General features: G+C 39.5%; 54 protein-coding genes and 2 pseudogenes (2 of these 56 only partly in view). 41 read left to right on the forward strand and 15 right to left on the reverse strand.

Annotated elements, in window-relative coordinates:
* Together KFT32_RS05910 and KFT32_RS05915 are read left to right on the forward strand one after the other, a co-directional pair.
* Positions 1 to 810 carry the 3' portion of a linear amide C-N hydrolase gene (locus tag KFT32_RS05910; RefSeq protein ID WP_211746200.1) on the forward strand. 174 nt of this gene lie to the left of the window's left edge, so only the last 810 of its 984 coding nucleotides appear in the window; its start codon lies beyond the left edge, outside the window; its stop codon occupies positions 808 to 810.
* Positions 811 to 987: 177 nt separating this feature from the next.
* A complete protein-coding gene (locus KFT32_RS05915; RefSeq protein WP_349304865.1) occupies positions 988 to 1,182 on the forward strand; it encodes a hypothetical protein in 195 nt (64 codons plus the stop codon).
* Between the two features lie 20 nt (positions 1,183 to 1,202).
* On the opposite strand, the gene KFT32_RS05920 is transcribed toward KFT32_RS05915, so the two are convergent.
* Positions 1,203 to 2,144 carry an urea transporter gene (locus KFT32_RS05920; protein WP_211746202.1) on the reverse strand — a complete coding sequence of 314 codons (942 nt, stop codon included), beginning with the start codon at positions 2,142 to 2,144 and terminating at the stop codon, positions 1,203 to 1,205.
* Between the two features lie 271 nt (positions 2,145 to 2,415).
* Here KFT32_RS05920 and KFT32_RS05925 point away from each other — a divergent pair, with 271 nt between their 5' ends.
* From KFT32_RS05925 to KFT32_RS05965, 10 genes and pseudogenes are all read left to right on the forward strand, one after another.
* Complete coding sequence (locus tag KFT32_RS05925; protein ID WP_211746203.1) at positions 2,416 to 2,718, forward strand: urease subunit gamma; 303 nt, start codon at positions 2,416 to 2,418, stop codon at positions 2,716 to 2,718.
* A gap of 27 nt (positions 2,719 to 2,745) precedes the next feature.
* Positions 2,746 to 3,066, forward strand: coding sequence for an urease subunit beta (gene ureB / locus KFT32_RS05930; RefSeq protein ID WP_211746204.1), 321 nt, complete (start codon positions 2,746 to 2,748; stop codon positions 3,064 to 3,066).
* A complete protein-coding gene (gene ureC / locus KFT32_RS05935) occupies positions 3,066 to 4,778 on the forward strand; it encodes an urease subunit alpha (RefSeq protein WP_211746205.1) in 1,713 nt (570 codons plus the stop codon). The genes ureB and ureC overlap by 1 nt, the downstream gene beginning before the upstream one ends.
* A 10-nt stretch (positions 4,779 to 4,788) precedes the next feature.
* Positions 4,789 to 5,244 carry an urease accessory protein UreE gene (ureE, locus tag KFT32_RS05940; RefSeq protein ID WP_211746206.1) on the forward strand — a complete coding sequence of 152 codons (456 nt, stop codon included), beginning with the start codon at positions 4,789 to 4,791 and terminating at the stop codon, positions 5,242 to 5,244.
* The gene (locus KFT32_RS05945; RefSeq protein ID WP_211746293.1) at positions 5,237 to 5,923 is read left to right on the forward strand and encodes an urease accessory protein UreF; all 687 of its coding nucleotides are present in this window, start codon (positions 5,237 to 5,239) and stop codon (positions 5,921 to 5,923) included. The genes ureE and KFT32_RS05945 overlap by 8 nt, the downstream gene beginning before the upstream one ends.
* Before the next feature lie 30 nt (positions 5,924 to 5,953).
* A complete protein-coding gene (gene ureG, locus KFT32_RS05950) occupies positions 5,954 to 6,565 on the forward strand; it encodes an urease accessory protein UreG (protein ID WP_211746207.1) in 612 nt (203 codons plus the stop codon).
* Between the two features lies 1 nt (position 6,566).
* Complete coding sequence (locus tag KFT32_RS05955; RefSeq protein WP_211746208.1) at positions 6,567 to 7,391, forward strand: urease accessory protein UreD; 825 nt, start codon at positions 6,567 to 6,569, stop codon at positions 7,389 to 7,391.
* 145 nt (positions 7,392 to 7,536) lie between these two features.
* On the forward strand, positions 7,537 to 8,079 hold the full coding sequence (locus KFT32_RS05960; RefSeq protein WP_211746209.1) for a PadR family transcriptional regulator: 543 nt from the start codon (positions 7,537 to 7,539) through the stop codon (positions 8,077 to 8,079).
* Between the two features lie 347 nt (positions 8,080 to 8,426).
* Positions 8,427 to 8,531, forward strand: a pseudogene (locus tag KFT32_RS27165) (GNAT family N-acetyltransferase); the annotation flags it as partial.
* A gap of 56 nt (positions 8,532 to 8,587) precedes the next feature.
* Positions 8,588 to 8,890, forward strand: coding sequence for a Dabb family protein (locus KFT32_RS05965; protein ID WP_211746210.1), 303 nt, complete (start codon positions 8,588 to 8,590; stop codon positions 8,888 to 8,890).
* 203 nt (positions 8,891 to 9,093) lie between these two features.
* Here the strand turns inward: KFT32_RS05965 and KFT32_RS05970 are convergent, their stop codons facing one another.
* On the reverse strand, positions 9,094 to 9,993 hold the full coding sequence (locus KFT32_RS05970) for a phytanoyl-CoA dioxygenase family protein (RefSeq protein WP_211746211.1): 900 nt from the start codon (positions 9,991 to 9,993) through the stop codon (positions 9,094 to 9,096).
* Positions 9,994 to 10,240: 247 nt separating this feature from the next.
* On the opposite strand from KFT32_RS05970, the gene KFT32_RS05975 reads away from it, so the two are divergent.
* The 4 genes from KFT32_RS05975 (at position 10,241) to KFT32_RS05990 (ending at position 12,840) form a co-directional block, all read left to right on the forward strand.
* A complete protein-coding gene (locus KFT32_RS05975) occupies positions 10,241 to 11,023 on the forward strand; it encodes a helix-turn-helix domain-containing protein (RefSeq protein ID WP_211746212.1) in 783 nt (260 codons plus the stop codon).
* Between the two features lie 79 nt (positions 11,024 to 11,102).
* Complete coding sequence (locus tag KFT32_RS05980; protein ID WP_211746213.1) at positions 11,103 to 11,261, forward strand: hypothetical protein; 159 nt, start codon at positions 11,103 to 11,105, stop codon at positions 11,259 to 11,261.
* Between the two features lie 382 nt (positions 11,262 to 11,643).
* The gene (locus KFT32_RS05985; protein WP_211746214.1) at positions 11,644 to 12,393 is read left to right on the forward strand and encodes a class I SAM-dependent methyltransferase; all 750 of its coding nucleotides are present in this window, start codon (positions 11,644 to 11,646) and stop codon (positions 12,391 to 12,393) included.
* Positions 12,394 to 12,540: 147 nt separating this feature from the next.
* A complete protein-coding gene (locus tag KFT32_RS05990) occupies positions 12,541 to 12,840 on the forward strand; it encodes a hypothetical protein (protein WP_211746296.1) in 300 nt (99 codons plus the stop codon).
* Positions 12,841 to 13,089: 249 nt separating this feature from the next.
* On the opposite strand, the gene KFT32_RS05995 is transcribed toward KFT32_RS05990, so the two are convergent.
* Together KFT32_RS05995 and KFT32_RS06000 are read right to left on the reverse strand one after the other, a co-directional pair.
* Positions 13,090 to 14,862, reverse strand: a complete 1,773-nt coding sequence (locus tag KFT32_RS05995; protein ID WP_211746215.1) for a cache domain-containing sensor histidine kinase — start codon at positions 14,860 to 14,862, stop codon at positions 13,090 to 13,092.
* A complete protein-coding gene (locus tag KFT32_RS06000; RefSeq protein ID WP_211746216.1) occupies positions 14,859 to 16,316 on the reverse strand; it encodes a helix-turn-helix domain-containing protein in 1,458 nt (485 codons plus the stop codon). Before KFT32_RS06000 ends, KFT32_RS05995 begins: the two co-directional genes overlap by 4 nt.
* Before the next feature lie 363 nt (positions 16,317 to 16,679).
* On the opposite strand from KFT32_RS06000, the gene KFT32_RS06005 reads away from it, so the two are divergent.
* The 5 genes from KFT32_RS06005 (at position 16,680) to KFT32_RS06025 (ending at position 23,519) form a co-directional block, all read left to right on the forward strand.
* On the forward strand, positions 16,680 to 17,624 hold the full coding sequence (locus KFT32_RS06005; protein WP_249435690.1) for an ABC transporter permease: 945 nt from the start codon (positions 16,680 to 16,682) through the stop codon (positions 17,622 to 17,624).
* Positions 17,625 to 17,647: 23 nt separating this feature from the next.
* Positions 17,648 to 18,544, forward strand: a complete 897-nt coding sequence (locus tag KFT32_RS06010; RefSeq protein ID WP_211746217.1) for a carbohydrate ABC transporter permease — start codon at positions 17,648 to 17,650, stop codon at positions 18,542 to 18,544.
* Between the two features lie 103 nt (positions 18,545 to 18,647).
* On the forward strand, positions 18,648 to 20,273 hold the full coding sequence (locus KFT32_RS06015; protein ID WP_211746218.1) for an extracellular solute-binding protein: 1,626 nt from the start codon (positions 18,648 to 18,650) through the stop codon (positions 20,271 to 20,273).
* Positions 20,274 to 20,401: 128 nt separating this feature from the next.
* On the forward strand, positions 20,402 to 22,408 hold the full coding sequence (locus KFT32_RS06020; RefSeq protein ID WP_211746219.1) for a galactose-binding domain-containing protein: 2,007 nt from the start codon (positions 20,402 to 20,404) through the stop codon (positions 22,406 to 22,408).
* Positions 22,409 to 22,526: 118 nt separating this feature from the next.
* Positions 22,527 to 23,519, forward strand: coding sequence for a peptidylprolyl isomerase (locus KFT32_RS06025; protein WP_211746220.1), 993 nt, complete (start codon positions 22,527 to 22,529; stop codon positions 23,517 to 23,519).
* Between the two features lie 253 nt (positions 23,520 to 23,772).
* Here KFT32_RS06025 and KFT32_RS06030 read toward each other — a convergent pair whose 3' ends face one another.
* Entirely contained in the window at positions 23,773 to 23,910 is a 138-nt protein-coding gene (locus KFT32_RS06030; RefSeq protein ID WP_211746221.1) for a hypothetical protein, read from the reverse strand.
* A 344-nt stretch (positions 23,911 to 24,254) separates the two neighbouring features.
* On the opposite strand from KFT32_RS06030, the gene tnpA reads away from it, so the two are divergent.
* From tnpA to KFT32_RS06060, 6 genes are all read left to right on the forward strand, one after another.
* Positions 24,255 to 24,434, forward strand: a complete 180-nt coding sequence (gene tnpA, locus KFT32_RS06035; protein ID WP_211746222.1) for an IS66 family insertion sequence element accessory protein TnpA — start codon at positions 24,255 to 24,257, stop codon at positions 24,432 to 24,434.
* A 195-nt stretch (positions 24,435 to 24,629) separates the two neighbouring features.
* A complete protein-coding gene (locus KFT32_RS06040; protein ID WP_211746223.1) occupies positions 24,630 to 25,190 on the forward strand; it encodes a sugar O-acetyltransferase in 561 nt (186 codons plus the stop codon).
* The gene (locus tag KFT32_RS06045; RefSeq protein ID WP_211746224.1) at positions 25,187 to 25,405 is read left to right on the forward strand and encodes a hypothetical protein; all 219 of its coding nucleotides are present in this window, start codon (positions 25,187 to 25,189) and stop codon (positions 25,403 to 25,405) included. Before KFT32_RS06040 ends, KFT32_RS06045 begins: the two co-directional genes overlap by 4 nt.
* A gap of 269 nt (positions 25,406 to 25,674) precedes the next feature.
* Positions 25,675 to 26,793 carry a peptidylprolyl isomerase gene (locus KFT32_RS06050; RefSeq protein WP_211746225.1) on the forward strand — a complete coding sequence of 373 codons (1,119 nt, stop codon included), beginning with the start codon at positions 25,675 to 25,677 and terminating at the stop codon, positions 26,791 to 26,793.
* A 290-nt stretch (positions 26,794 to 27,083) separates the two neighbouring features.
* Positions 27,084 to 27,659, forward strand: a complete 576-nt coding sequence (locus tag KFT32_RS06055; protein ID WP_211746226.1) for a LysE family translocator — start codon at positions 27,084 to 27,086, stop codon at positions 27,657 to 27,659.
* Positions 27,660 to 27,684: 25 nt separating this feature from the next.
* Entirely contained in the window at positions 27,685 to 28,455 is a 771-nt protein-coding gene (locus KFT32_RS06060) for an AraC family transcriptional regulator (protein WP_211746227.1), read from the forward strand.
* A 129-nt stretch (positions 28,456 to 28,584) separates the two neighbouring features.
* On the opposite strand, the gene KFT32_RS06065 is transcribed toward KFT32_RS06060, so the two are convergent.
* Complete coding sequence (locus tag KFT32_RS06065; protein ID WP_211746228.1) at positions 28,585 to 29,040, reverse strand: hypothetical protein; 456 nt, start codon at positions 29,038 to 29,040, stop codon at positions 28,585 to 28,587.
* Between the two features lie 268 nt (positions 29,041 to 29,308).
* Here KFT32_RS06065 and KFT32_RS06070 point away from each other — a divergent pair, with 268 nt between their 5' ends.
* Together KFT32_RS06070 and KFT32_RS06075 are read left to right on the forward strand one after the other, a co-directional pair.
* Positions 29,309 to 29,896, forward strand: a complete 588-nt coding sequence (locus tag KFT32_RS06070; RefSeq protein WP_211746229.1) for a TetR/AcrR family transcriptional regulator — start codon at positions 29,309 to 29,311, stop codon at positions 29,894 to 29,896.
* 59 nt (positions 29,897 to 29,955) lie between these two features.
* On the forward strand, positions 29,956 to 31,437 hold the full coding sequence (locus tag KFT32_RS06075) for a DHA2 family efflux MFS transporter permease subunit (RefSeq protein WP_211746295.1): 1,482 nt from the start codon (positions 29,956 to 29,958) through the stop codon (positions 31,435 to 31,437).
* 188 nt (positions 31,438 to 31,625) lie between these two features.
* On the opposite strand, the gene KFT32_RS06080 is transcribed toward KFT32_RS06075, so the two are convergent.
* The gene (locus KFT32_RS06080; protein ID WP_211746230.1) at positions 31,626 to 32,534 is read right to left on the reverse strand and encodes an AraC family transcriptional regulator; all 909 of its coding nucleotides are present in this window, start codon (positions 32,532 to 32,534) and stop codon (positions 31,626 to 31,628) included.
* A gap of 313 nt (positions 32,535 to 32,847) precedes the next feature.
* Here KFT32_RS06080 and KFT32_RS06085 point away from each other — a divergent pair, with 313 nt between their 5' ends.
* The 3 genes from KFT32_RS06085 (at position 32,848) to KFT32_RS06095 (ending at position 38,663) form a co-directional block, all read left to right on the forward strand.
* Complete coding sequence (locus KFT32_RS06085) at positions 32,848 to 34,041, forward strand: sugar efflux transporter (RefSeq protein ID WP_211746231.1); 1,194 nt, start codon at positions 32,848 to 32,850, stop codon at positions 34,039 to 34,041.
* Between the two features lie 37 nt (positions 34,042 to 34,078).
* Entirely contained in the window at positions 34,079 to 35,059 is a 981-nt protein-coding gene (locus KFT32_RS06090) for an aldo/keto reductase (protein WP_211746232.1), read from the forward strand.
* A gap of 172 nt (positions 35,060 to 35,231) precedes the next feature.
* Positions 35,232 to 38,663, forward strand: a complete 3,432-nt coding sequence (locus KFT32_RS06095; protein WP_211746233.1) for a glycoside hydrolase family 2 TIM barrel-domain containing protein — start codon at positions 35,232 to 35,234, stop codon at positions 38,661 to 38,663.
* Between the two features lie 114 nt (positions 38,664 to 38,777).
* Here the strand turns inward: KFT32_RS06095 and KFT32_RS06100 are convergent, their stop codons facing one another.
* A complete protein-coding gene (locus KFT32_RS06100) occupies positions 38,778 to 39,347 on the reverse strand; it encodes a hypothetical protein (protein WP_211746234.1) in 570 nt (189 codons plus the stop codon).
* Positions 39,348 to 40,004: 657 nt separating this feature from the next.
* Between KFT32_RS06100 and KFT32_RS06105 the strand changes: the two genes are divergently transcribed.
* The 6 genes from KFT32_RS06105 to KFT32_RS06130 all read left to right on the forward strand — a co-directional run bounded on the left by KFT32_RS06105 (position 40,005) and on the right by KFT32_RS06130 (position 47,207).
* Positions 40,005 to 41,018 (forward strand): S-layer homology domain-containing protein, encoded by a 1,014-nt coding sequence (locus KFT32_RS06105; protein WP_211746235.1) that lies wholly within the window; start codon positions 40,005 to 40,007, stop codon positions 41,016 to 41,018.
* 48 nt (positions 41,019 to 41,066) lie between these two features.
* On the forward strand, positions 41,067 to 44,069 hold the full coding sequence (locus KFT32_RS06110) for a sialidase domain-containing protein (RefSeq protein WP_211746236.1): 3,003 nt from the start codon (positions 41,067 to 41,069) through the stop codon (positions 44,067 to 44,069).
* Positions 44,070 to 44,398: 329 nt separating this feature from the next.
* On the forward strand, positions 44,399 to 44,764 hold the full coding sequence (locus KFT32_RS06115; protein WP_211746237.1) for a hypothetical protein: 366 nt from the start codon (positions 44,399 to 44,401) through the stop codon (positions 44,762 to 44,764).
* Between the two features lie 44 nt (positions 44,765 to 44,808).
* Positions 44,809 to 46,026 carry a sialidase family protein gene (locus tag KFT32_RS06120; RefSeq protein WP_211746238.1) on the forward strand — a complete coding sequence of 406 codons (1,218 nt, stop codon included), beginning with the start codon at positions 44,809 to 44,811 and terminating at the stop codon, positions 46,024 to 46,026.
* A 239-nt stretch (positions 46,027 to 46,265) separates the two neighbouring features.
* Positions 46,266 to 46,598 (forward strand): hypothetical protein, encoded by a 333-nt coding sequence (locus KFT32_RS06125; RefSeq protein WP_211746239.1) that lies wholly within the window; start codon positions 46,266 to 46,268, stop codon positions 46,596 to 46,598.
* 300 nt (positions 46,599 to 46,898) lie between these two features.
* Positions 46,899 to 47,207 (forward strand): hypothetical protein, encoded by a 309-nt coding sequence (locus tag KFT32_RS06130; RefSeq protein ID WP_211746240.1) that lies wholly within the window; start codon positions 46,899 to 46,901, stop codon positions 47,205 to 47,207.
* Positions 47,208 to 47,261: 54 nt separating this feature from the next.
* Here the strand turns inward: KFT32_RS06130 and KFT32_RS06135 are convergent, their stop codons facing one another.
* From KFT32_RS06135 to KFT32_RS06165, 7 genes are all read right to left on the reverse strand, one after another.
* Positions 47,262 to 48,782 carry an ABC transporter substrate-binding protein gene (locus tag KFT32_RS06135; protein WP_211746241.1) on the reverse strand — a complete coding sequence of 507 codons (1,521 nt, stop codon included), beginning with the start codon at positions 48,780 to 48,782 and terminating at the stop codon, positions 47,262 to 47,264.
* Positions 48,783 to 48,811: 29 nt separating this feature from the next.
* Positions 48,812 to 49,573, reverse strand: a complete 762-nt coding sequence (locus tag KFT32_RS06140; RefSeq protein WP_211746242.1) for a response regulator transcription factor — start codon at positions 49,571 to 49,573, stop codon at positions 48,812 to 48,814.
* A complete protein-coding gene (locus tag KFT32_RS06145) occupies positions 49,548 to 51,308 on the reverse strand; it encodes a sensor histidine kinase (RefSeq protein ID WP_211746243.1) in 1,761 nt (586 codons plus the stop codon). The genes KFT32_RS06140 and KFT32_RS06145 overlap by 26 nt, the downstream gene beginning before the upstream one ends.
* A gap of 141 nt (positions 51,309 to 51,449) precedes the next feature.
* A complete protein-coding gene (locus KFT32_RS06150) occupies positions 51,450 to 52,937 on the reverse strand; it encodes an ABC transporter substrate-binding protein (RefSeq protein ID WP_211746244.1) in 1,488 nt (495 codons plus the stop codon).
* A gap of 88 nt (positions 52,938 to 53,025) precedes the next feature.
* Positions 53,026 to 53,955, reverse strand: a complete 930-nt coding sequence (locus KFT32_RS06155; RefSeq protein ID WP_211746245.1) for a carbohydrate ABC transporter permease — start codon at positions 53,953 to 53,955, stop codon at positions 53,026 to 53,028.
* 12 nt (positions 53,956 to 53,967) lie between these two features.
* Positions 53,968 to 54,924 (reverse strand): ABC transporter permease, encoded by a 957-nt coding sequence (locus KFT32_RS06160; RefSeq protein ID WP_211746246.1) that lies wholly within the window; start codon positions 54,922 to 54,924, stop codon positions 53,968 to 53,970.
* A gap of 519 nt (positions 54,925 to 55,443) precedes the next feature.
* On the reverse strand, positions 55,444 to 56,220 hold the full coding sequence (locus KFT32_RS06165) for a DUF817 domain-containing protein (RefSeq protein ID WP_211746247.1): 777 nt from the start codon (positions 56,218 to 56,220) through the stop codon (positions 55,444 to 55,446).
* 504 nt (positions 56,221 to 56,724) lie between these two features.
* On the opposite strand from KFT32_RS06165, the pseudogene KFT32_RS27655 reads away from it, so the two are divergent.
* From KFT32_RS27655 to KFT32_RS06175, 3 genes and pseudogenes are all read left to right on the forward strand, one after another.
* Positions 56,725 to 56,839, forward strand: a pseudogene (locus KFT32_RS27655) (alpha/beta hydrolase); the annotation flags it as partial.
* A 196-nt stretch (positions 56,840 to 57,035) separates the two neighbouring features.
* Positions 57,036 to 57,413, forward strand: a complete 378-nt coding sequence (locus KFT32_RS06170; protein ID WP_211746248.1) for a hypothetical protein — start codon at positions 57,036 to 57,038, stop codon at positions 57,411 to 57,413.
* A 199-nt stretch (positions 57,414 to 57,612) separates the two neighbouring features.
* On the forward strand, positions 57,613 to 57,671 hold the 5' end (the start) of the coding sequence (locus tag KFT32_RS06175) for a DUF2711 family protein (protein WP_211746249.1). The gene runs 646 nt beyond the window's last position; only the first 59 of its 705 coding nucleotides appear in the window; it begins with the start codon at positions 57,613 to 57,615; the stop codon falls past the right edge of the window.

Raw genomic sequence — 57,671 nt, forward strand, 5'->3', positions numbered from 1 at the left:
ATATCGCAGGTTGGTAAAGAAATGCCAAACGGAGGAATGAATGAAGTCGGCCTAGTTGTGGAGCAGACAACACTCTGGCAATCGAGTTATCCTGAACAGCAGGAACTCCCGGCCATAGGTGAGTTACAGTGGATGCAGCTCATGCTGGATACTTGCTCAACTGTACAAGAGGTGATACATACAGCTGAGCGTCTCCGGATCGTAAATCCCCTATCTCGGCTTCATTACATGATCTGCGACCGTGTAGGAGAATGCGCGATTTTTGAGTTTTTAGATGGTGCACTTTCTATCTATACTGGGGAATCGCTGCCGATACATGTCATGGCTAACATGCCATATCTTGAGTCAATCCGAAATTTAGAAGATTCAGAGATACAAGGTCATGATACATTAGGAGACTACGAACTGAACTCCATGGATCGGTTCAAACAAGCAGTAAAATCTTTGAGGAAACCAGTAGCAAGTGCAGGGTTCGTCTTCGATATTCTTCAGTCGATTCAGAGACAGGATACTGCGTTCAGTATAGTTTATGACATAGATCATTTAGAGATTCATTTTACATCTAATCGTCTATCCGACCGTAAAAAGATCAGTCTTCTCGAATTTGATTTTGTTAACGATGCTCAAATAGCCATTGATTTACAGAAATCCACTGGGGACGGTCTAATCCCAATCCCTTATAGTACGAACTTAAATCGTATTGTAATTGAATCTTTCTTTCGTGACCCTGCGTTGACTGCTGTATTCGGTTGGACTATTACCGAGGATATGATCTCTTTCCTAGCGGCTTTTCCCGCTACCTTCCAATAGATGAAGCTTCCTGCACAAAATCGGTCGCTTCATTGAAATGAACCGGTCTCTTAGCTCGAATTAATGAAATGGCCTTACAAAAGGGAGGAGAAACATGAACATCGTTCTTATCGGTATGTCTGGAGCAGGTAAAGCACTTTAGGCGTCTTGCTTGCAAAAGCACTCGGAATGGATTTCGTGGATACGGATATTGTTATAGAACAACGTGATGGAAGGTTGTTACAAGATATTATAGATCATGATGGTATCGAAAAATTTATAGAGATTGAAGAAGAAATCGTGTCTGAACTTCATCTAAAAAAGAAAAAGAAGCAGCCAACCAGTAATAGGGTTCACTGGTTGGCTGTTTCTTTTTATCATAAAAACGTTTGAATATGTAATCATACAGCTTTCTATATACGGGGCATGAATTTCCTTGCGGCAAGAAAAAGCCACGTACTAAGAACAAATGGCATAGTGAGTGTAGGTAGACCATAAGGCAGGAGCCAAGTGGTGATACTTGCCGTAATAGGTACGCAAATAACGGCAGCAATGATTCCAGTCCATGGTGCTAAACGGCTCTTACTATCAAAAACATGACCTACTGCCAGAATAGTTAATACGGCATTAAATCCGTAAAGTCCTAAATTAAGCAACGTAACTTCTGCTCCGAGTCCATAAGCCGTTAATAGCGCAACAGCTGAGCCAATGATGGTATAAAAGCCCATTCTCCAACTCGCCCAAAAAACTCCAATTATAACCAAAATGCCAGATAAAAATTGATCTTGGAAAAATACTTGTCCAATTCCATTAATCAGACCACTCACCCAATCGATTGTACCTTCAGGATGCAGATCCATGTGGACAAGATCTTGGGGGACGAGTTCTGGACTTAACCGGAATGCTCCTAATTGATAGGTAGCAAGCAATAAAAACCAAGTCAATATGATGTATGGAAACGTCAGTACAGGTATTTTGAGATTTTGCATCCAATGCATCATACCCGCTGTAAAAAAAACGACAACCACTGCCCCTGCTAAAGCAATGATCCATCGCATAGATCCCTCTAAGTTTAAGGATAAGGCGATTCCTGCTAATACGGAGTTATATCCAAGAAGTCCTTGATCAACGATAGATTTCTGAGTTCTTCCAAATTTTCCGATGAGTGTAGCTAGGAGTGAAGATAATAAGGCAATAACACCTACCGAAACGGAGGAAATCGTTATTGCTATTAAGATAATGAGCCCAGTAACCGCATTTTCAATAAATATTACTTGAGAGATTCCCTTCAGAGTCGTGGAGAGTATGGGGAGCAGCTCTCCCTTAGACTTTGCATTTTGTTCGTCTCGTTGCATTGTAATCTCCTTTTTTCTAATGTGAAAATGATGTTACAATCACTATTTTCGACAAAAAAATTAGAAATTTGACCCAGAACATTTTTGAGAATAATATATATAAATAGTTATATGCAATTTGTTTTATATATAAATTATGATATAAAAAGATCTTTAAGTTTGCAAATCTGTATATTACGAGGATACATTGCTATTCACATATATACGGTAAAAATCTAATGAATTTTGGTGATTAACAAATTTAATTAATGAAATTAAGGAGGTATAAATTATGCAACTATTACCACGCGAGATTGACAAACTTTTGATTGTTGTTGCTGCTGACCTTGCCAAAAGAAGGAAGGAGAGAGGACTCAAACTAAACCATCCTGAAGCGACCGCTTATATAACTTATGAAGTGTTAGAAGGTGCGCGAGATGGAAGAACAGTTGCTGAATTGATGGAATATGGTGCAACGATTTTGACTCGTGAAGATGTGATGGAAGGTATTCCAGAGATGATTCATGATATTCAAGTTGAAGCCACTTTTCCTGATGGGACAAAACTGGTAACGGTACATAATCCAATTAGGTAAGCGGCGAAACGATAGGGGGATATTCATATGATACCTGGTCAAATTTTTTTGAGAAAAGAAGATATTACTTGTAATGTTGGAAGACTCGCTTCGAAAATCAGAGTAAAAAACACGGGCGACCGTCCGGTACAGGTAGGCTCGCACTTTCACTTTTTTGAAGTCAATGAAGCTCTTATATTCAATCGTGAAGAAGGATTTGGGAAACATTTGAACATCCCGGCGGGTGCTGCTGTCCGTTTTGAACCTGGGGATGAAAAAGAAGTAGAAGTGGTCTCTTATGCTGGAGAACGCCGTGTATACGGATTTAACAATAAAACGGATGGTTCAGTGGAAGGTGGGTGCAAATAATGAGCTTTAAAATGCCTAGAACTCAATATTCTCAAATGTATGGACCAACGACAGGTGATTCGATACGTCTTGCTGATACCGATCTAATCATTCAGATAGAGAAAGATTATACATCGTATGGGGATGAAGTCGTTTTTGGCGGCGGGAAAGTCATTCGCGATGGAATGGGTCAGCATCCGCTAGTTACCCGGGGAGAAGGAGTCCCGGATGTAGTTATTACGAATGCGATAATTTTGGATTACACGGGGATTTATAAAGCAGATATTGGGATTCGAGACGGGAAGATTTCAGGAATCGGAAATGCTGGTAATCCACTAGTAATGGATAACGTGGACATTATTATCGGAGCTTCTACGGAGATTATTGCGGGTGAAGGGATGATTGTCACGGCTGGCGGAATTGATACTCATGTCCACTTTATTAACCCTGCTCAAATCGAAACAGCGTTATCTTCTGGGCTAACAACTCTAATAGGTGGAGGTACAGGTCCTGCTGCAGGATCCAAAGCGACAACCGTGACCCCTGGAGAATGGAATATCCATCGTATGCTGGAAGCTGCGGAAGGGATGCCTATTAACGTAGGTTTTACCGGAAAAGGACAAGCTGCAGCTGAAGAACCGCTTGCAGAACAAGTGCGAGCTGGTGCAATTGGACTGAAGGTCCATGAGGACTGGGGAGCTACAGCATCGGCACTTGATCATGCGTTAACGGTAGCAGATAAATACGATGTGCAAGTAGCGGTTCATGCGGACACCTTGAATGAAGGTGGTTTCATGGAAAATACAATGGCTGCAATTAAAGACCGTGTCATCCATATGTATCATACCGAAGGTGCCGGTGGTGGGCACGCACCAGACTTAATCAAATCTGCTAGCTATATGAATGTTCTTCCGTCATCTACAAATCCGACTTTACCGTATACGATCAATACGATTGATGAACATTTAGACATGTTAATGGTTTGCCATCATTTGAATCCATCGATCCCTGAGGATCTTGCTTTCGCAGATTCACGGATTAGACGCGAAACCATTGCTGCTGAAGATATCCTACAAGACATGGGTGTATTTAGTATGGTTAGCTCTGATGCACAAGCCATGGGACGAGTTGGTGAAGTTATTCTGCGAACATGGCAAACGGCAGACAAAATGAAAATGCAACGGGGAACGATGCAAGGTGACAACGAGATGTCGGATAATCATCGTGCCAAGCGCTATGTTGCTAAATATACGATCAATCCAGCCATTACTCATGGAATATCTGAGTATGTAGGTTCCATTGAAGTAGGGAAAATGGCTGATCTGGTTTTATGGTCGCCCGCTTTTTTTGGTGTGAAACCTGAAATGATTCTTAAAAATGGCATGGTTGTTCAAAGTTTAATGGGGGATGCCAATGCATCGATTCCAACACCACAGCCCGTCATTTATCGTCCAATGTATGCTCAATATGGAAAGGCACTTTCCAAAACCTCAGCAACTTTTATTTCACAATCTGCCTTTGATCTTAAAGTCCATGAACAACTAGGTTTGGAGAAAATCATTCTTCCCGTACATGGCATCAGAAAATTAACGAAAAGAGATATGAAGCTGAATTTCGAAACACCGGAGATTACGGTCGATCCACAAACGTACGAGGTAAGAGTAAACGGAGAATTAATTACATGTGAACCCGTCGATAAAGTACCGATGGGGCAACGCTATTTCTTATTTTGAGGTGAAAATAATGATTATTGAACAAATCGTAACGAATATTGAAAGCTTGGATAAAGAAGAGATTTCGAAACGTCATATTGAAAAGGTTTATCTGGAAAGTGCTGATTTAGTAAAACGAATCCAACGGGTAAAAACAGATCACGGTAATGAAATCGGTATTCGCTTAAAAGATCAGCGTGACCTTATCGCAGGAGATATTCTATTCATGGATGATAAAAACATCATTATGATCGATGTTCTCTCTGATGATTTAATTGTCATTAGTCCGCGCAGCTTGAAGGAAATGGGGACAATTGCTCATCAACTAGGAAATCGTCACCTCCCGGCTCAATTTGAAGATGAGGAGATGCTAGTTCAATATGATTATCTTGTTGAAGAACTACTGAAACAATTGGAGATCCCTTTTAAACGAGAAGAGAGGAAAGTAAAAAAAGCATTCCGTCATATTGGCCACAGTCATGGATAAAAACACGCTTTCCTTATTCCAACTGTGTGATTCGAACTTTCCAACAGGAGCTTTTAGTCATTCCTATGGACTTGAGAGTTATATACAAGAAGACCAAGTCCATGATCAAGATACACTTTCCAAATGGCTACATGTATTCTTACATGAACAGCTCGTCCATTCCGATGGACTTGCTTCGCGACTCGTATACGATGCCTTACAGGATGAAAACTTCGAGGCGGTGTGGAAGATGGACCGAATGTTGACTGTTCAAAACTTGCCTCGTGAAACAAGAGAAGGCACTCAAAAAATGGGTGTTCGAATGTTAAGTCTCGTTGGGTCATTGTACGAAGTACCTGTTTTCTCACTATATCAGCAGCGGATGAATACGAAGAAATCTTTTGGACATCCGGCAATCGTTTTTACGATGATTGGGCACCATCTAGGTGTTTCGCAATCAACTACGATTTTATATTATTTGTATTCGGTTATTTCCAGCATTGTTCAAAATGCAGTACGTGCCATTCCATTAGGTCAGACCACGGGTCAGAAGATCATTCAACATTTTCAAGGTCCGCTAATGGAGGCAACGGAAAAGATCCTGAGTCTGGATAAAGATGAGTTCGGCGTCATTTCACCGGGACTTGAGATCTCACAAATGCAACATGAACGTGTGAATATTCGTATTTTTATGTCTTAACTTATTAACTAAAGAAAGAAGTGTATGATAATGGAACCAATCAAAATCGGTGTTGGGGGACCTGTGGGAGCAGGCAAAACCATGCTAGTTGAAAAATTAACGCGGTATTTAGAGAATGATATCAGCATGGCGGTAGTAACGAATGATATTTATACCAAAGAAGATGCTAAGTTTCTAATGGAGAATGGAGTACTGCCTGTAGATCGGATTATCGGTGTCGAAACCGGAGGATGTCCTCATACTGCAATCCGTGAAGATGCTTCAATGAATTTTGCAGCCATCGATGAATTGAAAGAGAGACATCCGGATGTTGAACTTATTTTTGTTGAGAGCGGTGGAGATAATCTTGCAGCTACATTCAGCCCTGAACTGGTCGATTTCTCGATCTACATTATCGATGTAGCACAAGGTGAAAAAATACCTCGTAAGGGCGGACAAGGGATGATTAAATCTGATTTATTCATTATTAATAAAACAGATTTGGCCCCTTATGTTGGAGCGAGTCTTGAAATCATGGAGTCGGATACGAAGCAATTTCGTGGAAATAAACCATTCGTATTCACCAATTTAAAAGATAATAAAGGCCTTGATCAAGTAATTGACTGGCTGAAAGAAAATGCACTCTTAAAGGGTTTGGAATAGCATGGAGGACTGGACAGGGATTCTGCGACTAGAAGCGGAAGAAAGAAACGGAAAAACTGTCGCAAAAAATGTTTATTTTCAAGGTGCGTTTAAAGTGATGCGCCCTATTTATCATGATGATTCTGGACAAGTCTGTTATTACATTCTAAATCCAGGCGGGGGTTATCTAGACGGCGACCGTTATCAAATGAAAATTTCATTAAGGGAACAGTCCCGGCTCACTTTAACTACACAATCGGCAACAAAAATTTATAAAACTCCGAATAAGCCTGCCTATCAGGAAACAGAAATAACGCTTAAGAAGGGCAGTTATTTAGAGTATATTACAGACCCACTTATCGGTTATCAGGATGCACGATATATTCAAAAAACAGTGATACGAATGGAGAAAGGCGCTACCTTTCTTTATTCGGATATTGTTACTTCGGGATGGTCTCCAGATGGGGCGCAGTTTAGTTATGATCTTCTTCAATTAATCAGTGAAATTTATATAGATGATGAATTGGTAGTATTTGATCATTTTAAATTGAATCCTTCGTCTCAAACCATAGATTCTCTTGGTTTTATGGAGGGATTTACCCACTTAGGTTCCATGATTGTGGTTGGAGATCAAGTAAATAGTGATCTTCTTGACAGGCTGTATCACGCGGTTCATGAAGAAACAAAGGAATTTAAGATCGGATTATCATTACTACCTGTGTCAGGGTTAATCATTAGGATCTTAGCTCATTCAACACAAACGATTGAAAAGATTCAAACGAAATGTCACCATATCATAAATCAAGAGTTTTTTAATAAACCTCCATCTTTTCTAAGGAAATATTAGTGTTTAAAACCCAGTAATCATGATGATTGCTGGGTTTTTTAATGAAAATAGGTTACATTATCTATAGATTAAAGCTACACTTAGTAAATTGGTCAGGTTGTTTAACTAACTGCCTACTTAAATTAAGATAAGGAATGAAAATAGGATGAATACTCTAGGTTATGCGATTCTTAGTGTTTTAAGCAGAAGGCCATGTTCAGGATATCAATTAGCTTCATATTTGGATGTATTATGGCCGGCTAAACATAGTCAGATTTATCCTCTCTTAAACAAAATGGAGCAGAATGGAATTTTGGAATTTGAGCTTATCAAACAAACAGGAAAGCCAGATAAAAAAATATATTCTATCACAGATAAGGGCATGCAAATTCTGAAATCATGGATTAACGAATCTCCCAATGAACAGATCAAGCGAGATGAGTTTCTGATTAAAGTATATTCCATGTGGTTGACGGATGAGGAACATGCAAGAAAATTGATAGAAGATCGAATTTCCAAATTAGAAGTAAAAATTGCTTCACGAGAAATAAAGATAGAGGAAGTAGACAAAGACCATTTAACGACTACATCAAAGCATTTTGGGCGGTATGTGCTACTTTGTAGAGGTAATTTACTGGACAAAGAAGAAATTTCGTGGTGCAATTGGGTATTAGATTTATTTGAGACTCCAAGTTTTCGTTGTGAGTAGGTAGTGTATAAACCCATAAACCAGCTAAATAATAAATAACTTGAACACCCTTTATTATTGATGAAGGGTGTTTTTAGTTTGGGAAAATTAGGTGCGAAAATACAATCATATACTATATTATTTCAACATATGAAAAATTCATAGTAGTAAAACTAATACTTATCTATCACATAATTCAGCATGATTAACTCTAACGTATCTATTCCAACATCCTGTATCAACCAGGGGAGTCTCTAAACAAATTTTCATATTATAAAAGCTCAAATTCAAAGTCTATATTAAACTAAAGACAAGGGTTGAGTAGGAAAGATACGTAAGATAAAATGATTGTATAATTTAGCGAAAATATTCAGCATACGAAGGATACAGAGCGAGGAGAATCGTTACATTTTTATGAACGTTTAGGTTTTAAAGCGTTTCATGAAGGTCTAAAGATGAAACTTTCACTCTGAACAGGGACCGATAAGATTACACCATAGCAAATGAAAATACAAAGGAGTAATTATCTATGTACGAACATCTCGTTATTTTCAAGTTCATTACTAATGTCACACCTGCCAAACAAGAGGAACTGCTAAGTCAATTGCAGGGGTTTAAGGGGCGTATCCCAGGAATACTTGATATAAGTGCAGGTATCAACGTAACTGAAGAAACGGAAAATATACATGGCTATACGCTAGGATTAAGGGTTACGTTCGATAGTCTCGCTTCCTTGCGTTTATATGGACCACACCCTGTCCATCAAGAATTTGTTAAATCAGTAGACGGTTTACTGGAAAATGTAATTGTAGTTGATTACCCAAAGGTCTAATTCACCATACTTCTTTTTTACGATTGCCTGAAGTGAAAAGTATGTAAGCTTAAGATGTCGCCAGTCTGGCGGCCTTTTTTGTTATTGGGATATAAGTTCTCGCCCCGAGCTCAGGCACAAGAACTCATATCCTATTTGATCTCAGGTTCTCAATCATACAAGAACCTTCTTACCTATGCGGCATGATTGTCATGATTGGATTACTATACGCCCCATTCCTTGCGAGCATCTGCAACTGTTTTTTGCGGAGTCTGACCCCAGGCATAATGTCCTTTAGGCTTACGGCCAACCCACCGCTCATCAGCAGGCTCGGAAGCGAGCTGGTAGCGTGTGTCTGAACTGATTCTGAACCGATTCGTTTCATTATTGAGTGAGGTATGCATCATATACATTCCAAAAATAATTGCGTCCCCGGCCTCGAAGGAAGTTGTTGCCCATTGTCCACCATACTTATCAACGATTTCAACCGGATCTTCAGAGAACCACCCTGTAGCGATATTGTCACGATCAACGTCCATTTCCCCGTACGTTTGTTTTATCTTGTCGTAATGCTGAGATCCGAGACACATAGCCAAAGTCCCCATTTCTAGTGGGGTATCGCCAAAAGGGGTCCACATTGTATATACGTTCTTTGTTCCTCTTCCCATGTATACAACATCATAATGAGCCCCGGTATTTCCTCCTTGTGCAATGGCGCGGGGCCATTTAAAGTCATATGTCATAGATTTACCATCAAGGAGTCGATCAAAAAAGCTCATGACAGATGGATGGTTTACGACTTCCAAAAAGTGAGGGAAATCGGTCTGCAGTTCTTCTGCGCTCCCACCCCACATTCCACCTTTGTTCCCTTCGTCGGAAATACGTCCTTCTTCAAGTGGGGCATCCGGATGAATCCTTCCCATAGACTGCAGTTTCAGCAAAAAATCCATTCTTGCTGACATTACCCGTTCCCGGTCATGAAAACCCCGAATCAGCAAATATCCATCTTCATTTAAACGATTCTTCAATGCCTCTGTATCCTCCAAAATATCATTGCTGCTTCTTAATTCAGTTAGATACTTGCTTCCCATCTCTAATTCTCTTTGTCCTATAGTTACTTTCATTCTAATCTTCTCCTTTCGATTCCTTTCGGTCGAATGCCGCTTTTATAGTGGATGCATTGTCAGCATAGTGCATTTGATTCGAGAAGTATTTAGTCAAAACCGAACATCATTTACACAAAACCTGTCATACGATCCAAAAAAAATTTAGATATAAATGACCATTTTTATGGCTTGATCTTGGAATTTATGGAAGTTATAGTTGAATTCACTATATCTTTTAGGATATCCCTAGGAGGAGGCAACGGATTTGAGTGAAATCAGAAGTTTTATTGGCGCTCATAACGAACATTGGGAAGACGAAAATTTATGGGTCCATCCTGAATTAGAAATTACGATCATTATGGAAGGCAAAGGCCTATTCCGTACAAATGATGAAGAAGTAGCTGTTGAAGCAGGACAGGTAGTCTTGATTCCACCAAACGTTCCTCATTCTTTCCATGCCTTAGCACCGATCCGATTCGGTGTTATATTAGCTGATGATATCCCTTCGCATGTACGCGAACTGTTTGATCGTCTAGTTGAAGACAGTCAGCCTCGGATCATAGTCCTGTCTCGAATTGATTCAGAACATTATGAACGCTTGTTTCGCGAGTGGTTAAGAATTCGGACCTCACGGTTGAAGGAACCGATGAGAAATTACTTAGTCTGGATTGAGGTATTGTTATTATTCCTGAACGAACATTCACATTACGATCAACAGGCATTGTCTGTTTCATATATCGGTGATTACATCCGTCAACATATCCAAGAACCTATTCAAATTTATACACTCGCGAAGATGTCCGGACGTTCCGAGGAAGGTTTTCGAAAGCAGTTCCATAAAATGTACGGGATGACTCCAAAACAGTATCAACAACAATGCAGGCTTACAGAGGCCAAGTGGCTGCTTAGCAGTTCTGATAAAGATCTTCAGACAATTGCCGATCAGATCGGCTTTTCCCAGCTACATTCTTTCTCGCTCTGGTTCAAAAAGTTGGAGGGCTGTGCTCCCTCGGAATGGAGAAACAGGCAGCGCTTATTTCATCTCTAAAGAGAAAATGCAGATGATAGAACTGCCGGATAAGGCTTTTAAGAGGTAGTAGCATTGTTGTTTAGAAGGGGGAAGGTTTTTGGAAACCTTAAGATGTTGTCCTGAGAAATTAACTAGTGAAGATTTTGAGGAAGTGAAAAAAATCTACACCGATGAAAAGGTTAGAAGATACTTAGGTGGTATCACTCCTGAGGAACACGTGGACGGATCGCGGTACGAAATAGTTACAACAATATAATACCTTTTATTATTTCCTTTATTACCTTAATATAGATATCGGAGTAATGATAAATACAATCTTACATGTCAGGTACATATCATAAAAATTAAAATTAAACTATCATTCTTAATGAGGTGAAATGGATGTCATTCCGTATCGTTCGAAGTAATTAGTTTTCGGGCTGGAGAAAAACGCGTACCAGCTACCAAGGGGATTTTATGCCCTTTTGGTCTTGTGAACTAAGAACTTTGAATGGTGTCGGGCTGATATTTATACAATGTAAGCCAAGGACACTCGGTCTGCTTGAATGAAGGAACTGATGAATTCTTCAGTTGCTCCTATTCATGTACAGTCCCGTACTCCTTGGCTTTTTATTATCTCATTTTAAAGGTGGAAGAATATGAACAGGTCTGAGTATAAGGATTTCTACGACAAAGTTGGAAAAGTGAACGGCTGGGACTTTAGCAAACTAAAGACTATTTCCGAAGGTGAAGCGTGGATTTTTTATCAAGAGGTTGTTGAACGTTGCAGGAAGTCCGATTTATTACTCGATATTGGTACGGGTGGTGGCGAAGCTTTATTATCTATTGCCGATGCTGCCTTACTTCTTGTAGGGATTGATCATTCAGAAGCAATGATACAAACCGCTATTAAAAACTTGGGTGAATCAAACCAAACCAATATTCGATTCTTACAAATGGAAGCTGAAAATATTACGTTTCCCCATCACTTTTTTAATGTGGTATCCTGTCGACACAGTGAGTTTTCTGCAAATGAAGTCACTAAAGTGTTAGCAAGTGATGGTATTTTCTTAACTCAACAAGTCAGCGAAAATGATAAGTTCAACATTAAACAAGCTTTTCAAAGAGGACAGAGTTATGGTACTGAGAAAGGGAGCTTAAAAGATAAATACCTTAGAGAGTTAGCTGAAACAGGTTTTACTGATATTCAGGCTTATGAATATGATGCAACGCAGTACTTTCAAACTTACGAGGATTTGGTCTTTTTTTTGAAATACACTCCTGTTATTCCTAACTTCGGGCAAACAGATCTTGATTTCGAAATACTTCAAAAGTTCATTGAATCCAATCAAACGGAGAAGGGAATCAAGACCAATACGGAACGTTTCATGATTGTGGCAAGGAAATAATAGGTTATGAAATTAACAGGTAGCATTAGCTTCAAACATGTATGTGTGTTGCTTGCATGTACCTGGTACATTTGTGCGACGAATTCAAACCAACTAGTAAAAATTGCACACAGTTAACCAAGTTGATGGAGAGAGGAATGGAGGAACATGGACGAAGAGAAAAAGTCTCATGAAAAAACAGAGACGGTGTTAGAAACAACCGAAGTTATATCAGTGAATGTGTACAAAATCAATCCTGAAGAGAAAGAGAAGCTCGAAAATTTCTCGAATGATAGCAGCATGGAATTAATTAGAGGTTTAACAGAAAATGAAGCGAAGACTTTCTTGAACCTTATATATGCGATTTTGAAAGATAACGAGATCCCAAACGAAAAATTGATTTCACAAGTATTATCCATTTACGAGAAACGAATACCGAGAATGGTTAAAGCAAGACAGAATAATTAATCATTAAGTAGATGAGCAGGTGCTTCGGTATCCTGATTAAGGTAACGGGCAGTTCACTTGGTGAAAAGCAACTATACAATGAGACATCTAAAGAAGAGTTAGATGTGTCAATTAAATCAATACCGAGATAAAAACGTCGAGTTGTGATAATATAACAGGCTTGAGACACTGTTAAGTATACAGTGTCTCAAGCCTGTTTGGTGTTGTTGCAAGAACATACGGGAAATATATATCCTAACCGATATTTATTTAGTTTAGTTTTCCATCAGGTATGGTAATGATAACGGATGTTCCTAGTCCTAGCGTACTATTTATTGAAAGTCCAAATGGATGTCCATAACTTAATTTAATTCGATTGTGGACGTTGTAGACTCCGATATGTTCATTATTCCCTTCATTGGATTCTAGTCTTTCGTGTAATTCACGGAGCTTATCCGTATCCATGCCTACACCGTTATCTGAGATGATGATTTCTACATATCCCTCGTTATTTCTAGCCACTTGAATACGAAGTTGGCCTCCTTCGATCAAAAGTTCAATGCCATGATGTATTGCGTTCTCAACAATAGGCTGTAAAATCATTTTCGGAATTTTTAGATTTTTCAATTCTTGTGTACATTCGATTTCATAGGTGAAGCGTTCGGAAAATCGAATTTGTAATATTTTAATATAAGAGTTGACGATATATAGTTCTTCTTCTAACGTAACTTCATCGGCACCTTTAATATTGTAACGTAACAGGGTACTTAGTGATGATGTCATCTCATATATTTCATGATTTTTCACAACAAGGGCCATACCCCGGATGGAATCGAGCGTGTTGTATAAGAAGTGAGGATTTACTTGGCTTTGAAGATGAGCCATCATAGCTCGTTGTTTATCGAGTTCAACCTCATAAAGATGGGTATTCGTATTGACTAACTCATAGGTAAGATCATGAATTCGTTCTAGCATCATATTGAATTCTTGCGAGATGACTTCAATTTCTGCATAACCTTCCAGATTGATTTTGGACTGGAGAATATCGATGTTCCCACTCTTAGGTTGCCTCATAAAATGAATAAGTTTTCCGAGTGGTTTGAGGATATTCATCATCATCATGGAATAAGGAACCGATACCAGAAGAAGCGCAATAATGAAGAGAAAAATCCCGGCTTTTTTTAATTTATTCACGTCTTTCATTAAGGCACTTACAGGAACGGCAGTAACGATTTTACCTTGAATTTCTGGGAGTTGATGCGCATGAATTAGATACTTATGTCCATCCATCAGAACTTCTGCAGGTTCAACTTGTCCAACATCTGAAATAGAATCAAGATTTCCCTTCAGCAAGGTCGTCATCTCTGCTGTTGGCGCAGAGTTAGAATAGACTATATCATGATGATCCATTAGATAAACACCTGTGTCGGCAAGGAGAGGATATCGAAGAAGCTCTTTGTTGATGGCTCTTACATCAAGCGCGATGATCATATAACCTATTTTTTCACCAAAAGTAGTGGTATCTCCGATATTAAATATGTTCATACCAAAGAGTAAGGCATCATTCGGATAGAGTGACGTTCCCTTGTGAAAGCCAACATAGTTAACATTTCCTCCGTCTCCAAGTCTGCCTTTAAGCCCTTCAATATATCCAATATCTCCTTTTAGATAGCTGTATTTATTATTTCTATTTACTACAATGATATTTAAAATATCGCTATTTGAATTTTTAATGATGCTCATCAGGTTATTCATTTTTTTGGACAACTGATAGGTTTTATAATTATCGTCTTCAACTAAAAAATCTTGGATCGTATTGTCATAACCTACATAGGCCATTAGATTCGTGATGTCTGAATATTTCGAGGATACTCTTTCTCTCAGTAATGAGGCAATTTCGTTGTTATACTGTGTGTTTTGTTTAATCACGATCGTACTCATTTGATTGTACACAATAAAGATAATAATGGGGAGGATCGTAACAAGAAATAAGCCAATCAATTGTACCTGCAAACGTATGGATAGTTTTTTGAGAAAATTCATGATGGTGAATTCTCCATGTGCTGATCTCGATACTGTGTAGGAGTCATTGCATTAAACCTTTTAAATAGTTTAGAGAAATAGAAATAATCTTTAAAACCGACTTGCTCACTGATTTGATTAATATGTTGGTTGGTCTCAATTAATAATTTGCATGCATACTGAATTCGTTGACGAGAAATATACTCAGAGAAACTGTCTCCAACTTCCTTCTTGAATAAATGACATAAGTAGTTAGGACTGAGGGAAAACCGTTCGGACAAGCTATGGATGGAGATGTCTTGGGTGAAATTAAGATGAATATAGGAGAGAATTTCTTGAACTCTTTTGTGATTTACTGTGGGTATACGCTTATATAACTCTTCGGAAAAATATTCTCCCGCATGAACCAGTAAATAATCCAGCATGGCGTTGCTTGTTGTGAATTGTCTAAGCAGTTGATCATAACCTTCAAATATAAATGAAGGGCGTGAGTTCTCTTCTTGGAAAAATAAACACATCACTAAGTGGTAGATCATATATGCTTCTTTAATACTGAATTCCCCTTCAAAGAATCGAGTTCTACTGAGCTCTATCGATGTAGCAAACATCACGTGATCCCTGCGGTTGAAGCTATCCGATATGGATTTTAGAATCTCATCGATCCGAGAGGAAGTTTGAGCCCTATGACTAAATACACCCGGAATTTCCGTAATGAATATACGATAAGCTGCAAGCGTTGCTGCCTCAATAGATTTATGAAGCTCGGAAAGATCAGTAATGGAAAAGCCCAGTCCAATATTGAAGTTACTTGATTCTACCCTTATTGAAATATCCTGCTGGAATTGATTCATGTCCTTAGTATTCAGTAAGTAACCATAACGGTGAAGACCCATCTGAAACTCAATACAAGGTACATCTGTATCCACAAGATGTAGGATAGATGTACCAACAGAAACTGCAGGTGTTACAATGAGATTCTCATCTGTTCCTAATCCATATTGAGTCATAATTTTACGAATCTCTGATATGTTTCCAGAGCAAATACGCTCATAAAGGTCGGCAGAAGAAACGGTTAGGAGGGTGGGTTTAGGTTCAGGGGATAATTCTATCATCAATTTAGATAGCAAATGATGAATTTCGTATAGATCAAATGGCTTCAGACAATAGCCAAAAGTACCATAATCGAGTGCTTTTTTCGCATAAGCAAACTCAGCATGTCCACTTAAAACGATAAACTTACTCTCCGGGCTGAGATGTTTAGCCTTTTGGATGACTTCGAGTCCATTAAATCCAGGCATACGTATATCGGTGAAGACGACATTGGGTTGTAACTTCTCAATTAAAGCAAGTCCATCGATGCCATTGGTCGCTTCTCCAATCACCTCAAATCCATATGCACCCCAATCCACACCTGCCTTAATTCCTTCAATAATCCACCGTTCGTCATCAATAATAATAACACTATGCAACTTCATTCCCCTTCCATACAACAATATATCAGTTAGAAATCTATGAAAGCGCATTAAAATTTATAGAAGAATAATACTATATTTTATTTATAAGGTAAATCAATGTGTTTTTATGTTAATTCACCCAAAACGTTTCCGGTATAGATCATATTACGATTCCTATGGATAAAACTTAGAAAGAGCAGATATGTTAGATCACATCACATGGAGTAGCTCAAGATAATGAAAAATAACCATAGAGCTAGCAAGTTCTCTCCATACAAACGTTTACAATCCGTTGATATAATTCTGTCAAGAAGTATGGAAATAGCATATGGCTGTAGTAGATATAGATCTGTACTCCAAGAGACGTAAAAAAGGTGGCGATTGATGATGACAAAATCACTTCAAGTTCGTGAGAATAAGAGAAGTCTAGGCAAAGCCATAGTACAGCATAAGTACTTCTACCTCATGGTACTTCCTGTTGTAATCTGGTATATCCTGTTCAGTTATGGACCGATGTATGGTGTAATTCTTGCCTTTAAAACATTTGATTATAGTGCAGGGATCTGGGGGAGTCCATGGATTGGCTTTGAGCATTTTAAAACACTTGCAAGTGATGTGGAATTTCGGAATGTGTTCAAAAACACGTTGATTATTAGCTTTACCAAGTTAATTATTCATTTTCCGCTTCCTGTTATTCTAGCCATGGTCTTGAATGAATTTTCACGTAATCGTGCACGCAAATTTTTTCAAACCGTACTCACATTCCCGCATTTTATCTCGTGGGTCGTATTAGCGGGAGTGATTATGAATATTGTCAGTACGGATGGGGTGTATACTCAAATTTTATCTTTATTCGGAGTAGAAGCGACTTCACCGTTGACGGATGTAGATTCATTTAGACCTTTATTATACATAACACATATATGGAAAGAGATTGGTTGGGATTCGATCATATATATGGCTGCCCTTGCAGGGGTGAACCCTGAATTATACGAGGCTGCTGAGATGGATGGTGCGAGCCGCATGAAACGAATAATCTATGTCGCTTGGCCAGGAATTAAGAGTACCGTAGCTATTATGCTTATTCTCGCAGTAGGGAATTCCCTTGGTCAAGGTTCGGGTTTTGAACAAATATTTAACTTATACACGGCTCCTGTATATTCTGTGGCAGATACCATCGATACCTATATCTATCGAACCACCTTTACTACGGGTGCAGACTTCGGCTATATGACAGCTCTTGGACTATTGAAGTCTGTTATCAATCTTATTTTACTTTACTTAGCAAATACCATTGTGAAACGTTCGGGAGAACAAGGATTGTATTAAATGAATAGGAGGAGGAGACATCTATGCAAAGCAACGTGATCAAGAGACGAAGAATGAGTCTTTTTGATATTATAATGTATATCATCTTTAGTCTATTAGCTCTTATAACGATCTATCCATTCTATAATGTGCTTATTATTTCATTTGCGACGTTTGACAGTATTAGTAAGAGTGATTTGTATATCATCCCTACATCATTTGATATTACCCCTTATAAAGTACTATTTGCGGATATGAGTTTCTGGCGTTCCTTCCTAGTTTCTATATTTGTAACAGTAGTAGGCGTGGCATTTAGTATGTTTCTGAGTGTTACGGGAGCCTATGCGTTATCAAAAAAAACAATGCCCGGTCGAAATTTCATTCTTAGCATGATCCTATTCACCATGTTTTTTAATGGGGGACTGATCCCGTTCTATCTGATCATTAAAGATCTCGGACTCATCAATAATATATTTGTGATGATCGTTCCTGCTGCGATGAATACATTCTATTTAATTATTATGAAAAACTATTTCAGCACGGTTCCAGAGAGTCTTGAAGAATCCGCCAAGCTTGATGGTGCAAACGATCTCTATATTCTTCTCAAAATCATATTGCCAATTTCAGCTCCTTTTATGGCGACCTTTGGTCTGTTTTATGCAGTGGAAAGATGGAATGAATGGTGGTATGCCATGTTATTCATTAACGATTCTTCACTTGCTCCTCTGCAAATCTATTTACGGCAGGTACTGATCACAGCAAGCTCTCAGTTGAATGGTGTAGCAATGTTACTAGCTGAACAAAGTGGATCATCCAAGGTATATACACCTAGCCTTCAAATGGCAACAATCGTCGTTACATGTATACCTATTATTATGGTATACCCATTTTTGCAAAAACACTTTGCAAAAGGGTTGCTTGTCGGATCGATAAAAGGCTAGAAGTTAGACCTCTTCGTATTTCTTGGATTTGATTGATCTTTTGTTATGCCAAAGGTCCATCGATTTAAGATAGATTGCACAATTCAATAAAGGGGATGTGTAGATGATTAAGTTTCGGAATTCAGTCAAAATGCTATTTAGTTTAACTCTAATGTTATCTTTAATTGTAGGATGTACAAGTGGAAATACAGCCACAGAGCAGAAAGAAAACGGAAGCACAGCATTACAGAGTTCAGATGATCCATTTAAGGAGCATATCGAAATTTCACTTGCAACTTGGGATATTGATACGCTCTTACAGAAGGCAGGTGAGGATAAAATCTATCAGGATTTATTAAAGAAATTTAATATTTCTATTAAACCCGTTAATGTGTCATGGGATGACTATGCACAGAAATATCAATTATGGTCCGCATCAGGACAATTGCCCGATATATTTCAAACAGATGCGATCGGAACGCAGTATTATAAAAAATGGGTAACACAAAATGTTGTAAAAGCTTTACCTGAGGATATGAGCGCGTATCCGAACTTAGCTAAGTATTTTGAGGCACCAGATATTGCTGGATTAAATGAAGAGGGAAAATTTTATAATATTCCACGCCGAATGTTTCCTGATATCAAGTGGAGCGTACTCGATCGAACGGTCATGTACAGATGGGACTTAGCAAAGGAAGCAGGGATTACGAAAGAACCAGATACGTATGAAGAGTTCAATGCGATGCTAAAGGCAATTATTGATAAAGATCCAGAGCAAAAAAAGATATCTGGGCTAACGGCTTCAACGCCGAAGTTTATTGGAGGTTTCTTCTGGTTATACGGTAATCCGGTGGCTACTAGTGATGGAAGTGGTAGTGATTTCAAATGGATTAAAGAAGATGGGAAGTTTATACCCGCTGTATTTTCCAAAAATGCATTGCCAGCAATTGAAAATATGAGAAAAATGTATGAGAACAATTTAATTGATAAGGATATTGCACTTCAGAAGCCTGATGCGGCCTATGACAAATTTGTTTCGGGTAAATCCGCAGCACTACTTGCCGGTGGTGGTTTCTTAGGCATGGATTCAAATATTTATGAGAAACGATGGAAAACAGCTTATCCGGATAAAGATTTCACTGAAAGTGTCAAAGTGTTAAAACCACTTATAGGTCCTGATGGAAATCGATATCATTCCATGTTCAAAACGTATTGGTCTGAAAGCTATATTAGTGCAAATGTGAATGATAAGAAAATGGATCGTATTTTGAGAATGTATGATTACATCCTGTCTCCTGAAGGTAAAGATCTACTGACATACGGAATTAAAGATGTTGATTATAAGGTTGAAAACGGCAAAAAAGTTTCTATAGGAGACAAGACGCTGCTTGAAAAATATCCTGCAAAAGGTATATTTGCTGGGCTTGCCTCTCTAGATACATCTGATGCGTATAACATGGACAATCCTACAATCGGAAATGAAAAAATCCGTCAGGAAGCAGTTGATTTCATCAATTGGAGTCTTGAAAATACAAATACACCAGATTATGATATTCGTCTCACCTATATGTCAACACCGACTAAAGATAAATTCACTATCTTCGATCATGATGATTTGCTTAAAATTATGCTTTCTACAGAGCCGGTTGATAAGATGTGGACTGACATTGTAAATGGTTATAAAGCAAAAGGTCTTGATCAGATGATCGAAGAAGTGAATGCGAAGGCTAAAGAAGAAGGAATTGAATAAAATCTGTCCTGACGAGTTGTAAATATAAATATCATCAGGTGAAAGTACTTCAGCAAAGTGATGAGTCAATATACTCAAACACTAGAAATATGCTGGGGTACTTTTATTATTTTTAAAGGAGGTTTGTGATGATTCAAGAATGGGTTAGGAAAATAACGATTGGTGTGATCATTGTTTCGTTCTTTGTATTATCAAGTCCAATTTGGGCAAGTGAACTTAATGTGAGTTCAAAGAATTACTATGTCGATTCAATAAACGGAGATGATTCAAATAATGGGCTAACTGAAACCTCACCTTGGAAAACTTTAACCCCGGTAAATAATACCGAGTTTCAGCCAGGAGATCGCCTTTTATTTCGAGCCAATGGCGTATGGTCAGGGGAGTTGTGGCCTAAAGGTTCTGGTACAAGTGGAAGCCCAATTGTAATTGATATGTACGGCACGGGGAGTAAGCCTGCATTCATAGGCAGTCAGACGACGAATCAAACTCTTCATTTAGATAACCAGCAATACTGGGAGATTCAGAATTTAGATATATCGGCCAATTATAACAATAAATTAACAAGGCGTGGAGTGTATGTACATGCAAAAGATAGCGGAACGTTAAATCATATATATTTTAAAAATCTCGTCATTCATGATGTATGGCCTAATATCCCTCACACGAACAATAATACAGCTAAAGATACAGGCGGAATATTTTTTTCTATAGAAGGCAGTACCACGATAACCAAGTTCAACGATATTCTAATTGAGAATTGTACGATTAAAGACCTTGATCGTGAAGGCATTACACTGACCTGGACTTCATGGTCGAATCGGGAAGGAGAGACAGGAGGTGCTGGACCTTGGACGGGAAGTACCAACGTGGTAGTAAGAAACAATTATCTGAGTAATATTGGTGGGGATGGGATTGTCATTCAAGGTGTTCAATCCCCCATTATTGAGTACAACACAATTGACGGTTTTGGTTCGCGCAACAATAATATAAGCTATAATGCGGGCATGTGGGCTTATTCGGCGGATGATGCATTGTTCCAATACAATGAAGCATTCAACGGTAAGACAACAAATGACGGAATGGCTTGGGATGCCGATGCTAGAACCAACCGAACAACCTTTCAATACAATTATAGCCATGATAATGAGGGTGGCAGTATGCTATTTATCAGTTATGGCACAGAATACTCACGTGATGCGGTATTTAGATATAACATTAGTCAGAATGATAGAAACTTTATCCTGACAGCTACAAATCCAATAAACGCAAACATTTATAACAATATTTTTTATATAGGGAATGGAATTAATGCAAGAGTATTTAATACGAATAGTGGTACTGCTACATTCAAGAACAATATTTTCTATAATTCAGGTACAAATTCTACAAATAATTGGGGTGCTAATTATACGTATGACTCTAATGTTTATTATGGAAACTTCGCAACGACACCAAACGATCCCAACAAACAAACCACCAATCCACAATTTATTAATCCAGGTTCAGGTTTAGTAGGTAGAGCTACTCTTGACGGTTATAAGTTACAGAGTACATCTCCAGCGATTAATAGCGGTATTGCAGTAACGAATAATGGAGGAAAAGATTTCTGGGGTAATCCGCTCTATTTCAAAACGCCAGACCGTGGAGCTTATGAACATCAATTGCCCGTGGCTGCAGCACCAAGTAATGTAGCTTTAGGAATTATACCTGCATCTAGTAGTTTTATTGAGAACCCAAGCCGTGCTACCGATGGCATATCGAGTAATAAAGAGCTATTTTCGGGTATGGATTCAGGGGTCCAGTGGATGCAACTTGATCTAGGAAAAAGTTATGATATTAGCCGTGTTAAACTCTGGCACTATTTTGATGGAAGAAAGTTCAAAGATGTTATTATTCAGTTCGCTGAGGTACCCGATTTCTCCAATGGAGTGATAACCAAATTTAATAACGATAGTGATAACAGTGCTGGACAGGGAACCGGTGCAGATGCTGAATATACTGAAACAGCGTCAGGAAAGGAAATAGCTTTTAGTCCCATTCGAGCCAGATACGTTAGGTTTTGGTCGGGGGGAAGCAATGTGAATATTTGGAACCAAATTGTTGAAGCAGAAGTTTATGGGATAAGTACACCATAAAGAAAGCTGAGGAATACGTGCATGAAGGAGGGAGGGATTTCTTCTGTATTGGAAAAAGTATCATTATTCTGTTCAGCTTAGCCTACTGGTATTAGTTATCATTTTCTTAGCGGGTGTAATGGGGTTTGGAAACTCTCAGTACCCCCAAAAAATAGAGACGTCACAGACGGTAGCTTGGGTCAATGGTGTACCCATTGAGTCCCGAGAATTTGAAGCTGCGTTATTGGCTGAACGAATTGGTGTGATCAGCTATTTTCAAACAACTTATGGGGCGGAATATGACAATCGTTTCTGGAACACGTTATATGGGGGAGAAAAACCAATTGAAATATTGCGTCGTAAAGCACTAGATGCATGTGTTCGTAACAAAGTACAGCAGATGGAAGCGATAAAGTATGGCATACTTGATGAGCAAGGAGCATCGTATACCACCTTCCTCCATCGCTTAACGGATGAAAATAATAGAAGGGAAGAAGCTGTGAAACGTAACGAAGTCATATATGGTCCTACGCAGTATGAAGAACAAGATTTCTATTCTTATCTACTAAGTAATGTAGCAAATAAATTGAAGGAACAATTAGTTTCAGGTGAACTAGCCCTAACGACAGAAGAATTGGAAACTTTTTATGACCGAAAAAAAGATCAAATGTTTATGAAGTCACCGTATATTAAGATGAAAAAAGTCTTGGTACCTCTTCAATCTGGCGGGAATTCTTCTATTCAACTGGCAGAAAAGATACGAAAGAATGCAATTGAGTTGAAATCGCTTAAACAAGCAGTGAACAAATGGGATAAGGATCTACAAGTTACCGAACAAGTATTTGACGACAAGTCTAAAAGAGATGATAACAAATATTTCCCAGAGATCTTGGAAGCGGTAAATGTATTAAAGTCTGGTGAAGTTAGCGAAGTTATACCTGTACCGGAAGGTAACGTGGTTATAGAAATTGTGGAGCGAAGGGATTATGGATATGTTTCTTATTCGGAGGTGAAGGATCAAGTGCGAAGTATGTTGATAGACGAGAAGTATGCGAGTTGGCTAAAAAAGAAGATTAAGCAGACGCAGGTGAAGGTTAACTCTATTGTGTATGAAGAAACGAATGTCCTATAAAGTTGTTTGTTTAGAAAGTATTTATAACTACCTCTTACTAAGTTTAACGGGACACGATAGCTTAATAGAAACAAGAAGGCAGCCGACATGTCGGCTGCCTTTATTTAACTTAGAGACAGGATGACTAAATCCGAAGCGAACGTAGTGCAGACATAATTATTTTTATGGGGGAAGAGGAAGAAGTCAGGTGGAGCGAGTATAGCTAAAAAGAGGGTGCTCAATGAGTCTAGAAAAGGTTACTCTAGTTTATGTATCAAGGCTTAACGGTACCCGTTTGACGATCAGATAATACAGTGATCGAGTCTCCAGTCGCAACTAATGTAGCTGGGTTTGTCCATAAAGAGACTGCGACGAATGCGATACCTAGTAAAGTTAGCATTTTTTTGGTCATTTCTTATCCTTCCTTTCTAGCTGGATTTTGTTTCCACTCCATTGTATACTTGAACGTCAACTTTTGGATAGAGGAAGTTGCAGGGCCAAATATATCAAACCTCCATGGCAAAATGTAGATCAAATTTCACTTAGATTTTCCATTGGCTATAAAGTGGAATCATTATTAAGGAATCAGATCTAGAAAATCTGGGTAATCAATAAGGTCGGCTTGAATTAGCCACTTCCCACTTTTACTCACCAGTGTCAGTCTGCATTTAAAGGTGAGCGTCAAATACAACCCACCTGTTCCTACGTTTACGAGTCTGTCAGAATAGAGGCATCTCATTAAACGGAGGTTCTTTTATGAGCAAGCAGCAACGTAACGAATATTGGCAAAAGCAAATAACAGCGTATCGTAACAGCGGTCTTAGCATGAAAGCATGGTGCGCTGCTAATGAACTTAAACTGGTGATTCAACTGTGCCTTAGAACACTCCAGCTTGAGCGCCAAAATGAATTTGACGATGGGCAGGTAGAGCAATAAAATAAAGTTGGTACATCTTATTTTACTGGAAATTGTGGTTGTGGTAACTTTCAATTTCTCAAGGACAGATGTCTTTTTACCGTCTAGTCATTCGATGAAGATTCTCATCCCTCGGCATTAAGGACTCTTTAACGACGACATGTTTTTTGCAACACGCAAGTTAATAAATCTACATAAATTGAAGGAGTAAATTATATGACGGAAAAAGAAAAATCACATGCCGGCATGTTATATCAACCCGGAGATCCTGAGCTTGTAGCAGACCGCGATATTACTATAAAAAAATTACACGATTACAACAACATACACCCGCTTGATCGCGACGCAAGGCAGGCCGCCATACGCGAGTTGCTGGGCAAGACCGGAGATAACTGCGTTGTAGAGCAACCACTTTTTTGCACTTACGGGTATAATACCACTGTGGGCGATAATTTCTTCCTTAATGTCAACTGCAAGCTTATGGACAGTGGGAAAATAACGATTGGAAACAATGTATTTATAGCACCCAATGTTTGCATTATAACGGAAGAACATGCAATGAATGTGGAACAACGGCTGGCAGGGTTGGAATATACACATCCGGTCAATATCGGTGATAATGTCTGGATTTGCGCTGGCGTTATTGTATTGCCGGGCGTGACGATCGGCGCGAACAGTGTTATTGGCGCGGGTAGTGTTGTTACAAAGGATATTCCGTCAAACAGTTTGGCTGTCGGTAATCCCTGCAAAGTAATCCGCAACTTAAATGATGAATGAATCAATATTTACTAAAGCTCAGGATTTATGCGGATTACTTAGGATGGGATAAGTTAACAAAAGATGGTTGTTCTGGAAAGTTTGTAGAAGGAAGATATGCTAATGAAGAACTTGCTGAAAAAGGTAAGGTATTTTGGAATACATATATTGATAACAGCACTAAAGGATTGAAAGAAATCCTTGAAGAGGCATATCGTCGCAAAATGCAAGAATGATTCCGTAATTTTAATAGTTAAATATCGCTTGTTTTCATCCGACAAAGAACCTAGAGAATAAACTGAGGTTCTTTTTTCTTGTATACTTTACTAAGAATATCCATTTGTTAAGTCAATAGAAGATAGGAATAATCGCTAGTTTAAGCTCGATCATATGAAAATATGAAAGAAAAATAACAATATTTTATGTAATTTTAATGTTTTATTTTAGAAATCCTTTATATTTATTAAAAGAGCCAGAAATAAAAGACTCGAAGGGAGCCTATTAAATGGATAACAAATCATCACGACAGGACAATGAAGAAGAAAAGAAAGATTCTTTAGCTGAGGAGCAAGAAACCCAATTGGAAACATCTCCGCAGCCATCAGTGCAAGGAGATCAATCAGAGGAATCAACACTGCAAGAGGATCATTCAGAGGGGTCAACTGAGAATAATACAAAGGGTTCAGCTAAAGTGAAGAGCAGCGTGGTCTGGATGGTTGTATCCGGAGTTCTTGCTGTAATTCTTGTCATTGTACTGATAAATCCGCCATCCGGCGGAGCTAAAGAAGCCGTGGCAACGGTCAACGGTACTGATATAACGAAGGAAGACTTATATAACGAATTGGTCCAACTTGGGGGAACAAGCACACTTAATAACATGATTACGACAGAATTGATTGACCAAGCGGCTACGGAGGCTAAGGTCTCTATTACCGAAGAAGATGTTAATAATGAGATTGAATCGCTGAAGACGCAATTTGGCGGTGAAGAAGCACTTAATGCAGCTCTTGCCCAATCAGGCATGACAATTGATGACCTTAAGAAAAACACGGAAATGCAAGTGAAGATTCGTAAAATTCTAGAGCCGAAAACGACGGTAAAAGACGAAGATATTAGCAAGTACTATGAAGAGAACAAAGATACATTTGCAACTCCGGAGCAGGTAAAAGCATCCCATATTCTTGTAGCAACGAAGGAAGAAGCCGATGCGATAAAGAAAGAGCTCGATGGAGGCGCAGACTTTGCAACCTTGGCTAAAGAAAAATCCACGGATACAGCTTCAGCAACAAATGGTGGAGATCTTGGGTTCTTCGGAAAAGGGGATATGGTAGAAGAATTTGAGAAGGCGGCATTCTCGTTGCAGAACAATGAGATTAGCCAACCGATCAAGTCGGAACATGGCTACCATATCATTTTGAAAACAGATCATAAAGAAGCCACAAATCCAACGCTGGAAGACAAAAAAGAAGAAATTCGTAAAATATTGGTGGATCAACAAATCAGCGAACTCTCTACAACATGGATGACAGAATTGCAATCAAAAGCAAAAATAACAAACACGCTTGAGCCTGCAGAGGAAAACACGGATGCTTCGAATTCTGCAGAAAAGACAACAAACGAATAAAACGGCTAATTTAACCGTTTATGAATTAAGTGAGAGCTCTTCTTTCAATATTTAACTGGAAGACTCTAACCATAGATGGTACCGTGATCTCCTCATCTCTTTGGATGAGGGGATTTTTTATTAAAAGTTCATACTGCGGGACCAAAACAGTGGATTGAATAATGAGCAGTAAATTAAGTAGTTAAATAATTAATAATGATCCGGAAGATCAGGTCTGCAATAATATACTATATACCCTCTAATTTTAAGATGTATATTTCTATGAGAATACCTTGAAAGGGAGTTTTCTCATGAATATTACATCTTTTTTATTATACTGTTTTATTGTAACTTTCACTCCAGGACCTACGAATATCGTCATTTTATCTACAGTACAAAATTGGGGTGCTAAGAAAGCGATGGAATATACATATGGGGCGACCATAGCCTTTGGTTTATTACTTGTTATTTCTGCTACGCTGAATTCTATGCTTATCACGATAATTCCAAAAATATTAATTGTTATGCAGATCATCGGAAGTCTTTATATGCTTTATCTTGCTTATCAAATTTACAAAATGGATACATCAAAACCAACGATAAACCAAACTGCTACCTTTACTTCAGGCTTTATTATGCAGTTTATTAATCCTAAGGTAATCATGTTTACAATGACTGTAATTCCTAGCTTTATTATGCCACACTCTTTCACAATGTCAGTGGTGATAATATGTGTTATGGTGATAACACTTGTTGGATTTTTAGCGTTTTCTACATGGGTTCTATTCGGCACAATTTTCAAGGAGTTTTTACAAAAACATAAAAAGACGGTTAATATCCTGATGGCATTATTTTTAGCTTATGCTGCTGTAATGATATGGATGTAGGTAAGATAATTAAGAGGTGGATCGAATGGACAAATTTATCTATAAAAAATCGGCAGGTATTACTGCATTATCAGCCAGTATTACTGACTTTACGTATAAAAAGCACTCTCACCAAGAATATGCAATAGGTGTGACATTGCGTGGTATTCAACATTATAACTTGGATGGCAGTTTGCAATTATCTTATCAAAATGGGGTTATGCTTTTTAATCCAGAACAGGCCCATGACGGGAAAGCGCATGATGAGACAGGTCTCGATTATATTATGCTATATATTGATCCCCAATTGCTTTTAGAGGTAATTGAGAAGAAGGATATCGTTCGTTTTTCAACCCCGGTTGTGTATGACTGTATACTTAAACAAAGAATATTAAATCTATCTAATGCAATATTAAGCGGACAAGATGAGGCTTTGGGTAGTGAATTACTCTTATCACTTACAGATATCCTGATTCAAACTAATCTGTCTACAGACTATAAGAAAGATAACGCGATAATTAGAAAAGCAAAGGATATGCTACATACCAACTTAGGAAATGTACTTAAACTTGACGATATAAGTAGAGAGCTTAATTTATCTAAATTTCAGTTTATCAGACTATTCAAGGCACAAACTGGAATCACACCCTACCAATACTATCTTAACTGCAAGATAGAACACGCCAAGCAGTTAATAGAGAAAAATGGAGATATTTACACCGCAGTAACTGAATGTGGTTTTGTTGATTTGACTCATTTAAATAAACATTTTAAAAGCGTTTATGGAACAACAGCATTTGAATATAGCCACATTTAAATTCGGCCCTTTTAGAAAAGGGGGATTTAAGGACACGACAAAAAGCACAAGGACAGACTGTCCTTGTGCTTTTTGAATGATTTTCTAATCAGGCTAGATGATAACTACAATCGAAGAAAGAATTAATGTTTAAGTGTTTCCTGCAACAGCTATTCCACTAAAGCTTCTAGCTCCTAAACTGATACCATAATTAGTAAATACGCTGATCGTATATTGAATTTGTCCTGCAAGGACCTCTTCCACCGGAGGAAAATCAACAGCTGTGATCGCAGCCATTTCGTAAGTTACATCGATTTGATTCACCGGCTTTTGATATACTGTCGTGAAAATCTCAGTTCCGTTACGCCGGATTGTAAACGTAGCATTAGGAGTAATGGTAGGGTTAGAGGAAGGGGCCATTTGCAACCGTGCATATGCATTTAATGTTACACGTACCAAGTTAACATTGTCTGGAGAAACGTTAGCTGTCTGTAAACCAATGTCCCCAAAAGTGTATGGAAAAAGAGAAGAGGAGGAAAGCCCTACCTCTGGTATATCTTGTACACTATCCGAAGAGATTCTCATATCTAAAAACTGTATACTCAACTTTTTCACCCCTCTCTATTAATATCATTCATAGTATGAGAGAAGAGTGGAAAGTGATTAGACAATATATAGCAAATATTTAAGAGTAATAGAAATGTCTATGGTATCCACACCAATAAAAATATTTTTTAAAGTATCAAAAGGTTTGGTTGATAACACTTGATATCGCTTTCATAATAAATGGTCCAAATAAAATGCTTGACAGTACTTATCTGAACGGTTTCAATTATATAGACCGATTGTTATAATGCATAGGGATGTGACTCGAATGAGTGAAAAGTCTAATGTTAGAGAGTTAATCGTCAGCACAGCAGCCAGACTGTTTTTTTCACAAGGATATCATGCGACCGGTCTGAGCCAGATTATTAAGGAGAGTAAGACGCCGAAAGGATCGTTATATCATTATTTTCCACATGGCAAGGAAGAGCTAGCACACGAGTGCATTCAAAAAGCCAATGAACAAATTCTGCAGAAATTCGAAGAGAATTTTGCAGCTCATGATAACACGGGGGACGCAATTCAACGATTTATTCATGATATGGCTGATGAAACAGAGGCCGCTGGCTTTACTGGTTTTCTGCCATTTAGTTTCTGGGCAGCCGTGGAAACATCCTGTATCAGTCATCAACTACGAATTGCCTGTCAAGGTGTGTTCGCAGACTGGCAGCAAATCATTACGAAACATTTGCTTATGGATGGCATTGGTGAAGAGAAAGCACGAGAGACGGCACTTCTGGTCATTTCCTTGATGGAAGGAGCACTGATTATCAGTCTGACCAATCAGGACAAACAGCCTTTGCTGACGGCTGCTGATTATTTGTCCGTTGTGGCAAAAAATGCAAAACAGACGCGGTAAGTCTGTTAAAAGAGAGAAATAGGTAGAGAGTTTGAGGAGGATGGAACGTGGAGGTTGCCATGAAGGCTGATTCTGTAAAGAATCAACAAGAAACAAAACAATATAAGGTGTTGCCGATATTATTCGCTATGCTACTAAGTGGATTTATTGGTCTGTTTGGTGAAACAGCACTCAATGTGGCATTGACGCCACTGATGGGATTGCTAGAAGTTGGGCCAACTACGATTCAATGGCTGACGACAGGGTATTTGCTCGTTCTAGGTATTTTAGTTCCGGTTTCCGGGTTGTTATTACAATGGTTTACGACGAGACAGTTATTTACGACTTCGTTGATTTTTTCGATTGCAGGAACTCTCGTTGCTGCGCTAGCTCCGAGCTTTGAAATTCTTCTGGTGGCACGTGTATTGCAGGCAGTCGGTACAGCACTGTTGCTACCACTAATGTTTAATACGATTTTGGTAATTTTCCCGATTGAAAAGCGTGGTTCAGCCATGGGACTCATTGGTCTAGTTATTATGTTTGCGCCGGCAAGCGGTCCGAGTATTTCAGGATTGATTCTGGCTAACCTGAGCTGGCACTGGATCTTCTGGATTTCATTGCCGTTCTTTATCATTTCACTGGTTTGTGGTTTGTTGTTCTTGCCTAATATTTCGAAATTGACCAAGCCCAAAATTGATGTTCTATCCATCGTACTTTCTACCCTTGGTTTTGGTGGTATCGTATACGGATTCAGCAGTGCAGGAGGACATGGGGAAACCGGCGGTGGCTGGAGTAGTCCTGTTGTTGTTATCACATTGGTTGTTGGAGCTGTATCCTTGCTGTTATTCAGCATCCGTCAACTAAGAATGAAGCAGCCGATGATGGATCTACGTGCATTCAAGTACCCGATGTTCACGCTTGGTTTGATCTTGATCTTCATCTGTATGATGATGATGCTGTCTTCCATGCTTATTTTGCCAATGTATCTGCAGCAGGGTCTGGCTGTTACAGCCTTAACGGCCGGTCTGGTGTTATTGCCAGGCAGTTTGCTAAACGGATTTTTGTCTCCGGTCATGGGTCGTCTGTTTGATAAATTCGGTCCAAGGTGGCTAGTCATTATCGGTCTGAGCATCGTGGCTGTAGTTCTGTTCATGTACACAGGCATTAAACCGACAACTTCACTTAGTATGATTATTACATTGCATGTATTCATGATGATCGGTATCTCGATGATTATGATGCCTGCACAGACCAATGGTCTAAATCAGTTACCTCCGGAGTATTATCCACACGGAACTGCAATTATGAATACACTTCAGCAGGTATCAGGAGCGATTGGTACAGCGGTTGCGGTGAGTATACTCAGTGCAGGACAGACCAGCTTTTTAAGTGGGGTAACAAATCCGGAAAGTCCGGAAAATCAACTGGCAGGTTTTACGTCAGGCGTACAAAATGCGTTTATCTTCGCATTTGTCCTTGCTCTTATCGGTCTAGTTATTTCCTTCTTTGTTAAACGGGTTAGAGTTGATGGACAAGAAGGTCAACAAGGTCCTATGCATTAATAAGAATAAAGCAATTACAAAACGGTGCACTTTCTGCTTTTGCAGGAGGATGTACCGTTTTTCTTTTATGTAAAAGGACCAAGGAACTACTAAATGAGCTCTCTCCTCGACGTTATCCCTTCTTGAAAAAGAGCCCCATAATGAGACAGCGGCTCTTTTTTTGGTTTATAAGGGAAGCCGTTTAACGTTTAGATACTTTCATATTTCTCCTTCAATTGCTTTATATCTGCCCTGGGTGGAAAACCGAACATACGAGAATATTCACGGCTAAATTGTGATGCACTTTCATAACCGATCCGGAACGCCACCTCTGTTGCATCCGTTGGCTCCGATATTAAAAGGCGCCGTGCTTCTTGTAATCGCAATTGTTTTTGATATTGGATAGGGCTCATTGCAGTAATCTCCTTGAAGTGTCTGTGAAATGTAGAAATCCCCATATTGGCTAGTTCTGCAAGCTCTTCAATTCGCAAAGGTTTAGCAATGTTATGGACAATATGTTCGATTGCCTCGCTGATTCGATAAGCGCTACTTCCTTCCATGGCCATCTGCGCAAGCGCAACTCCATGATTCCCTTGCAAAAGGTGATATAAAATTTCTCTTTTGTAGATCGGAGCCAAGAACGGAATGTCTTTAGGATTATCCAGTAACCTAGCTAGTCTAACTAAAGAATCCATAATTGAAGACTCCATTTCACCAACAAACATCGCTCGCTGTGTATTTTCTTGTAAAGTGATTTCAATTTGCGCGTCCTTTAAAACTTCTATGATTTGCTTCGGTGTAAATTCAAGTCTCAAACTTAAGTAGGGCACATCGGAAGAAGCTTTTATGACGTGACCTTTTACCGGCAAGTTCGTGGAAGAAATGAGATAGTGGGAAGGACCATATTCAAATAATTCTTGAGAGAGTAACACATGCTTCAAACCTTGTGCGATGAAACATAAGGAAGGCTTATAAACCCGGTGAACTGGATCGGCTACACGAGACAAGCGAATAAAAAATAAAGAAGGAATAGCCGTCTCGTATACTCCGTCCTGTCCAGAATGCCGCTCAATTAGTTCGGTAAGTTCAACCTGCTGATTATGTATACGTTCAGGCATAAGATCCGTCCTTTCATCTTTTTGTTTTCATTATAACGAAACATACATGTTACATAAATGGTAGTGAGAGGATTAGGCAGTGATTCGAGACAAACGGGATAACGTTCTCTTTTTTAATTGTTGCATAATAGCAATAAGAATAAGCCGAAAGATGATAAACGAATGATTGAAAATGAGTACTCACCATGTCAAATATCCAAGAAAATGTTACGAAACAAATATTGAAATGGAACAATCATCTGATGTGGCGGTCATGAAATGATCATTCGTCCTACCAGCCAAGAGCTGTAATCATATTTTAAGGAGGCTAAAATTGTACACACGACTTAAAAATTTGTTTGCAATCAAAGGATATAGTTTATTTGTCATTTGTGTATTGTTGGTGGGCACCGGGATTTCAATCACCCTACCGTACTTAGCTCTTTATTGTACAGAGTATTTAGGAATGAGTGCAGGAGCCTTCGGTGTTTTTACGGCTGTGAGTTCATTAAGTGGCGTGGTGGCGAACTCGGTCATTGGTAAATATTCGGATGGCAAGCTGGACCGGAAAATCATTATTATGTTAGCCACGGTTTCATCTGCGTTGGGCTATACCTCATATTTAGTGTTTGATAACTTCATAATATTACTTATTATTGTGAGTTTTTTTAGTGGTTTAGGGGCTTCTGCTATGCCACAAATTTATGCCTACGCTCAGGAATCCGCAAATGAGAGCAACTCTGATGATAAGACGTTTGCGATGTCAACTTTACGTTCACTCGTTTCTCTTGGATTCCTGACAGGGCCTTTAATCGGAACAATCATTTTAGGAGCTGTTGGATATAAGGGACTTTTTCTAGGGACTTCTTTAATTTTCCTTACCATCGCATCGCTTGTACTACTTTTACTGCCTAGAAGAAAAGTAGTTCAAAAGAAGAGATCCGATAAAGGAGAAGCTTCACTCAAACGGAAAAAAGTCTGGTATCCATTGATTGCCCTTATCCTTCTATTTGCGGTCAATGCCATAAATGGGATGGTCACGCCATTATTTATTATAAATGAGCTTCATGGTACACATACGGATGTCGGATTGGTTGTTAGTATTAGTGCTGGTTTGGAGATTCCCATTATGTTTGCGCTAGGCGCCATGGGTCGAAAGATATCGAATCATTCTTTGATGATTATTGCTTGCTTTATTGCAATAATGTACAACGTTATATTATCTGTTTCAACAGACTCCTGGCAGCTGATTGCGGCACAGTTATTACAGGCAGCATTTGTGGCTATTGTGATGGGCAATGGACTAAGCTATTTCACGGAGATGTTTCCAAATTCACCTGGAATGTCCACTACGATCTATTACAACGGATCCATCATCGGAAGGTTAGTGGGTAATTTAGGAGGAGGAGCTATTGCTCAGTATGCCGGGTTCCGTGACGTTTATTGGATGTGTCTGGCAATTGTAGTTGTCTCTTTCTTTATCTTATGGATGATAAGACCCCGTAAGGATGTAAATGTAGCTATTTAAAGGATTCAAAATCCATTGAAAAGTGAGGATTAATAAAATGGAGTATGTGAAACTTGGAAACACAGGTTTAGATGTATCCCGAATTTGTATTGGATGTATGAGCTTCGGCATATCTGAGCGGTGGCATCATCCTTGGGTATTAGATGAGGAGCGTAGTCGACCTATCATTAAAAAAGCTCTAGATTCAGGCATCAATTTCTTCGATACAGCCAATGTGTACGCAGACGGTACAAGCGAGGAAATTGTGGGGCGTGCATTAAAGGACTATGCGAATCGGGACGAAATTGTACTGGCGACAAAAGTTCATGGACGTATGCATAAAGGTCCAAATGGTGCTGGGCTTTCCCGAAAGGCAATTATGAGTGAAATTGATAATAGCCTTAAACGTTTGGGAACCGATTATGTGGATCTGTATCAAATCCATCGTTGGGATTATCACACACCAATCGAAGAAACGATGGAAGCACTCCATGATGTTGTGAAAGCGGGGAAAGTACGGTATATTGGCGCGTCTGCCATGTATGCATGGCAGTTTCTGAAGGCTCTTCATGTAGCGGAGAAAAACGGGTGGACTCGGTTTGTAACGATGCAGAATCATCTTAATCTCATGTACCGTGAGGAGGAACGGGAGATGATACCGCTATGTAAGGAAGAAAAAATCGGTGTGATACCGTATAGCCCACTGGGTAAAGGAAGATTGGCGCGTGATTGGGAGGAGACAACACATCGTTCTGAGACTGATCAAGTACAGAAATCCCAATACGATCCGACTGCAAATGCAGATCGTATAGTCGTAGAACGAGTTGCTGAAATTGCAAATAAGCGTGGCGTTCCAAGGGCACAGGTTGCACTTGCTTGGGTGTTGCAGAAAGAACCTGTAGCCGCTCCAATTATCGGTGCTACGAAAACATCTCATCTGGAAGATGCAGTAGCGGCTCTTTCCATTACATTAACACCTGAAGAAATTGCATTTATGGAAGAACCGTATGTGCCGCACCCCATCATTGGCTTTCAATAGTTCTTTCATAAGGAGTCTCTAATGAGTGACCTTTCCGAAATAAGGAGAGGTCACTTTTTTCATGAGATGCGTAAACAGATAGCAAGATTCATGGTAAGCAAAGCAAAATTTCTGATACAATTAGAAATATATGAAACCGCAACCAAAAACTTATAGAAAGCGAGAACCAACCATGAATCAGAAAACGCTTTATAACGATGGATGGGAATTTGCAAAAAGCAGCTTGGATGTTACAGATCGTGCTGGATTATCTTTTGAACCTGTGGATCTTCCCCATGATTGGCTAATCTATAACACGCTGGATCTATACGAGAATAGTATCGGTTGGTATCGCAAGAAATTGATGTATCAGGAGGAAGAGAATCAGCAGCTTCTTTTAAGTTTCGATGGCGTGTACATGGATTCTTCCGTTTATGTGAATGGGCAAATTGTTGGAGAATGGAAGTACGGATACTCCTCTTTTGAACATGAAATTACAAATGCTCTTCTCCCAGGGGAAAATGAAATCATAGTAAAAGTGGTACACCAAAGCCCAAACAGTAGATGGTATTCAGGAGCTGGAATTTACCGCAACGTATGGCTCAAAACAAGAGATAAAAATCATATTGTCACTGACGGCATTTACATATCAATGAACCAAGAGAATAACGGATGGAAGGTCGAGGTGGATACTGAAGTCACTATTGCACAGGAAGCAATACTCACGCATAAGCTCTTGTATCAAGGACAATTGATAGCTACTACTGCACAGAAGATTGCAAAGGGTGACGACACTACTGTTATTAACCGTCAACATCTGTTTGTAGAGAGTCCTTTGTTATGGAATACGGATGAGCCTAATCTTTATCAACTCGTTACCGAGTTACAGCTGGCTACACGGGATCAAAGCTTTGAAGTGATAGAAAACATCTCCCAAAATATTGGATTTAGAGAGATCAAACTTGACCCTGCAGAGGGATTTCATTTGAATGGTAAGAAGATGAAGCTTAATGGGGTATGTGAACATCATGATCTTGGTGCATTGGGCGCGGCATTTAATATAACCGCATTAAGAAGACGGTTCTGTCTGTTACAAGAGATGGGAGTTAACGCGATACGAACAGCCCACAATATGCCGGCAAAAGAGTTTATGGATCTTGCGGATGAAATGGGAATGCTCGTCGTCTCCGAAGCTTTTGATATGTGGGAAAGATCCAAAACTCCTTATGATTATGCGAGATTTTTCCCAGAATGGGCACATACCGATGTGAAGAGCTGGGTTACACGTGATCGGAATCATCCGAGCCTCATCATGTGGAGTATCGGAAATGAAATCTATGATACGCATGTAGATGAGAGAGGGCACCAAGTAACACGGATGCTGATGGATTATGTGTTGGAATTTGATCCGAAACAAAATGCGAGCGTTACCGTTGGATCGAATTACATGCCTTGGGAAAATGCACAAAAATGCGCCGATATCGTGAAGCTCGCTGGTTATAACTATGCGGAAAAATATTATGACAAACATCATGAAGAGCATCCGGATTGGATTATTTATGGTAGTGAGACAGCTTCTGTGGTCCAAAGCCGAGGCATTTATCATTTCCCGTTTGAGAAATCAATCCTTGCCGATGATGACGAGCAGTGTTCTGCGCTTGGAAACAGTACAACGAGCTGGGGGGCAAAGTCAGCGGAAGCTTGTATTTTGGCGGAAAGAGATACCCCTTATTCCTTAGGTCAATTTTTATGGACCGGGTTTGATTATATCGGAGAACCGACGCCCTATCATACGAAGAACTCTTATTTTGGACAATTAGATACGGCTACGTTTAAAAAGGATTCGTTCTATATTTATCAGGCAGCCTGGACTGATTACAAGAAAAATCCGATGGTTCATTTGTTCCCCTATTGGGATTTTAATCAGGGTCAAATGATTGATGTAAGGGTGTGTTCGAATGCACCCAAAATTGAGTTGCAGCTAAATGGTGTGACCATAGGAACCCATGATGTTGATCATGAACACGGAACACAGCTAGTCGGCTGGTGGAAGGTTCCATATGAAGAAGGCGAACTCACAGCAGTGGCTTATGATGAAACAGGCAAAGTCATTGCTACGGATGTAAGAAGGTCTTATCAGGATGCGAAAAAAATTCGTCTGAAAGTGGATAAAGAAGTACTGTACGCAGATGGAAAGGACCTTATTTTTGTTGAAATTAACGTGGAAGATGAAAATGAGAATATCGTAGAAAATGCAAACAACCGCGTGCATGTACATGTTACAGGAGCAGGACGTCTTCTTGGTCTGGATAATGGGGACAGCACAGACTATGATCCGTACAAAGGCCTCAGCAGAAGATTATTCAGTGGGAAGTTAATGGCGATCATCGGGGCAACATTGGAGCCTGGAAAGATTCAGATTGAAGTTACTTCCGAAGGCTTAGAAAGTCGTGTTGTGGAAGTTGAGTCTTTTTCTATACAGAGTGGGACAGTAGAGGGAGTTTCAGCATATACGAAAAATGAGGAATTGCTGTGCGTTACGGGGATACAGACTGAAATTCCTCTTCGCAAAATTGAACTTATCAGCGAAACTGGACAAGTATTTGATCCGTCGATACAAGAGATGGTTGTAAAAGCAAGATTGTATCCAGAGAATACATCCTATGAGGAAATTGAATGGGCTGTAGTAAACGATACGGGGATCGAGTCGAATATTGCTACAGTAGAGGCAAAGGGTCATGAAGCGAAGATCACTGCTCTAGGTGATGGAGAGTTCAGACTTCGTGCAACAAGCAAGAATGGAACAGATAAAACAAAACTTATTTCTCAGCTGGAATTTAAAGCGGTTGATCTAGGCACTGCATACAAAGACCCGTACTCCTTTATATCTGGGGGACTCTATGACTACACGAAAGGCGAGGTTGGAAACGGAAATGAAAGAGGCGTAGCTACAAGCAGAGATGGGGAAACTGTGGTTGGGTTCCGTGATATTGATTTTGGTTCGTATGGATCAGATACGATCACCATTCCTATTTTTGCTTTGTCGAGCGAAGCATATTTCCTGCAAATTTGGGAAGGGATGCCGGATGAAGAAGGAAGTACATTACTGGCAGATGTAATCTATCAAAAAGAATCCAAGTGGAATGTTTATCAAGAAGAAACCTATCGTTTGTCCAAGAGACTGCGTGGTATCACTTCTATTAGTTTTGTCCTTCATCAGAAAGTTCATATCAAGGGATTTTCTTTCGAGAAGAAGAATAGAGGTTTTGAGCAGAATATTGCTGCCGAATGCGATCATATCTACGGTGATACGTTTACGCTATTAGAAGATCGGGTTGAAGGTATAGGTAATAATGTTTCCTTGGAGTTTGATCAAATGGATTTTACGAATGAGGGTACTTCGAAACTCGTCGTAAATGGCAGATCCTTAATTGATAAGAATACGATTCATATTCGATTTGCAGGCCCTGATGGCGAGAGCAATCAGCTCGTTGAATTTACCCAGTCAGGTGGATATGAAGAGCAAACGTTTGATTTGGAACGAATAACAGGCAATCAAAAAGTGACCTTTATTTTCCTACCAGGCTCAAATTTTGATTTTGCTTGGTTCCGGTTTGTGAGGTAATTGGTTATAGACTTAAACGAAGAAAAGGCAGCTGATCGCTGCCTTTTCTTCGTTTAAAAACGTGTGTTTTAAGCAGTTTGATTTTTGCTTCTCGTTTGTTGCTTCTGCCACCAGTTACTTTTTCACTTTTCGCCAAATAAAGAAAATCATCACACCTATTACTACAATACCGAGCATCGTAACCCATGGATATGGTTGTATTCGGTTGAGTTCATTTTCAAGATTGACTTGTTCTGTAGGCACTTTACCTTCTCCTAATTTAGTTAAATCTTCTTGTGCATCTGCTAAACCTTTCGTTCGATCACAGATTATCGTTACGAGTTGCTCTTTATTTCCATACATCGTAGATAGACTCGCATATACTAAGTAATCCTTACTTTCTTCAAAATGATATCCACAATCACCGCCACCAGCTCCTGTATGAATAATCATTTGTGATTTCGATTCGCCTTTCCATATTTGAGTAATTTCGAATAATACCGATTTTGTCACGAATCCCTGCAAGCCTGTTTCTTCCTTTATTTCAAGGACACGACCAGTAAAAACCGCATCCGAACGGCCTAGTTCTTCTTTAACAGATAAAGGTTGAACACAAGAACAAGCATATACTTTTGATGGAATGAAGATGGTCATGATACTTACAATAATACTAATCAGTAATAACAAATTTATTTTTCTCTTCAAGATAATCCTCCCTTGCTCAAATTCACTCAAATTCATAAACACTTTCATATTTAAACGTTTCTAATTGACCGAATGTTACAGGTTCTATTCTTGCCAAGTAAAATCAAGGGGAAATGTAGCCATGTTCAAATATCATTCTTAAAAAATTTGTGAGAATGTAGAGATTGATATAGCGTTAACAATTCTATTTCGGGATAATTTTTGTAAAATTATGGGTACTTTTGTCGTCTTGCAGGAAGATAGCTGAATTAGCGGGAATTATTTTCATAAATAAACGATAGAAGGGAGGCCGGTTATTACATATTGAAGTTGTTATCACAATCCGTTCTAGAGAAGAGTATTATTCATGTTCAAATGAGTTTCGACTATTCTAGAATTCTTCAGAGTGTAGTGACACAACAAGGGAAAGATCTGCTGGAGCCTGTTATTCGCTGTTCTACATCAAACGTACGATCCTCATTTTCATTCATCTGCGTAAGTTATATAAACCTATTGTTCTCACCATCTGAACCTCCAAGTTTTATCTTTTATCTATTACGACCTACCGTGTACGATGACTTTCGAAGTAGCCTCACTTGATATCCGATCGATCAAATTCCAGAGAAACATCAGAAAGAATGTATTGTTCCACAAAGGAATGGGGGAAAGGATGTTCTTATGAAAAGTAAACTACTAACCGTTGCATTAATGGCTACGCTATGTTCATCCTTGTTGTTGAGTACAGTTCATGCAGAAAAAGTGTCTGATTTTGAGATGAATCCTTCTTCTAGTGAATCTGTAGAGGCTACATTTACTGTTACTTTAAAAGGAAAAGCGATTCAGGATTTATATGCTTATGAAGCCAAGCTTAATTTTGACCCGAATGTTCTTGAGATTGTAAAAGCAGAGACGAAGATCAAAGGATTCTCTGTATCTCCAATCGTGAAAAATAATGAAATTACGATAGCCCATACGAAGATCGGCAATGTGAATGGCGAGAAAGGTGATATGGATATAGCAACGATCACCTTCAAAGCTAAAAAAGCCGGTACGTCCAGCGTAAAATGGACGTCACTCAAAATTCTGGATCGTGATCTGAAAGATCAACAATTTACCCTGAATCAATCTTTTGAATTCACCAAGATTTTCAGTGATATTACAGGTCATTGGGCGAAGGCAGATATTATGGAGATGGTAACGAAAGGGATCATTGAAGGTATGAATGCCGATACCTTTGCTCCGAATCAGAATATTACCCGTGCACAATTCGCTACTCTTTTAGTTAGAGCATTAAACCTCTCTGAAGGCTCAGGAACAAACCCTTATACAGATGTGAAATCAGGAGTTTGGTATGAAGATACGGTCAAGAAAGCCTATGCGGCTGGCATAGTTAGCGGCTTGTCCGAGACGACGTTTGCACCGGATAAGAGTATTACCCGTGAAGAGATGACGATGATGCTGATGCGTGCGAAAGCATATGCTTCCGGGGTGAAAATTGATAGTTTGAATTCAGTCTCTACGAACATCTTTAAGGACAATAGTAAAATCAGCCCTTGGGCAAAAGAATCAGTAGGATTTGTTATCGATTCGAAACTGATGAAAGGAAGATCCCAAACTTCATTTGCGCCCAAAGCATCTGCTACAAGAGCAGAGTCGGCCTCTGTAATTAAGCGGTTGTTAAACTCTAAATAATCAAAGTAGGTAGACAACTTATTCATTATTTTTAAGGAGGAATATCATTTGAAGAAATTCGCTCTTAGTCTACTCTCAGTTATGATGGTAACAGTTATGCTTCCATTCACCGCAGGGGCCGCTTCATCAGAACCAAAGGAACAGGTGGATCCAAGACTCGTTTTTCGAGTTGAAAATCAACAAATTCACAATTCGAATTTTACAAATCTGGATGACAAAATAGATACGCTTAAAACGTTGGATGAAGGGACGATCGTTGTACGCTTTCGCTATACCGGATCTACGATTATGTCCTTATTCTCACTGAGTAATAACACGTTACCAAATGGTCATTTTCATCTCTATGTCACACCTTCTGCTATCGGAAGTGAGAATCGATATGAAGAGCCAGGAAAGACATCGGTTAGTACGCATGTCAAAGCGGATGTGGTGGTGAAAGAAAATGAAGTGCACACTGTTGCCATGGTTGTTGACAAAGAGCAAGGATACAAGTTTTTCCTTGATGGTAAGCTCGTCAAGCAAGACACTACTACAGCCAAAAAGTTTCTCAATAATATTTATGCACCAAATCGCGCAGAGTTAGGTAGAACAGATAGAGCATCCGGTTCTAACAAATATGCGTTCAACGGTGAAATAGACTTTGCAGAAGTATATAGTGAACCGCTAGCGGATCAGGATTTAATTGATGTTACAGGCGTCACAAGTAAGGCTCCGGTTGAGAATCCATTGCCTGATGAAGCATTTATTACAGATCCGTATAACGTATTTTATCCGGGACTTGATGGTTCGAAAGCTTTCCGAATTCCTTCACTTTTGCATACGATGGACGGGACGTTAATTGCGGGGATCGACAAACGGATCAATCATGGGGGGGATTCACCCGCTAATATTGACATGATGGTAAGACGAAGTTTGGATCAAGGTGAGACTTGGGAGAATGGAATTGTTATCAATAATTATCCTGGTAACGCTTCAAACATAGACCAATCCTTACTACAGGACAAGGAAACGAAACGGATCTTCTCTTTAGTTCTCGGATTTCCAGAAGGTGGCGGATTCCCTACTTCATCAAGAGGTACGGGATACAAGACCGTCGATGGCAAAAAATATTTACTTCTGAAAGATTCGAGCAATCAGGAATACACGGTGCGTGAGAACGGAGAGGTGTTTAACAGTTCGAACGAAAAAACAATCTATAAAGTAGACTCTTTAAGAAATCTGTATAACAACGATACAAAAATCTCTAATATTTTCCTTAGCAATTCACCGCTGAAGCCGCTCGTTACTTCTTATCTTGAGCTGTGGCACAGTGATAATGATGGTAAGACTTGGGAAGGACCAGTAAATTTAAACGCTGACTTGAAAGAAGATTGGATGGTATTCTTGGGGGCAGGTCCAGGTACCGGCATTCAATTAACAGAAGGTCCTCATGCGGGCAGATTGGTTTTCCCAGTGTATTTTACGAATGAGAAAAATAGACAAGCTAGTGCAGTTATTTATAGTGATGATCAAGGAGCAACGTGGCATCGTGGAGAGTCCCCGAACCATGGGCGAATTGTTAATGGAGTTACTCTTGATGAGAGAACGTTCGACGGTTCTGCGAATGAACTTACGGAAGCACAAGTGCTGGAGATGCCAGATGGACAATTAAAAATGTTCATGCGGAATTATTCAGGATATGCGCAAATCGCAACAAGCTTTGATGGTGGCGAGACTTGGGATTCCGAAGTCGTGACGGAGCGTGATTTGATTGCGGCTTATTGCCAATTAACGGCAATTCGTTATGATGGCCAAATCGATGGGGAAGAAGCGGTTATTTTTGCAAGCCCAGCTAATTCATCTAGCAGAATAAACGGCACAGTAAAGGTAGGTTTGATTAAGGAAGACGGAACTTATGAAAATGGTAAGACGAAGTATAAGTTTGATTGGAAATATTCGCAATTAGTAAAAGAAGGCTACTATGCTTATTCAAGCTTAGCTAATTTGGCTGACGGTAATATTGGTTTGTTTTATGAAGGAACAGGCAGCGAGGAAATGAGTTTCATTAAATTTAATACGGAATATCTCAAATGGGATCGGCAAGGTGAAATAGCAAGTCCTGAGTTAACTTCGATCACCCTAGAATCTAATCAACCAGATGGTTATGCAGCCAATGATAAAGTTAGGGTTAAAGCCGTCTTTAATCAATATGTCATGCTGAATGGTGACCGGACGTTAAAAGGTAAGATTGGTGATAAAGATGTTGAATTTACGCTACTAGGTTCCAATGATGCTGGCACAGAATATGTGTTTGAAACTGAGTTTCCGGAGCTTGCTTCCGGTGAATACCCACTAGTTGCAGGATTCAGTACGAACCTGGACATTAGAAACACTTATGGAATAGCGTTGGATTCGGTGGGCGGTGACAATCAGCTTAATACGGTGATACAGTCCAAATCCACAGAAGAACAAGGAACATTCGCAACGCTAACGGTACCCAAACGCGTGAACCCTGGTAAAGAGTTTAAAGTTGAACTCAAATTAAATCAGATCAAGGAACTTGTATATGCACATGATATTAAGGTTCAATTCAATACAGACGTTATGGAATTCGTATCTGGAACCTCCTTGGTTGATGGTGTGCAGTTATTAGATACGGTCACTACAGTTCCAGGACAGAGCCGTTTCCTGCTCGCTAGTAAGGGAGCAGATCATGCAGTGTCGGGTAACGTTCCACTATTAGAGCTTACCTTCAAAGCGAAGGAATTGCCTGAACCGAAGTCTGGTGAAATTCGGATATCGAATGTGACAATGGGTGATGCGAATGGAGTCGAAACAAATGCAACAGGTTCCGCTGGGACGGTTGAAGTTTCACCTGGAAATACAAACATCTCTGAAGATTTGAATGGTGATGGCAAATTCAGCATTGGTGACCTTTCTATCGCAGCGGCTCACTATGGCAAAGATACAACAAGTCCGGATTGGAATATAGCGAAAGTCGCGGATCTGAACAATGATGGAAAAATTGACATCTCAGATCTTGCAGCGATTGCTACGAAATTAGTAGAGTAACGCGTTTTGGCGAGGAGGTAGGAGTTCAATCCTCCTCGCTATTTTTGATATAGATTTAACTAGCATTCTGTCTTAACATAATAGGAAATATATGTATTTATGGAGCTTGTCTTATGACAGGTTTCTTTTTTTTTAGGAGAGAGGCGGTCCTCTTAAAAACAAATCAAAAGTTGTAAGTCTAGAATACTAGTCAATAAAGTTTTTGGGCAAAGAATACGGTCAGTTAATCCTATTAAATAAAAATAGACAAAAGGCATCATAACATTGTCCACACGATATAGAAATCGAGTTCATATGATGATAGAAATGAATTGGAAGGTAGTGATTTCATGGCATCTACAACAGGCATTATTACGAATACGGGGACTTCTTCTGCATCAAACATTGTGATTAACATTAGCAATGACAATCTTAGTTTTTCATCTAATGTTGTTTATCATATCTATGTATGGAACAGCTTGGTAAGTAAAGCATTGATATATTCCAGTTCACTTAATATCAATGCAAATACGAGTCAAATTCTTAATTTCAACATCTTAGGAAATACATCTTACGAGGTTCAGTTTCTTGTAACAGGTACGGTTCCAACCGATACGGTCATCAATGTATTTGGGACAGATTCATCTGGAAACGTTATTCCGCATCAAAAAGTGTTACAAGAAGAACTTACTCAAATTGCTCAACTTAATCCATAGGTTGAGTGAAACACCTTTACAAGTATGTTAACAAGGAGGTAGCTATGGTAAACATACAAATCTCACCCAGTACCAGTGGTCAATTTGAACCAACCATTGCGGTTAACTGGCTTAATCCCTCCGTTATGATAGCGGTGGCAGTAGATTTAAGTTCAGGACCACCGAATATTGGGTTATATAAGTCAATCGATGCTGGAGCAACATGGAGCACGACATTACTTCCGTTACCAACCGGGTTTGCGGGTATAGAGGCCCCGCATATTGATTATTTTTTTCCAAATTCTTTCGTTGTAGCGGCCCACGCTTTTGATTCGGACGGTCTCAGCGGTTCAATCGTATCTTATACCTCTAACGACAACGCTTCTTCGTTCGGACCGCCAGTCATTGTGAACCAAGGATTTGGACAGTTTGTGAATGACGATCAGGTTGTTGTTATCGCCGATAAAGCAGGGTCCAGCCCGTTCTTCGGAAATATTTATACAGGCTATACTCACGATTACAACACAGAATTTATACCCGGAAATACCATATTTTTTAATCGTTCTCTCGATGGGGGAACCACATACGATCCTCCTTCTCTCCTTTCTTCCGTCACCGAATTTGAAGAATTCCCTGGCATTGCAATCACATTAAACGGAATCCTTGTTGTAGGTTGGATCACCCAACCTCCTGGTAACACTTCTTTAAATATTCGTACATCACTTGATGGCGGAGCAACATTCACTACTGAAACGATGGTTGACTCTGTCGTTGTACCACCATCACCACTTCCAGGATATCAATTCAGGTGCCTGACATATCCAACTTTAGCAGCGGACACATCAAACTCACCAGCTACACGAGGAAATGTCTATGCGGTATGGCAAGATTTTAGGGAAGGATACTCCGATATATTTCTTGCAATTTCCACAAATTTTGGTGTGGATTGGGGGACACCCGTGTCTATTACAAATAGTCCAGTGGGATCTCAAAGTTTTTTCCCTACTATTACTGTTTCCCCAGCTGATGGTGCAATATTTGTCTCCTATTACACTAACTTATTAAATCCACCTGATATTGATGTTTATCTAGCTACATCAAGAGATGGTGGATTGACGTTTACAAACACTCGTATTACGACGACTTCGTTTGACGTCACTGGTCTTCCTCTAATTGGAGACTACATCGGAAATGCACTTGTCCCTCAGACAGGCCGTCTTGTAACGGTTTGGACTGATACTCGGACTGGGACAGAAAACATTTGGTTTGGTGATAACCAATAACATCAGGTAGATACACATGGTTTGATGAAATCACAGAACGTGGATAGCGAAACAGACGTCAGCACGGTGGAGCTAGTAGAATTTGCTGATGGTCGATACACTAGCAGGAATCCATAGCTGAATAAATACTCGAAGGCAACTGGTCAGTATGATCGGCTGCCTTTATTCGCCCTTAAAGGCAGGATAGTAGTAATGACACCGCGAATACCTTGAGAATCAAAGGTAACAGGGGGATTTTTATGTTTGAAGGATTATTTGGGAAAAGGGATTCGGAGGACGAATACGAGAGACAAAGGCTATGGAAAGAATCTCGAGATGAAATCCAACACGATGAAAAAAATGCAAATTCTAATTTCTATAGTGTGTTGATTCATTTTACACCGCAAGCATCGTATATCTATTTGATTGAAAATGATATATTCGAAGTTCAAGCAGGGGTTGCATTTATAGATTCTGATTTGCAAATCGTTGGTTCATTTGTTTGTCAAAATGAATTGGCATCCTTAGAAGAAGTAGAAGACTTTTTAATAGACTATCAATTAATCAATCCAATTCGGCTGAACTATTACTGAGAGGAGAACTTGCTTTATAATTATTAGTTTCCTACTATTCTTCTCAAGGCTCGACAGTGGTCTACACTCTAGTCATGTAAGATTTACTCCTCTAAATATAAAAAAGACTCCATGTTAGGAGTCTTTTTTTCTTATAGTTCGTCCGTTACTTTTGTGGAATGATGAGCTGGCTGTGAGAATAGGAAGTGGAAAAACGTAAGGACTTTTGATAAGAACGGGTATGCATGGTTTTGACAGTGGACTCAGGGAATGAGAAAATATTATATTGTAGAAAAAACACTGTTGCTTGGAGGCATATCAATGAATAAGCGTTTTCGTATAACAAGATCGATGCAAGAAAACAATGCGGAGCAAACGATCTCTTTGGAGGAGTGCAAACAATACTTTGCATCCAAACCTGACTTTACGTACTCATCGGTTTTTACCGTTAAAGGACCCGAGAGTACGATGACCATCAATGGAGATTTTTTTATGTGGAAGCAGGGAGACGTAGAAATTCCTTTCCGACTTTACATGGGAGATATCTATGTAGCCATATCAAACGATGATATAGTTCCTAAAATGATTGAAATTGCAACGGATTTACGAGCAGATATTGTTGAAGGTTAAAGGTTGGAGGGCCAATCCATAGGCGGGTAGAGGGAGCCGCTATAGTTTTAGTGTCTACCTCTTTACTTCCCGCCACGAATCCAACTGTTCTTGCACTTCTTTCCTTACCTCGTCAATGCCAGCTTGTTTGAGCTCCTCGTTAAACTTCGGGAGGATCGTGTCAATATCGACAGATCCCGTCATAAGACTTGGATAGTATTTCTTCCAAATCATTTCGATATTATCGGTTTGGGCAGTCACCTTGGATAGATCAGGAGTAAAGCCGAGCACATTGGACTTGGTTGCTTCAGCGTTGTACTTAAGAAATTGATCCCATTTATCGAGAGGTTCTGGGTTATTACCGCCCATCGTTTTTAGGATAAACCAGTTACCTTGAGTGTATTGTACTCCTGCATAATTTGCAGGTGCGTCTGGGATCGGGTCACCATGGCTATCTTTACTAGGGATTGGGACCGCTTGCCCTTGTTCATCTAGCGTGTAATGAACTCCTTCAATCCCATAATTAAATAAGTTTCGGATTTCAGGGTCGGTATTGAGTAGATTCAGAAACTTAATACTTTCGATGGGATGTTTGGTGTTGGCATTAACAGCCATGATTCCACCACGGACGGATTCCGTGGTCACGACGGTGGGGGTTACGGGATTGGATACAATTTTATAACCTCGATCCTTACTCCAAGCAGTCTCCGGGAGTGGGCCACCACCTGAGGACTTCCAGAACACTTTATCGCCACGTTTAAGTCCGCCAGGCTCTCGTAGCGCTGCATCCTTGTTAATGAAGCCCTCTTTATAATAACGACGTAAAGATTCTAAAACCTGCTGCGCTTCTTTTGTTTCAAAGATGTTTACAATCTTAGCATTAGGGTCCAGTGATTTCACCATCAAGGGAACTTTATTGTTCACTATATATTCGTAGCCATAGAGAGAGAAGAAATTGTGTGAATCCTGATCCAACTCCATAGGTATGTAAGAAGGTTCTTTCTGTTGAATCATCCGGAGTAAGGGTTCGAGCGATTCAAGCGTATTATACTTTGTAATATCGATATTGTACTTTTTTACTAGGGAAGCAGGGTACATCCAATGATCACGAACGGCAAGCTCCTTATTGGTTGGTATACCGTAGATGCCTCCATCGTTCATCATGATCCCTTGCCAAAAGGTGGGGTCAATACTACCGTACATATCTTGACCCAGACTCGCTAGGTAATCATCGAGTCTCAGCCATGCTCCGCGCATAGCAGTGGTTGCATAATTGGGTGCAAAAGCAATGTCGAAAGGGCTTCCTGCGGATATAAGCGTATTTAACTTATCTTCATACTCTTGCCATCCTACTTTGATATAGGTAATCGTCACACCAATTTTACGAGCCATGATTTCGTTGATTTTATCATTTACGAGCTGTAGATCTTTGTCGGGCTCTCCAATCGTGTAATATATTAGATTTACGGGATCACCGACATATTTATCATTGTTGTTTTTGCTAGGCTGCCGTGAACAACCGGTCATATACGCTGTGAGAAGCAGTATAAGACTAATTGTCATGAAGATATATCTGTGTCTATCGTGCTTCAGCATTGATATCCTCCTTTCAGCCGAGTTCGTTGTTATCCTTTTCCCCGCAGATCAGAGGGGGATTTCCCAAAAAAGCTTTGGAAGTGTGTATAGAAATAATTGAGATTGTTGTAACCAACGGAAAGCGCGATACTAGAAATCTTATCACCTGTCATTTGAATTCGTTCTTGTGCAAGGAGCATTCGGTGAGCCATTAGGTATTCTGAAAATTTCATTTTGGTTTCTTTTAGAAATAATTGACCAAGGTAGGTACTATTCATCTGGAATCGCTCTGCTACTGATTTTAAGGTAATATTCTGACCATACTCGGTTTTGATCATGAGAAGAATACGATTGACCAGCTTGGATAAGCTGTCGTAGCTTACACCGAGAACAGGATCCTTGTTCAAACGATCGTTGCTACTATTTCCTAACGTCCCCTTTAGATCTTCAACAATGATCTTTTCTATCACTTGCTGTAGCTTAATGCGATCTATAGGCTTGAGCAGATAGTCTTTGACACCACAGCGAATAGCTTCTTGGGCGAACTTGAATTCACTATAACCACTCATAATAATATATTTCGTAGGGATATGAAGATTGTTGAGTGTGCGGATTGCTTCATATCCAAGATTTTTGCCAACACAAACATCAAAAATTGCGATATCTGGAAGGTGGTCTACGACCTTGGAAATAGCTGATTCCGTGGATTCGCAGGTTTCGATCTGACCGAATCCGTATTGTTCCCAGTTGAGGATTCGCTTCATCCCCTCCAAAATTTGAGGTTCGTCATCCATGATCAACAGTTTGTACATGTTCAATCACCTCTTTTGAAATCCTGACCGAAATTTTTACTCCAGCTTCTTCATTATTCTCAATCTTTAGAGAAAAGCTGTTACCGTAGAAGAAGTGAAGTCGCGTGTTTACGTTACGTAAACCGATGCTCTTAGATGAAGAATCATTACTAGAAAGAGTGCTTCGAACTGTATGTAAACGCTCCTCATCAATTCCACGCCCATTATCCACGAATTCTAATACATAATAGTCTTCAGCTTCCCAACCGTTAACTATATACAGGCTAAACTCATTGCTAGCGATAAAGCCATGGATAAAAAAATTTTCAGCTAAAGGCTGCATCCAGAATTTTACGGTAGGGACCCTAAGTAAGGCAGGGTCTACATTGACTTGATAATAGAAACGCTCTGGATACTTAAACTCCATAATATCTAAGTACTTCTGTAGCAATTCCAGCTCGCTTGCGATAGAAATAATATTCTCCTTTTTAACAATATCTCGATAGAGCGCCCCTAAAGTAGCAATTGCGTCAGCCGTGTCTCTGTCTTGGTTAACAAGAGCAGTGGAGCGGATCACCTCTAACGTATTATATAGAAAATGAGGATTAATTTGATTCTGAAGAGCTTTCATCTCGGTTTCTTGCTGCTTTAACTTAAGCAAATATTCGTTACGTATATGTTTATCTAACTGCTGGATCATATCGTCTAATTCTCTTGCAATCATGCCGTATTCATTTCGACGATAACGAGCGGGGCGATTAGGTGTAAAATTGGCTGTTTTCACACGTCCAATCGATTGAATAATGCGATGTAGGAAGCGGGCATCATCCCGCATATTGTACACAATGATCAGTAGTACGCTAATCATGGTCGTAAGTACGATTAGAATGATGGAGTGTAGCATCTTGGCATGCTGACGAATGAGCATAGATAAGTCAACGATGCTAACGAGTTTGAAATTAAACTTGGTGGATGGAAAGGTGACAAAAAATACATGCTTAAAAAGACCCTTCGAAAGATAACCATGACTGCGCCCATTCGCTGCTGCCAGACGGGAAAATTCTTTCAAGTCTTGATCCTGTTCATTACCGATAAAGTATATGTCACCTGAAGCACTAACTGCTGCAGCTTTACCCAATCGATAATTTTGTATCGATTTAAAGATTTGATCACTGCTGACCAAGAAACGAAGTTCCCCGAGTTCATGAGAGGCCAATGCTCCATCTGATAGTTTCTTTCGATATACGAATCCTTTTAGAATGGTATCTTGAAAAGCATCATCTGTATTTGGAAGACCGAACATGAAACTTTCAGTTCCGTTTTCGTTAAAGCGTACGACATTACCATAATGGTTGGCATGCAGACTAATCTGCGTAATTTCACCTTGCGCCCAGTTGTAGAGGTAGGTTTTAACATCCTCTGGGAAGGAAACCAGCGGTTGTGAGAATTGGCTGTTTTGCAGTCTACTGGTTAAATACCCTTCAGCACTGCTGCTTAAAAAGCTTCGAGCATCATCCATTAAACTGGGATTAGAGTATATACGCTGCATGTAAGCCTCAATTCGATCAGCATCATACTGTAACTCATTCTCAACACTAGAGAAAGCATTAGCAGCCTCAATACGGGCATCACCAACCCATTGATTCATCAGCATTGCACAGGTCAGAATGCCTAGCGCAAGTCCAATGGTCAGGACGAAGATGACATAGGCAATAAACTTATGACGATAAATTTTGATCTGTAAAAAAGAGCTCATACGACACCTCAATTGCAGTAGGTCGCCTTAAAGTAACCGTTTACCATACCACTGTATCATGATTAAGCAATGCTTCATAGATAGCAAGGAAAAAGCATCCCTTATAGACGGTCTCAATAAGGGATGCGCATAAATGATATCTTACTTGAAGTAATTATTAATTTGTTCTTGTGCTGCTTTCATAATCGTGTCCATACCTGCGGACTTTAGCTCAGCCGTAATCTTCGGAACCATTTTCTCCGGATCAGATGCTCCAGTAATTAGTTCATATTTGTATTTATCCCATACCGCTTGGCAATTTGCCACTTCTGTCTGGAGATTGCTGATGTCCAGTGCGAATCCGAGAATAGTGGAAGATGTCGCTGCATCATTCAGCTTTTTAACTTGTTCCCATTGATCTTCAGGAGCACCGTTTGTAACCGCTAGATTAAAGAATGTACCTTGTGTGTAAGCTGCCAATGGCCAAGTATCGGAAGTACGTTCGATGACCTTTTCACCATCGACATTATTGTAGTCTACGCCTAATTCACCGAATGCTAGCATATTACGGAGTTTTGGATCTGTGTTGACTAATTCGAGATATTTCAGTGCTTCCTTCTTATATTTTGAATTTGCAGAAATCGCGTTCAGGGACCCTTGGATTGTACTCGTTGTATAAATAGGTCCATAGTGCTGAACCATATCATATTTTTGAACAGCATCATTGATTTGCCAACTTACTTCTGCACCTGGAAAGGCTTGAGCTGCAAAGAATGGTCTGCCTTTATCGTTCTCCGTTTTAGTCGGAGCATCAGGGTTGATGATGCCATCTTGATACCATCCATGTAAGATCTTCAGACTATTCAGAATATCAGGTTGCTCGAGAACAGAGACCACAGTGCGTGATGCATCGTCCGCTTTTACGCCAATTGGAGGGAATCCAAGTGTTAAATCGTCATATTCGTTAAAGAAACCATTTAAGCCTTCACCTTGCGTCATTGGCAATGGGTAGAAACTTTTGCCTTCAGCCTTCATTGCGTGCAGTGGCTTATCGAGATCTTGCAGTGTCTTGATATTGTTAATATCAATATTGTACTTTTGCACATATTTATCATCGTATACCCAATACTGCGTTAGTGCTGAATCCTTATACGTAGGAACGGAATAATACTTCCCGCCTATTTTTGTGCCTTCCCATACCTTTTCAGGAATCAATTTGTATAAGTCAGGTGTTTCACTTTGAACCAGATCCGTGATATCGGCTAATGCACCCATAGCCACTTGCTTGCTGTATTTACCGCTGTTCGTGAACATAATGTCAAACGGTTCGCCAGTATTCACAATCGTGTTTATTTTGGTATCCCATTCACCCCAGCTGGCAACTTTAATGTCAATTTTCACACCAATCTTCTCAGCGGTGTATGCATTCATGGCATCAATCGCTTTATCGAAGTTATTGGGCACTTGGCCGCCGATGGTCCACCAGACCAACGTAGGAATATCTTTACTCTCTGTTGTCGTGTCCTTTGGTGTGTCCACTGTCGTCGATCCATCCGTAGTAGAGGTAGACTTCGATCCGCTACAGGCTACTAACGCAGTTACCAATGTTAGAATAAAGAGTGTAGAGATGAACTTTACAGTTTTCTTCATTCCATATCCCCCTTTTAAAAGTGTGATTTCACTGTATTCGTTGTACAGTGAGATATCATAAACCAAGCTTGCTTGGCTTATTTCATCATTATCCTTTGACAGCGCCGATCGTTAGGCCAGAAATAAAATACTTCTGAAAGAAAGGGTAGGCGAATGCTACAGGTAGAACAATGAGAATGGCTACTGCCATGCGGGCAGATTCCTTCGGCATCGTTGCCACAAGTACTGCGTAGCTAACACCCATACTTGCGGCATTCTTGGCGAGTGCATCAACATTGCTCATTAAGCTGTTCAGTAGTGCTTGCAAAGAATATAGGTTCTGGTTGTCGATATATAACATCGATTGGAACCAGTCATTCCAGTAAGCAAAGCAGAGAAATAATCCAATTGTTGCAATTACCGGCAAAGATATCGGTAAGATGATTGAGAAAAAGATTCGTAGCTGGCTCGCGCCATCGATTTCAGCAGATTCAATGAGCCCATCGGGAATAGTACTTTTGAAGAAGGTTTTACAAATGATAACGTTGAATGAAGAGACCGCTAGCGGTAAAATAAGTGCCCAGACGCTGTCCTTTAATCCTAATAAGTTTGTATTAATGAAGTAGCTGGATACAAAACCGCCATTAAATACCATAGGGATGAATACCACCCAGGTTAGAAAACCCTTTAGCTTATATGTTGGACGAGAAAGTACATAGCCCATGGAGGTGGTAAGGAATACACCAAGGACAGTACCAACCACTGTAACAAGTACAGATACGCCGAGCGCCCGCAGAATCATGGTTCCCTGCTGGACAATATAGGCGTATGCCTCTCCTGACAAAGCAATCGGTAGTAGATGATATCCTGACTCTCGGATTGAGGCCTCACTAGAAAATGAAATGGATAGAACAACAACTACTGGTATGACACAAATTAGCGACAAGATAATAAAAATCAAGTTAAAAAAGATATTCACGACGTTGCTTGTACGGTTAAATTTCTCAAGGCCCGTTTTGTAAGCAGTTCTTGTTGTCATCGTCTAACCTCCTTACATCATCGCGCTATCAGGATCAATTTTGCGAACAATCCAGTTAGCGGTTAGAATTGTTGCGCAACCCAGAACGGACTGTATGAATGCGGCAGCTGATGCCATCCCGATGGTTGCGCTTTTTAGTTGCTTATACACCATGACATCGATCGTGGTAGACACGTTAAAGAGAGAATTGGAATCTCGCGTGACTTGATAGAACAGACCAAAATCGGTATAAAATATGCGTCCAACTGCCAAAATGAACATCATGACTATAACTAGCTTGAGCATTGGCAAAGTAATAAATCTTGTCTGCTGCCAAATGGAAGCCCCATCAATAGTAGCTGCTTCATAATAAGTGCTGTCAAAGCTTGTGATGGTTGCCAAATAAATGATCATACCATAGCCCAAACCTTTCCAGATATTTAAAAGAATTAGAAAGTAGGGCCAGTATTGTGGCTCCATGTACCAATTAACAGGATCGCCACCCATACTGACGAGCATTTGATTGACAATCCCTTTATCAAAACTTAAGAAGGCCCAGCCTACAGCAGATACGACAACCCAAGATAAAAAGTAGGGGAGGAACATCATCGTCTGATAGACTTTACTTGCTTTACGGCTGTGGAGTAGACCGATCATAATAGCGAAAAGAACGGGTAGTACAATGCCTAGAACGACAAAAATAATATTGTATCCAACGGTATTTCGAATAATGATCCAAGCGTCATTTGACTTGAATAAAAACTCGAAATTTTTGAAGCCAACCCAAGGACTGTTAAATACATTGCTCAAGAAACCGCCACTAATTCTGAAGTTTTTGAAGGCAATAATGATCCCGAACATAGGTAAGAAACAAAATAGTATGTACCAAATCGTTGTCGGTAATGCCAAGAGGGTTAGTTCTGTATCCTGTTTATGCCAACGAAATAGTAAGCGCTTTCTTTTATCTTTTTGTTCAGCTGTAAAGCTCATGACTATCACTCCTTCCGGTGGTTTATCGTTTGTATTGCACTCGTTATGTTCATTGTATAGAGGAGGATTCGATGCTTCTAGATAACAAACTTGATACTATAGTCAACAAACGTTAGATTTGAAACAATTCTAGATTGTTTGTGGCTGAAGATGGCTCGGTTATTATTACATTGAAAGAGTTCCAGGGACAAAGGGGATAGGGGGATGAACTGAACTAATTTGGTTAATTGTAATTTTCGAATGTCGCAGGAAAAATAAAATAGCTAATCAGAAAAAGCCTGATCAGATGATCAGGCTTTTTCTGATTTTGTAGGATAATACGTAGGCACGAGAATGCAGAATTGCTGACTTGAAGACAAGCGTTTTTCATAAATTATGAAGGCTATTGCGAGTCTTAATTTAAACGATACACCTGATATTGCTTTCGGTATTCTCCCGGCGTGAACGAAGTTTGGCGTTTAAATAAACGTATGAAATAGTTGTTATCAGGAATAAAGTTTTGACTGCCGCTGTATATCATCATGAATCGTTCGTTGTTCGATTAGCTTTAACATATTTTAGTTGGGCAACGATAATCACGCTTATGATTACCAAAAGGAACCACGAGCTAATCTTACTGAAACTAACCAACTGCCAAGCTTCGTGCTGATCAGGGTATTTCCATCCATTAAAAAATGTCGCTATATTTTCAGCTGTCCAAATAAAAAAACCGACAATGATAAAAGCGAGTGATAAGGGCATTCGATATGTTTTTGTCCGTACTCGATAGATGATCCATGTTTTCCAAAAGACGATAAATACAAGCAATGTAAGCCACCATCGAAAATCGGGAATAAAATGATGGGTGAAGAAGTTGAGATAAATGGCTCCTCCTAACAAAACCGAAGACGCAAGTCCAGGCCAACCCGTCATGTCCATACGCAGTCTTCGCCATATTTGACACATGAAGCTTGCTACACTTGCATACATAAATCCGCTATATAGTGGGACTCCGAGTAGCTTTGTATATCCAGGTTCAGGATATGACCATGATCCCATCCATACCTTATATACTTCCAGCACCAAGCCAATAATGTGAAATACACAAATGACTTTAATTTCATCAAGTGTTTCAAGTCCGCTTCGGTACATGAAGTATTGGACTCCAAGCAAGATAAGAAGTATGGCATCATAACGATAAAGAAAAGGGATATCTATTATGCTAGTGAGGGCAAGAGTTCCAAAAATAGCAACTGGGAAAATGCAGCTCATTGCCTGATGATAGCCAAAATGCAGCAGTTGTACGATAGGCTTCAATTCTATTTATCTCCTTCTCATGCTTTTTCTTTTATTAATAATATAGGTGTAATCGGTTTAGAAAAAGAGAAAATAGCTTGAATAAAGTTTCTTATTTTCAGTTCACATTATTAAATTAGATGAGAAAGGAAGCTGAATCGTTATGCTTTTCATAATTATATTACTTGGTGTTATCATACTGCTCCTTTTAAGCATTAAAAGTAATCAGGAACAAAGCAAGGTGAGAGATTCTATACAAAAATCCAGAAATATGAGAAAAAAACGAAGGGATAAAAAGAAAGACAACTCTGAATAGCTGGATTGATGCTGGCCCTGAAGGCGACAAGGATAAAATCCTTTAACATTTTCATGGGATGAAGCAGCCCAAATTAATAAAACAAAGAGACTTCACCCCAAGGTATCTAATTCGGGATGAGCACTTCCTATTAATGCTTGATTAAGTTGATTTCAGGATGATTCTCCTGAATTTCCTGTAGTTTGCTATTATGTATTCCCTTTAAGTTGGTTGGTATGTTAGGTCATTCTTTTGGTGGGGGCCACTTCAGCTCATATGTTGGTAAAGGACGCTAGAATAAAGGCAGCTATTGATATGGATGGCGGATTGCATGGTGAACCCTTATGTCAAATGAGTTCATCAGATGAGTAGCATGTGTTACAATCTCGCTAAACTATAATATTATGGAAATATAAAGATTTATTATTAAATATAGTTTGAGCTATGAAGGAGGGCCTTTTCTACATAATGTCACTATCCGAATTTACCGTAATACGCCAGAAAAAGATCTCGCACACTTTTTGTGTGTGGGGCCATGTTGATGATCAATGGATATGGTTCGTATTCGATAGAAGATGTTTTTAACTGGATGTTCCTGATCTTTTCTGGTTTTTTCTTATTCGAACTTGCTTTCGCTCTAACACACCTCTTCGTCAAATCGAAAACATGTAAGATAGATAGGGATTCAATTCAAATCGGCGAACGTAGCTATAAACCGGAACAAATTAAGTCCATTATTATTGAAGAATATTACGGCCCCCATATCGGAATTAAACCGAAGGGTAAATTACTCGTGCCAATAATGAATGCCTACCGTGTTCAAAACAAGCAAGAGGCGAATGAAGCTTTTGAATCTTTGCATGATTGGGGAGAAAAATATAACGTCCCCGTTCTGACCCAAAAAATGTGGATGCTGTGACGCATTCATATTTCACAGTCTCAGGTTAGTCAGAATTAGTAAGTTTTGATGAAAGTATACACCGCCTGAACAACACCTAATTGTTGATAGCAATGACTAATGGATATTCTTAAAAATTAAGTTCAACTATTGTTGAGCTATGAACGGGATAACTTAGGTTCAATGTTGTACATCTTGGAAATAGAAAGTTGGTGGTTCAATGACCGATGTAAGGGTGCTACCCGAATCTCATAAATATGCTGTTTGCGCACCAGATGA

Origin of the sequence: Paenibacillus sp. Marseille-Q4541 (assembly GCF_018310695.1) — a bacterium.
Taxonomy (GTDB): Bacteria; Bacillota; Bacilli; order Paenibacillales; family Paenibacillaceae; genus Paenibacillus.

Excerpts from the sequence above, each read along its gene's own strand:
- KFT32_RS06050 (WP_211746225.1), top strand. The coding sequence starts at position 25,675 with ATGGATAACAAATCATCACGACAGGACAATGAAGAAGAAAAGAAAGAT.
- KFT32_RS05945 (WP_211746293.1), top strand. The coding sequence starts at position 5,237 with ATGGATAAAAACACGCTTTCCTTATTCCAACTGTGTGATTCGAACTTT.
- KFT32_RS06070 (WP_211746229.1), top strand. The coding sequence starts at position 29,309 with ATGAGTGAAAAGTCTAATGTTAGAGAGTTAATCGTCAGCACAGCAGCC.
- KFT32_RS06105 (WP_211746235.1), top strand. The coding sequence starts at position 40,005 with ATGAAAAGTAAACTACTAACCGTTGCATTAATGGCTACGCTATGTTCA.
- ureG (WP_211746207.1), top strand. The coding sequence starts at position 5,954 with ATGGAACCAATCAAAATCGGTGTTGGGGGACCTGTGGGAGCAGGCAAA.
- KFT32_RS05960 (WP_211746209.1), top strand. The coding sequence starts at position 7,537 with ATGAATACTCTAGGTTATGCGATTCTTAGTGTTTTAAGCAGAAGGCCA.
- KFT32_RS06125 (WP_211746239.1), top strand. The coding sequence starts at position 46,266 with ATGTTTGAAGGATTATTTGGGAAAAGGGATTCGGAGGACGAATACGAG.
- KFT32_RS06000 (WP_211746216.1), bottom strand. The coding sequence starts at position 16,316 with ATGAAGTTGCATAGTGTTATTATTATTGATGACGAACGGTGGATTATT.
- KFT32_RS06150 (WP_211746244.1), bottom strand. The coding sequence starts at position 52,937 with ATGAAGAAAACTGTAAAGTTCATCTCTACACTCTTTATTCTAACATTG.
- KFT32_RS06055 (WP_211746226.1), top strand. The coding sequence starts at position 27,084 with ATGAATATTACATCTTTTTTATTATACTGTTTTATTGTAACTTTCACT.
- KFT32_RS06145 (WP_211746243.1), bottom strand. The coding sequence starts at position 51,308 with ATGAGCTCTTTTTTACAGATCAAAATTTATCGTCATAAGTTTATTGCC.
- KFT32_RS06155 (WP_211746245.1), bottom strand. The coding sequence starts at position 53,955 with ATGACAACAAGAACTGCTTACAAAACGGGCCTTGAGAAATTTAACCGT.
- ureC (WP_211746205.1), top strand. The coding sequence starts at position 3,066 with ATGAGCTTTAAAATGCCTAGAACTCAATATTCTCAAATGTATGGACCA.
- tnpA (WP_211746222.1), top strand. The coding sequence starts at position 24,255 with ATGAGCAAGCAGCAACGTAACGAATATTGGCAAAAGCAAATAACAGCG.
- KFT32_RS06075 (WP_211746295.1), top strand. The coding sequence starts at position 29,956 with ATGAAGGCTGATTCTGTAAAGAATCAACAAGAAACAAAACAATATAAG.
- KFT32_RS06060 (WP_211746227.1), top strand. The coding sequence starts at position 27,685 with ATGGACAAATTTATCTATAAAAAATCGGCAGGTATTACTGCATTATCA.
- KFT32_RS06020 (WP_211746219.1), top strand. The coding sequence starts at position 20,402 with ATGATTCAAGAATGGGTTAGGAAAATAACGATTGGTGTGATCATTGTT.
- KFT32_RS06045 (WP_211746224.1), top strand. The coding sequence starts at position 25,187 with ATGAATCAATATTTACTAAAGCTCAGGATTTATGCGGATTACTTAGGA.
- ureE (WP_211746206.1), top strand. The coding sequence starts at position 4,789 with ATGATTATTGAACAAATCGTAACGAATATTGAAAGCTTGGATAAAGAA.
- KFT32_RS06120 (WP_211746238.1), top strand. The coding sequence starts at position 44,809 with ATGGTAAACATACAAATCTCACCCAGTACCAGTGGTCAATTTGAACCA.
- KFT32_RS05995 (WP_211746215.1), bottom strand. The coding sequence starts at position 14,862 with ATGAATTTTCTCAAAAAACTATCCATACGTTTGCAGGTACAATTGATT.
- KFT32_RS06140 (WP_211746242.1), bottom strand. The coding sequence starts at position 49,573 with ATGTACAAACTGTTGATCATGGATGACGAACCTCAAATTTTGGAGGGG.
- KFT32_RS05970 (WP_211746211.1), bottom strand. The coding sequence starts at position 9,993 with ATGAAAGTAACTATAGGACAAAGAGAATTAGAGATGGGAAGCAAGTAT.
- KFT32_RS06135 (WP_211746241.1), bottom strand. The coding sequence starts at position 48,782 with ATGCTGAAGCACGATAGACACAGATATATCTTCATGACAATTAGTCTT.
- KFT32_RS06015 (WP_211746218.1), top strand. The coding sequence starts at position 18,648 with ATGATTAAGTTTCGGAATTCAGTCAAAATGCTATTTAGTTTAACTCTA.
- KFT32_RS05965 (WP_211746210.1), top strand. The coding sequence starts at position 8,588 with ATGTACGAACATCTCGTTATTTTCAAGTTCATTACTAATGTCACACCT.
- KFT32_RS05920 (WP_211746202.1), bottom strand. The coding sequence starts at position 2,144 with ATGCAACGAGACGAACAAAATGCAAAGTCTAAGGGAGAGCTGCTCCCC.
- KFT32_RS06040 (WP_211746223.1), top strand. The coding sequence starts at position 24,630 with ATGACGGAAAAAGAAAAATCACATGCCGGCATGTTATATCAACCCGGA.
- KFT32_RS06130 (WP_211746240.1), top strand. The coding sequence starts at position 46,899 with ATGAATAAGCGTTTTCGTATAACAAGATCGATGCAAGAAAACAATGCG.
- KFT32_RS05985 (WP_211746214.1), top strand. The coding sequence starts at position 11,644 with ATGAACAGGTCTGAGTATAAGGATTTCTACGACAAAGTTGGAAAAGTG.
- KFT32_RS06090 (WP_211746232.1), top strand. The coding sequence starts at position 34,079 with ATGGAGTATGTGAAACTTGGAAACACAGGTTTAGATGTATCCCGAATT.
- KFT32_RS05955 (WP_211746208.1), top strand. The coding sequence starts at position 6,567 with ATGGAGGACTGGACAGGGATTCTGCGACTAGAAGCGGAAGAAAGAAAC.
- KFT32_RS06160 (WP_211746246.1), bottom strand. The coding sequence starts at position 54,924 with ATGAGCTTTACAGCTGAACAAAAAGATAAAAGAAAGCGCTTACTATTT.
- KFT32_RS05990 (WP_211746296.1), top strand. The coding sequence starts at position 12,541 with ATGGACGAAGAGAAAAAGTCTCATGAAAAAACAGAGACGGTGTTAGAA.
- KFT32_RS06010 (WP_211746217.1), top strand. The coding sequence starts at position 17,648 with ATGCAAAGCAACGTGATCAAGAGACGAAGAATGAGTCTTTTTGATATT.
- ureB (WP_211746204.1), top strand. The coding sequence starts at position 2,746 with ATGATACCTGGTCAAATTTTTTTGAGAAAAGAAGATATTACTTGTAAT.
- KFT32_RS06115 (WP_211746237.1), top strand. The coding sequence starts at position 44,399 with ATGGCATCTACAACAGGCATTATTACGAATACGGGGACTTCTTCTGCA.
- KFT32_RS05925 (WP_211746203.1), top strand. The coding sequence starts at position 2,416 with ATGCAACTATTACCACGCGAGATTGACAAACTTTTGATTGTTGTTGCT.
- KFT32_RS06095 (WP_211746233.1), top strand. The coding sequence starts at position 35,232 with ATGAATCAGAAAACGCTTTATAACGATGGATGGGAATTTGCAAAAAGC.
- KFT32_RS06005 (WP_249435690.1), top strand. The coding sequence starts at position 16,680 with ATGATGACAAAATCACTTCAAGTTCGTGAGAATAAGAGAAGTCTAGGC.
- KFT32_RS06030 (WP_211746221.1), bottom strand. The coding sequence starts at position 23,910 with ATGACCAAAAAAATGCTAACTTTACTAGGTATCGCATTCGTCGCAGTC.
- KFT32_RS06170 (WP_211746248.1), top strand. The coding sequence starts at position 57,036 with ATGATCAATGGATATGGTTCGTATTCGATAGAAGATGTTTTTAACTGG.
- KFT32_RS06025 (WP_211746220.1), top strand. The coding sequence starts at position 22,527 with ATGGGGTTTGGAAACTCTCAGTACCCCCAAAAAATAGAGACGTCACAG.
- KFT32_RS06080 (WP_211746230.1), bottom strand. The coding sequence starts at position 32,534 with ATGCCTGAACGTATACATAATCAGCAGGTTGAACTTACCGAACTAATT.